Origin of the sequence: Pseudomonas sp. A25(2017) (assembly GCF_002001065.1) — a bacterium.
In the GTDB taxonomy this organism is placed as follows: domain Bacteria; phylum Pseudomonadota; class Gammaproteobacteria; order Pseudomonadales; family Pseudomonadaceae; genus Aquipseudomonas; species Aquipseudomonas kilonensis.
In genome coordinates, this window is sequence record NZ_MUOA01000027.1 from 1 (window position 1) to 50,554 (window position 50,554).

Here is a 50,554-nt window from a genome sequence, read left to right on the forward strand (position 1 = left end):
GCCGGCCAACCTGATCGCCACCGCCGGCTGCGTCGCGCTGTGGGGTTACCTGCTGTACCAGGGCGTGATCGATCCGCTGGGCGGCATCAACACCTTGTGGCCGCTGTTCGGCATCTCCAACCAGATGTTGGCCGGTATCGCCCTGATGCTCGCCACCGTGGTCCTGATCAAGATGAAGCGCCAGCGCTACGTCTGGGTCACGCTGCTGCCGGCGAGCTGGCTGCTGATCTGCACCACCACCGCGGGCCTGATCAAGCTGTTCGACGCCAACCCGGCGATCGGCTTCCTGGCCCTGGCACGCAAATACAACGATGCCCTGGCCGCCGGCCAGATCCTGGCCCCGGCCAAGAGCATCGAGCAGATGCAGCACGTGGTGTTCAACGCCTACACCAACGCGACGCTGACGGTGTTGTTCCTGTTCGTGGTCTTCAGCATCCTGTTCTACGCGCTCAAGGTCGGCATCGCCGCCTGGGGCACGAAGGAACGCACGGACAAAGAAGCGCCATTCCAGGCCCTGCCAGACGCTTGATAGAGGATTGCAACGATGTTCAATGACTTGAGTCGCCTGGGTAAATACCTCGGTCAGGCCGCCCGCCTGATGGTCGGCATGCCCGACTACGACAACTACGTCGAGCACATGCAAACCAAGCACCCGGACAAGCCGATGATGGACTACGAGGCGTTCTTTCGTGAACGCCAGGAGGCCCGTTACGGCGGCAAGGGTGGGCCCAAGTGCTGTTGAGTTGAGCTAAACCCCTTGTGGGAGCGGGCAAGCCCGCTCCCACAGTTGTTTTGGGGTGTTCTCAAGATTTGCATACGCCACAAATCCCTTGTGGGAGCGAGCCTGCTCGCGATAGCGTCGGATCAGCAGTATTGATGTTGACTGACTCAGCGCTATCGCGAGCAGGCTCGCTCCCACATTGGTTTGTGCTTTTCTTTAATTTCGAAACAGGAGAATCATGTTGTCCTCTCCCATCCCGGTCACCATCCTCAGCGGCTTCCTCGGCGCCGGCAAGACCACGCTGTTGCGCCATCTGCTCAAGGCCGAGCACGGCCTTAAGATCGCCGTGATCGAGAACGAATTCAGCGATGCCGGCATCGACACCCAACTGCTGGGCGACGAGCCGGTGCAGGTCATGACCCTGGCCAACGGTTGCGTGTGCTGCACCATTCACACCGACCTGACCAAGGCCCTGTACCTGTTGCTTGAGCGGCTGGACAGCGGCGAGATCGCCTTCGACCGCCTGGTGATCGAATGCACCGGCCTGGCCGATCCGGCCCCGGTGGCGCAGACTTTTTTCATCGACGAGGACCTGCGCGAGCGCTATATCCTCGACGGCATTCTTACGCTGGTGGACGCTGCTCATGCCGAGATCCACCTGACCCAGGCCATCGCCCAGGCCCAGGTCGGGTTTGCCGATCGCCTGCTCCTGAGCAAGACCGACCTGGTGGACACGGCCCAGGTCCAGGCCCTTGGTGAGCGCCTGACGCGCATCAACCGACGGGCGCCGATCCGGGTGGTCGAGCACGGCAAGATCGACCTGGCCGAGCTGCTCGATATTCGTGGCTTCAATCTCAATGCGGACTTGGGCGCAGGGTTCAGCCTGCGACCGGTCGGCAAGGCCACACCGGGTGATCGCATCAGCAGTTTGGTTCTGCGTACCGATAAGGCGCTGGATATCGACAAGCTCAGCGAGTTCATGAACCAGTTGCTGGAAGAACACGGCAAGCAATTGCTGCGCTACAAGGGTGTGCTGAACATCGCCGGCGAACCCCGTCGGTTGGTGTTCCAGGGCGTGCTCAAGTTGTACGGTTTCGATTGGGACACCGAATGGGCCCCCGGCGAAGCCCGGGAAAGCGTGATCGTGTTCATCGCCGACGAACTGCCCGAAGAGAAGATCCGCGCCGGCTTCGAAGCCGCGCTACGTTAACAGTGTGGCGAGGGGATTTATCCCCGTTGGGCTGCGCAGCGGCCCCAAACCAGGCAACTCGGTGTGCCAGGAAGATTGAGTTAACTGCTTTAGGGCCGCTGCGCAGCCCAGCGGGGATAAATCCCCTCGCCACAACCGCTATGCGACCAGCAGCTTTTGCTCCAGATGGTCCAGGTGCTCATCCATCAGCCGCACCGCTTCATTGACGTTGCGGCCTTCCACGGCGTCGACGATTGCCAGGTGTTCCTGCCAGGCGCAGTGCCGGCGGGATTTGATCTCGTGTCGCGCCAGGGCCAGCGAGGTCAACGGCACCAGGCTGCCGAGGAATTGCATCAACGGTGCGTTGCCGGCCATGGCCGCCAGTTGCAGGTGAAACTCGCCGGACAGGCGTATCGCCGGGCCACGCTCACCACGATCCAGGCATTGGCGCTCGCGCTCCACCAGATCGCGCAGCAGTTGCAAGTCCTTGGGCTGCGGCGCCTTGCAGGCCAGGCGCACCAGGGTCTGCTCGGCCAGGCGGCGAGCGTGGAGGATCTGCCGGGTCTGCTCCAGGTCTGGCGCGGCGACTTGTGGCCGGTGGTTGGGCCGCAGGATCACCACTTGCTGATGGGACAGGCGCGCCAGGACGCGGCGAATGACACTGCGGCTGACGCCGAACACATCCCCCAGGCTTTCCTCGGTGAAGCGGCTGGCCGGGGCAATGCGTTGTTCGAGGATGGCGTCGAAGATCCGCGGATAGATATCGTCCACCGACGGTTTGCCGACCCGGCCGGGCAGGGGCAGGGCGGCGAGTACATTGCGGTTATGCTGATGGGGCACGAGATTGTTCATGGCGGTCTCCGCAGGCCCAGGCTCAAGTGCCGAGGTTGTCGTCCGGAATATTCAATTCGATGCCCATGCGCTGGCCTTCCCGGAGAATGTGCCGGCGCATTTCGGCGCTGGCCTGGGCGCTGTTCTTGCCCCGGATGGCACGGACCACGGCTTCGTTCTCTTCCAGGCGTTCGGCCAGGTGCTCGGGCGAATTGCGCAACACATCGGCGCTCTGCTTGAGGGCGTTACTGGTCTGCTGGACCACGTTCTGGAAGATCGGGTTGGACGTCAGGGCAAACAGTTCTTCATGGAAAGCGATGTAGGCGTTGGCGCAGGCGTCGCTGTCGTTGGCTTCCAGGGCTTCGCGCATGTCCATGAGGGTCAGGCGCAACTGGCCGACCTCCTTGCTGCTGATGGACTGGGCCACCAGGCCGACGATGAACGGTTCCAGGGTGTAGCGCAGTTGCAGCAGGTCTTCCAGGCTCGCGCCGGCCATGGCGCTGCCTTCACCGGCAGCATCGTTGAGGTGGGCCTCCAGCACCACGACGCCTTTGCCGGGCATCGAGCGCACCAGGCCGAGGGTCTCCAGCACAATCACCGCTTCACGCAGGCTGGGTCGGCTGATGCCCAGTTGCTCGGCCAGCTCGCGCTGGCCGGGCAGCATGTCACCCGAGCGCCATTGGCCCCGGGCGAGGGCGGCGCGGAGTTTCTCCACCACGGAATTGACGACGGTCGATGAACTGATCACATGTGACTCCTTGAAAATCGATCAGGCGATGCCGGTTCGCGGGCCGGCATCGCCGTCTTTCAGAATTGCTGGTGATGGGCACTGCCCACCGGTTTTCTGGGTTGGAAGGTATAGCCTTGTTGGCCGGACAGCACCTTGCGCGCCCGAGGGACGTCGATGTCTTTTTCCCAGCGGGCAATCGCCACGGTGGCCACGCAGTTGCCAATCAGGTTGGTCAGGGCCCGGCCAATGCCCATGAACCAGTCCACGGCCAACACCAGCACCAGGCCGACCACCGGGATCGCCGGGATCGCGGTCAGCGTCGCTGCCAGGATCACCAGCGCCGAGCCGGGAATCCCGTGGGCGCCCTTGGAGGTGATCAGCGAGACCAGCAGGATGGTCAACAGATCGCTCATGGCCAGGGGCGTGCCGGTCGCGTTGGCGATGAAGACAATGGCCAGGGTCAGGTAGATCGAGAAACCATCCAGGTTGAACGAGTAGCCGGTGGGAATGACCAGGCCCACGGTGGAGCTGCCGATTCCCAGGTGTTCGAGCTTGCGCATGATCTGTGGCAGCACGGCGTCGGACGACGCGGTGCCGAGTACGATCAGCAGCTCTTCGCGCAGGTATTTGAGGAATGGCAGCATCGGCAGGCCCGACACGCGCATCACCACGCCGAGGATCAGCGTGACGAAGGCGATGCAGGTCAGGTAGAACAGGCCGACGAGGCTGCCCAGATGCTGGAGCGACTCCAGGCCATATTTGCTGGTGGTGAAGGCAATGGCCCCGAAGACGCCGATTGGGGCCAGGCGCACGATCATGCCCATGATGCGGAAGATCACGTGGCTGAGTTCGTTGATCAGGCGCGAAATGCCGGAAGCGGCGTCACCGACGAGATTCAACGCACTGCCGAACAGCACGGCAAACAGCAGCACCTGGAGAATGTTGTTTTCCGCGAATGCTCCGATCACCGACGTCGGGATCAGGTTCATCAGGAATTGGGTGGTGGTGACCATGTGCTGGCCGCGCTGGGCGATATCGTTCACGTCCGCGCTGGAGAGCTGCTCCAGGTGGATGTTCGCGCCGCTGCCAATGCCTGTGCTGAAAGCAAGGACCAGACCGATGACCAGGGCGATGGTGGTGAGTATTTCGAAGTAGATGACCGACTTGAGGCCGATACGCCCGACCTTCTTGAGATCGCCGGCACCGGAGATACCACTGACCACCACGCAGAACACGATCAGGCCGATGAGCATCTTGATCAGCTTGATAAAGCCGTCGCCGAGGGGTTTGAGCTGTGCAGAATATTCGGGAAGGGTAAGCCCGCAGACGATGCCGAGCACCAGTCCGAGGACAACTTGAAGGAAGATCGACCGCGAGCACCATTTGAGCATGGGAGGGATTCCTGGTTCGGTGTCCTTGTTCGCCAGGGAGGGCTGGCGTCGGGACTTCATTATTGTGGTCTTACCGGTTTGTCCAGTGCAGGCGCAGTCTAGGCGCTGTTTTCGCGGGGATGCAAGCTCGATTGTGATGATTTGGCTTGACCGGTCTTACCAGTTGGGGTGAAAGCCCTGTGCTTGAGCGTTTTCTCAAAAGAAAAAATGACGGGTGGTCAATAGCCGGCCCGGCATGGAACCCTGTGGCGAGGGGATTTATCCCCGTTGGGCCGCGCAGCGGCCCCTGTGTCCCATCGGACACACCGCAGTGATAAATACAATTGGGGCCGCTGCGCGACCCAGCGGGGATAAATCCCCTCGCCACAAGGGCTGTGCTTCGTCCCTTCGACTGACTTTACATGCCAACAGGGGGACCTTCAGAGTACGCTCAGAATGAACATGGCTTTTGACTGTTCTTCTGTCTCGGCAAGATAAAGATAAGGCGAGCCGCGTACCCTTAGTCCCCCGACATGTTTCTTATTGCCTGTCATGAGCGAGATGGGGACATGGCGGGATGTGATGTGCTTGCGCATGATGATGTTTTGCTGATGATCGAGCAGGCTGAAAAGAGTCGGGTTGCGAGTGTTTGGATCACTTACCCCAAATACTTCGAGCCAGCTTTTACTGATCAGTTTGTTGTAGTGTTCACCGGTGTTTTTCAGGGTCAGGAAGTAGCCACCCGCTGTATACCGGAAATGCAGCCGCAATGGCTCGCTGCGCACGCCCTGGTCATCGGCGTGCATGCCGAGCAGGCTTGAGTGATCCTGGGTTTGGGGTCTACCGGTAAAGAATCCACCGCTGAATGAACTGATGGTCGCCATCGCGGGTTTGCCATGCAGCCTTTCCAGCAGATTTACGCGGGTATTTAACATGCTGAGTGTTGCATTAAAGGATTGTTCACTGTCCATGTGAATAAGCGTCCTGTTTTGAGTGATTAGGTTCAGGGGGCAGGAGGGATCGTATGGGTTTACTAATTGCGTGTGGGGTTTTCTGTATTGCAGAAAATTAAGTGTTGGAGGGTGTTAGTTGTTTCGCCCTGTTTTCCAGGGCAATAAAAAAGGCCCGCATCTTTCGAAGCGGGCCTTATTCAACTGCGCTCTAGCGGGCTAATTAAGCGCCGTAGACCGGCAGCTTCTTGCAGATAGCCTTGACCTTCTCACGCACGGCGTCGATGACCGCTTCGTTGTTCAGGTCCGCCAGGATGTCGCAGATCCAGCCAGCCAGTTCCTTGCACTCGGCTTCCTTGAAACCGCGAGTGGTCACGGCCGGGGTGCCGAAGCGCAGGCCCGAGGTGACGAACGGAGAGCGTGGGTCGTTTGGCACCGAGTTCTTGTTGACGGTGATGAACGCCTTGCCCAGCGCCGCGTCGGCGTCTTTGCCGGAGATCTCTTGCTTGATCAGCGACAACAGGAACAGGTGGTTTTCAGTACCGCCGGACACCACGTCGAAGCCGCGCTCGATGAACACGCCGGCCATGGCCTTGGCATTCTTCACCACTTGTTGCTGGTAAGCCTTGAACTCAGGTTGCAGGGCTTCCTTGAAGCAGATCGCCTTGGCTGCGATCACGTGCTCCAGCGGGCCACCCTGGGCGCCCGGGAAAACAGCGGAGTTCAGCTTCTTCTCGATGTCGGCATTGGCGCGCGCCAGGATCAGGCCGCCACGTGGACCGCGCAGGGTCTTGTGGGTGGTGGTGGTGACCACGTCGGCGAATGGCACCGGGTTCGGGTAGACGCCAGCGGCGACCAGGCCGGCCACGTGGGCCATGTCGACGAACAGGTAGGCACCGACCTTGTCGGCGATCTCGCGAAAGCGCGGGAAGTCGAGGATCTGGGAGTAGGCGGAGAAACCGGCCACGATCATTTTCGGCTTGTGCTCGAGGGCCAGGCGCTCGACTTCGTCGTAGTCGATCAGGCCGTTGCCGTCGATGCCGTACTGGACGGCATTGTACAGCTTGCCGGAGGAGGAAACGCTGGCGCCGTGGGTCAGGTGACCGCCGTGGGCCAGGCTCATGCCCAGGATGGTGTCACCGGCCGACAGCAGCGCCAGGTACACGGCGGAGTTGGCTTGGGAGCCTGCGTGCGGCTGGACGTTGGCATAGTCGGCACCGAACAGTTGCTTGGCGCGGTCGATGGCCAGTTGCTCGACCACGTCGACGTACTCGCAACCACCGTAGTAACGCTTACCCGGGTAGCCTTCGGCGTACTTGTTGGTCAGTACCGAGCCTTGAGCTTCCATCACCGCGGGGCTGGTGTAGTTTTCCGAAGCGATCAGCTCAATGTGCTCTTCCTGGCGCTGAGCTTCTTGCTCCATGGCGGCAAAGAGATCGGCGTCGTACTTGGCAATAGTCAAATCACGGCTGAACATGGCGGTCCTCAAGGATCGGGGGCAGAAAAGGGGGGCATTCTACCTCAACCGGTTTTGGAAGGCATATGAAAGGGCGTCATGTCGCGGACGAATGGGTTTCACACAAGAGGGGCGTTGCCTGTACTGGCCTCATCGCGGGCAAGCCTTGCTCCCACAGAAGCCCGCTTTCCCCTGTGGGAGCAAGGTTTTCCACAGAAGCCGGTGTTCCCCTGTGGGAGCAAGGCTTGCCCGCGAGAGGCCGGCCCAGATAGTACAAGGCCTCAGTCGAGCATGAACAACGCATCATTGCTGAACTGCGCTTCAAACCGGGTGGCCGGCATCGGGCGGCCGAACAGGTAGCCCTGGACTTCGTCGCAGCCGTGTTCGCGCAAGAAGTCCAGTTGCTCGTGGGTCTCGACACCCTCGGCGATCACCGCCAGGTTGAGGCTGTGGGCCATGGCGATGATCGCCCGGGCGATCTGCGCGTCCTGCTCGCCGGACGGCAGGCCGTCGACGAAGGTGCGGTCGATCTTCAGCACATCGATGGGGAATTGCTTGAGGTAGTTGAGCGACGAATAACCAGTGCCGAAGTCATCGACGGCGATGCTCAGGCCCAGGTTCTTCAACCCGGCCAGGATCTGCATTGCCTCGCTGACTTCGCGCATCAGGATACTTTCCGTCAGTTCCAGCTCCAGGCAGGCTGGCGGCAGGCCGGTGCTGCGCAGGATATTGGCGATGCGCGTGCCCAACTGGCCGTCGGAGAACTGCCGGGCCGAAATGTTGACCGAGACCTTCGGCACCCGGACCTTGGCCTGGTGCCACGTCCTGAGCTGCCGACAGGCTTCGGTGATGACCCAGTCGCCCACGTCCACCACCAAACCGAGTTCTTCGAGTACCGGAATGAAGTCCCCCGGCGGCACCAACCCGCGTCGCGGATGGCGCCAGCGCAGCAGGGCTTCGGCGCCAGTCAAACGTTTGCCATCGCCGCTGAACTGCGGCTGGTAATACAGCACGAACTCGTTCTGTTCCAAGGCGTGGCGCAGGTCGCTTTCCAGCTCCAGGCGCTCCAGGGCGCTGGCGTTCATGTCGGCCTGGTAGAACTGGAAGTTGTTCTTGCCACGCTCCTTGGCGTGATACATGGCCGTGTCGGCGTTCTTCATCAATTGGCTCAGTTCGTTGCCGTCCTGGGGGCTCAGGGCGATACCGATACTGGCGGTGACGAAGAACTCCCGGCCTTCGAGCACGAATGGCCGGACCAGGCTGGCGAGGATCTGCTCGGCTACATTGATTGCCCGGTTCAGCGCCATTTCGCGGCTGGCGCGTGGTTGCAGCAGCAGGGTGAATTCATCGCCACCCATGCGTGCCACGGTGTCGTCGTCGGCGACGCAGCCGAGCAGGCGCGTGGCCATTTCCTTGAGCATCCGGTCGCCGGCGGCATGGCCCAGGGAGTCGTTGATCGGCTTGAAGCGGTCCAGGTCGAGGAACATCAGCACGACCCAGGTCTTCTGCCTATCGGCCGATTGCAGCGCGGTGTGCAGGCGATCCTGGAACAGCGTGCGGTTGGGCAGGTGAGTCAGGGCGTCGTAATAGGCCAGGCGATGAATGCGCTGCTCGCTGGCCTTGCGTTCGCTGATGTCGCTGAAAAAGCACACATAGCTGGCCAGGTCGCCTTCGTCATCCAGCACGGCCGTGATGCCGACCCAGGCCGGATAGTGTTCGCCGTTGCGGCGTTTGAGCCAGACCTCGCCTTCCCAGGTGCTGTGCTGTTGCAACTGCTTGAGCACGTAGCGCAGGTGCGCCTCCTGCTGCTCGTCCACGGTCAGCATGTTGGGCAACTGGTCCAGCACTTGCGACACGGCATAACCGCTGACGCGACTGAAGGCTTCGTTGGCCTGGACAATGTAGCCAGCGGGGTCGGTGATCAGGATCGCCGAGGTCGAGTGCTCGAAGACCGTGGCGGCCATGCGCAGGTCTTTTTCGGCGCGACGCTGCTGGCTGATGTCGCGACCGACGCCGAGCACGCCTTCGAACGCGCCGTGTTCATCCCACACCAGCACCAGCCGCAGCTCGATGGGAATCTTGCGCCCGTCGGCACGCAGGCAGTCGAACAGGAACAACTGGGTCTGCATCTGGTTGCGCAGCTCGGCCAGTTGGTCGGGCTTGTCGAGGGCCTTGCTGACCCGGTCCATCAGGCTGTAGATGCCGGTCAGTTGTTGCGGGTTGGCGATGATCGATTGCCAGCCGCTCTGGAAAATCCAGTCGGCGGTGTAGCCCAGTACCGCTTGCACCGACGGGCTGACATAGTTGAGCGAAAGCTTGTTGTCGGTGGAGAAAATCACGTCGCTGATGCTTTCGGCGAGCATCCGGTAGCGCTGCTCGCTGTCACGCAGCGATTCGCTGGCCTCGATCTGCTCGGTGACGTCCTTGGCCACGCCGATGATTCGTGTCACCTGGTTATGCCGGTCGCGGGCCAGGGCCTGTTCGCGAATGTCGAAGCAGCGCCATTTGCCATTGCGATGGCGAAAGCGCAATTGGCATTGCAACAGTTGCGTGTACCCGCCCCGGCGTTGTTCCTGGCGCAGGTTGTGGTAGTGATCGGCGTCGTCGCTGTGCAACAGGATTTCCCAGAAGTACTCGCCCATCTGGTGCAGTTCGGTGCGGTCGTAGCCCAGGGTCTGGCCCAGGTGATGGTTGCTGAAGATCATCCGCTGGCTGATGACGTCCTGCACATAGAGATGATCCGGCACGGTGCGCACCACGTCGGACCAGAAACCTTCGCGTTCGAGCAGCGAGAGTTCGATCAGCTTGCGGCTGGTGATGTCGCTGATGCTCAGGATGACCGCATTATAGTCATGCTGTTTTTCCGGCAGGCGCAGCACCAGCCACAGGTGCTGGTCGCGGCCATGGGCGTCCTGGAGCTTGATTTCCAGTTCCAGTTGCTTGTGTTGGTCGAGCAACGCTTCGAGCAGCTTCGAGCCAACGGGGTTGTTGTCCTGCGCGCCCTTGCCGACCAGCAGTTGCCAGGCCTGATCGCAAGAGTCGACGTTGAGCAGTTTCAACGCCATCTGGTTGACTTCGGTGACGTGAACTTCCTGACGCAATTGCTCGAGTTGATGGGAGGTTTTCGTCCAGGCGCGCAATTGATCGCCGTTGTGCAGGCCGGCCCGCTCAAAAAAGGCCTTGAGCCCCGACAGGTCGAGCACGCACAGGGCCACGCCGGTGCCTTCGAAAATGTCCTGGTAGCGCCGTCGTCCTTCATGCAACTGTCGCTGGCGCCGACGCATGTTCAAGAGCGCGATCACTGGCAACAACGAAAACGCCAGGCCCAGCAGGCATTTGCCGATGAACGCCGGCAGCAGTTGCTCGATCACCTGGCGACGGTCGAACAGCCCTCGCAGTTGCCAGTCGCTGCTGCTCAGGGGCACCGTCAGTACGGTGTTTTTCAGGTCATCCGGGGATAGATGGGTAGGGCTGCTCGAGGGCAGGCTTTCGTCGCGGCTGATGATCTGCTGGTTGAGACGGTTTTCCACCAGCCACAATGGGCGCAGCCCCGTATCGGCCTGCTTGGTCAGGGTGGAGAAAAAGCTTGGGGTCAGGCGCAGGGCCCAGTAGCCACGGCTGCTACCGCTGGCCTGGTGCAACAATAGATGCACCACGGAGCCGTCTTCGACATTGCTGAAATAATGCGCCTGGGCCCGACTGCGCCGCACCAGTTCACCCAGGTAATCGGCGTCGTGGCTGTCGGCGTCGCTGTCACTGAGCACTCGACCGGAGGGGCTCAGCAGGGCCAGGCTGCGCAGTTCAGGCAACGACTGCTGGAGTTTGCGAACCAGTGCCTGCTGTTCGTCGGCCGTTTGTGGTTGTTCGACGATCGGTAGCAGGTTGAGGGCGATTTGCGCGTTCAGGGCCATGTTCAGGCTGACCTGTGCGGCAAGATCGGCGGTGTAGTCGATGGTGTATTGGCGCTGTTGCTGTTGGGTTTCGCGCAGTTGATCGAGCAGTTGCCAGAACAGCAAGCCGAGCAACAGCAGCACCAGGGTGGCCAGGCCACCCTTCAATGTCCCGCGCAGGGGCGAGCCGGGCACGACAGCGGGTGCGCGAGGGGACAGGGGCGGAGTGACGTTGGACAAGCTGTAATCCTGCGGTTTGCTGGACTGGCGCGACGTGCACTATAAGCCGGACGCCCGAAGGGCGGCTAGCATGCCTTGACTTGTGGCAAAGTGCCAGCCCTTGGCGGCTGGACCTTGACCGACGGTTGAGGTAGCTTTGCCGGTCAAACAAGAGCGTTCCAGCTCCAGATTCCCAGGCTCTATCCGCCCGCAGGCATTGATGACCGTCAAGAGCCGGCGCCGCGCATGGCTTGGCTCGTTCTTTTCACCTGTCACTGACGCTAGGTTCACCATGGCTCAATACGTCTTCACCATGCATCGGCTGAGCAAAGTTGTTCCGCCGAAGCGGGAAATCCTGAAAAACATTTCTCTGTCCTTCTTCCCCGGCGCCAAGATCGGCGTACTGGGCCTCAACGGTTCGGGTAAATCCACGCTGCTGAAAATCATGGCCGGCGTCGATAACGAATTCGACGGCGAAGCCCGCCCGATGCCGGACCTGAACATCGGCTACCTGCCCCAGGAACCGCAGCTGGACCCGAGCAAGACCGTCCGTGAAGTGGTCGAGGAAGCGGTCAGCGTGATCAAGGACGCCCAGGCGCGCCTCGACGAGGTCTATGCCGCCTACGCCGACCCGGATGCCGATTTCGACAAGCTGGCCGCCGAACAGGCCAAGCTCGAAGCGATCCTGCAGGCCAGCGACGGCCACAACCTGGACCGCCAGCTGGAAGTCGCCGCCGATGCGCTGCGCCTGCCGGCCTGGGACGCGAAGGTCGAACACCTGTCCGGTGGTGAAAAACGCCGCGTGGCCCTGTGCCGCCTGCTGCTGTCGGCCCCGGACATGCTGCTGCTCGACGAACCGACCAACCACCTGGACGCCGATTCCGTCGCCTGGCTCGAACACTTCCTGCACGACTTCCCAGGCACCGTGGTTGCGATCACGCACGACCGTTACTTCCTGGACAACGTCGCCGGCTGGATCCTGGAACTCGACCGCGGCGCAGGCATTCCGTACGAGGGCAACTATTCGGGCTGGCTGGAAGCCAAGTCCGATCGTCTGGCCCAGGAATCCAAGCAGCAGTCGGCCCATGAAAAAGCCATGAAGGAAGAACTGGAGTGGGTGCGCAAAGGCGCCAAGGCCCGCCAGTCCAAATCCAAGGCACGTCTGCAACGCTTCGAGGAAATGCAATCCCAGGAATTCCAGAAGCGCAGCGAAACCAACGAGATTTACATCCCGGCCGGTCCGCGCCTGGGTGACAAGGTCATCGAGTTCAAGAACGTCACCAAGGGGTATGGCGACCGCGTGCTGATCGACAACCTGTCGTTCTCCATGCCAAAAGGCGCCATCGTCGGTGTGATCGGCGGTAACGGCGCGGGTAAATCCACGCTGTTCCGCATGCTGATGGGCAAGGAAACGCCGGATTCGGGCAGCATTGAAATCGGTGAGACCGTGCAACTGGCCTGCGTCGACCAGAGCCGCGAAGACCTGGACGGCAGCAAGACCGTGTTCCAGCAGATCTCCGACGGTTCCGACCAGATCCGCATCGGCAACTATGAAATCCCGTCGCGCACTTATGTGGGCCGCTTCAACTTCAAGGGCGGCGACCAGCAGAAGTTCGTCAAGGACTTGTCCGGTGGTGAGCGCGGTCGCTTGCACCTGGCGTTGACCTTGAAGGAGGGCGGCAACGTCCTGCTGCTCGACGAACCGTCCAACGACCTCGACGTCGAAACCTTGCGTTCCCTGGAAGAAGCCTTGCTGGACTTCCCGGGCGCCGCCATTGTGATCTCCCACGATCGGTGGTTCCTCGACCGCGTGGCGACCCACATCCTGGCGTACGAAGACGACTCGCAAGCGGTGTTCTTCGAAGGCAACTACACCGAGTACGAAGCCGATCGCAAGAAACGCCTCGGCGAAGCCGCTGCCCAGCCGCATCGCGTCCGGCACAAGAAACTGGCCTGATTCGGTCGGTTGCATAAAAAACGGAGCCTTCGAAGGCTCCGTTTTTTTAGGGTCACAATCCCCCTGTGGGAGCGAGCTTGTAAGGCTTAATTGATGGGGCTACCCGAGCACCGCGAAATCGAGCGAGAGAACATTGGGGATTGTCGGATCGATCTCGTACAGCAAGGCATAGCCCGCCCCCGCGATTCCAGTCAGCAGACTGACGTCGGGCACCCGGTCGCTATCCAGATAAGGCCCTTCGAAAAACTGCTGGGCGACTTCGTCAAGTGCCTCTCTGACTCTGCCCATGCCTTCAGAATTATCGGAATGCCGATACAAGTCATACAGACAGATCAGATTGCCGAAATCACCATGACAAAGGTTGTAGCCCTCGCCAAACCCATGGGCCCAGAGATTGTTCTCGCATCGTCGTATATCGTCGTGCACTGTCTGCCGGGTCGCTTCGTCCAGGGCGTCTCCCATCGATTCCATGAGCTGTCGCCTGGCGATGAGGATACCTCCATCGCCGTGGCACCACTTGGACGTATGGTCCGCCGGCCCGAGGTTGCGCAGGTCCAGCCAGAAACCATCCCGACTCAAGCGGTTTTCACCCTCCAGCACCTGGATGGCCAAGGGCACCAGAGCCGAATCGCCGGTCACGTCATAGGCTTTGCACAATGCATGGATGACGCCCGAGAGTCCATGGGACAAGCCCGTCAAAATGACGGAGCGATCACTGCGTCGTAGCAGTTGGCCGTCTTCAATCAGGATTTGATCCTTGATGTAGTCGACCATGCGTCGGATGGCCGGCAGCACATCCTTTTGCGCAGACAACGCATGGATATTGGCCAGCAGCGTCACCGTTCCACAACAACCTCCCAGGAAGTCGAACTCATAATTTTCAGGAGGCACTTCAATCAGCTGGGCCAACAGGCCGGCAATTCTTTCATCATGGCTGGCGTCGCCAGTGACCTGGCGACGATTGATGAGCAAATAAATGAAAGCCCCCAGCCCGTGATAGGCACTGACCGTCGAATCGGTTTTGAAAAAGCCGAAGCGTTGTTCCAGTGAGTACAGGACTTGATCCATGCGCGACAGAAAGACGGGTTGACCACTCACTTTAAACAGGCTCAGGTAAAACAACCCAATCCCGGCGATACCGGAGTAAAGCCCGTGATCCATGGGCGACGGGTACTTTCTGCGTGTCGTGGGATGCGTATGAAAATACAACCAGCTTACGTCCGTTGTTGTTCCCGCTACTGCGAGCTCCTCAAGGCGGGAACTGATGCTCGATATGGCGTCGAGTCGGCCCGCCTGGAGCGTCTTTTTAAGGTCTCCAGGCACCTGCCCGACACGGGGTGGCGGATGTCCAATTGGCTCTGGAAACAAACAGATTTCGAGCAGTGTGCGTTGTAAAGCCCAGTCCTTTCGGGACAGGTTGGCTATCTTTTGAAGACAGCTTTTTATCGGTGGCTCCACGGCTGCCATCTCTATTGTTTCACCCTGTGCGCTCGTAAAATGGTTGGCGCTCAGAGGCAGGGTGAAACACGGAATGCTGGACCTCTGCAGGTCGGCTATTTCATAGCGGGGAATGCCCATCTTCCGATAGGGTTCTTTCAGGTCTTTCCACAGGGTTGCGAGCAGAAGTTCTCTGTCGAGCATGTTTTGTGTAAAGCGTGGATGACGGATCAGCCCGATAAAGTCGGCATAGCGCTGAGAATTTTTGAGCAATACGCGGGTGGTCAGTTCACCGGCGGATCGTTCCAGCATCCGCATGATCTTGTATCGATGAACCATCAATTCCTTATAGGCATATTCAAAGCCTTGGAACAGTTCGGTTTTATAGGCTTCCAGTCCCTTGCGCTCACCCTGCAAAAGCGGCAGGTGTTTTTGTATCAGCTGATGCTCGAATGAGGTTTTACGCAAATGATAAAAGCCATCCTCGAAAACCAGCGAATGGCGGGTGGCGATGAATAGCTCTTGCCGACTCAGCCCGCTCTGGTCGTTATTGGGGTGTTGTGAAAAGGGGAGAAAACCGCTGGAGCATACCGACTGCTGGACCGATCTAAAGCTGTTGGACAATGCACAGCCAGCGGGCAGGTCGCTCAGCAGGTCGCTGGTGGAAGCGGTGAATAAACACTCAAGGTCGATCATGACCGGACTGTTGCCGCACGCAATAATATTCTCGTAGTGAAAGTCGATGCCGTTCAGTGCATGAATGACCGCTATCTGCGCGCCCATTTTCTTATAGAACAGTTCAACGTCCGCTGCGTTGTCGCAGGGCTCGTTGTCGATTTTTTCCACCCAGCTACGCCGCTCGCGGCTGAGAATCCTGGGGGTGCGGATGGAAAAACAATCCGCTTTTGTCCATTCATGCAGTTGGTCCAGAAGGCGGTTGAAAAAAAGCGCCTCTCGGCTTGCCCTCGGTTTGTAGACCAATGAAATCGCGCAGATTTTAACCTGACAGACCGTTTCACCACGGCCGTGGGGGTCCCCCAGGCCGAGCTCAATAGCGTCGATTTGTCGAGACGGAACAGAGAATTCAGCTTCCAGCGACTCGATATCGGCAGCGAAGTCGAGAATGACCGCATAAAGATAATCGAGGGTGTCTTCCAGCAGATCAAACAACAACATCGCCAGCACCGGGTAGGCTTCGAAGAACTTCAGCAGCGGCAATGTGCGCAGCTGTTCATTGAACGTGCTCAAGTCAATGTCATCGCCGTGGGCGATTTTCGTGTTCAAATAATGGACCAGGCTTTGTTCTGACGTGCGACCAACCCGGGCCAGGATATAGGGTTCCAGGCTTGTAAAAAAAGTGGGTTCGTTAATGTATGTTGACGCATGGGAATAGCGCCCATCCGCTTGGAAGATCTCGATGGCATAAAGAAAAAAACGATAACCAAACCAATAAAAATTGTCTTTCTCGCTCGAGCTTGTGTTCGTTTCCATATGAATGCTGTCAAGTCGAGCAAGCTTTTTCTTCAGGGTGTTCAGGACGGTTTCACCGTCGACAGGCAGGGGCTCGTTGTCGATGGGTGAATTGATATGGGAAACCAGTTGTTCCCTGCCCACTCCAAAGTGATCCAGCAAGGCCTGATCATCAGTATGTAGACGGCTCAGGTTGTTTTCAAAAAGGGCGATGCAACCTTCGGAAGAGAATCCGTACTTCCCTCGCTGATCCAACTTTAAAGCATTGACAAGCATGCCGTAGCTCCTGACATGGATAGAGCAGGCGGTGCCTGCTCTATGTTAACGTTTGTTGCAAGTTTCGATGGTCAGTCAGGCGCTATTAACACCCGATTGTCGAACAGCCAATGTTGGTGCAGGTTCCGAAGGTGTTGCATTCCATCGTCGTTGCCAGGATCTCGCCGGTGTTGGCGGGCGCTTGATAGGCGTTGAACTCGAAATCGAAGTCGCCGGACATGTTCAGGATTTTTTCGCTCATAGGTAGTTCCTCATCAGGTTATACAATCTAATACAGTGACCAGCGGTCAATCGGGTGCCGGAAAGCACCCGAGCTGTAGGATGTAATGAAGTTATTTAGGGGGATTAGGAGGTATCAAATACCTGCGCTGCAGGTTATTACAGGGTTTAACAAGAAATCGCGGTGCACTCTATGGTGCCGCATTTGATAATGGTCAGCGCCGCTGATTCGATACCGAGGTTGTTCACCTGTGGGTAGGACTTTAGGTCGCTGTCGAAGTCACCAGGCATTGCCAATATTCGTTCGCTCATTATGTGTTTCCCTTTTTTGTTGTGCACGGGTTGAAGTGCGGGAAAACAGTAGCACGCTGTTGGTTTAACACAAATTTGTCGTTATAACTTTATGTTGCGGTTACATGTTGCTATAGGTGTATAAGTCAGTGTTCTCTAGTTGCAGTTCGACGGAGCTGGTGCGCGTTCTTGTCACCGCACCGACAAAAGTCTGTCGACCAGGATCACTCAAGGTCGATAGCAATGACTTCAATGATGAGATTCCCGGCTGGCCGCTCCCAAGTCACCTCATCCCCTGGCTTGGCCCCCAGCAACGCCCGCCCCAGCGGCGAGCCCCAGTTGATCAGCCCATTGGCCGCATCGGCCTGGTCTTCCCCGACCAATTGCACCCGCTGCTCATGATCATGCTCATCGACAAAGGTCACCCAGTGTCCGATTCGCACTTGATCGGATGAAGTCGGCGCAACGACCTGGGCGCTTTGCAGGCGCTGCGTGAAATAGCGCAGATCCCGTTCAAGGTCGGCGATCCGCTGCTTGTCGGCCAGTTCCCCTTGGCTCGCCGGCTGGCCGTGCAGCGCCTGCAACTCGGCGACCCGGGCCTGTAGCTGGGCCAGTCCGGTGGGTGTGACGTAGTTGGGTTGCGCGCTGACCTGGCGTTCGACCGGCTGGTCGGCCTGGGCAGCGGCGTTGTCTTCGTTGACGAAGGCGCGACTCATGGCGTTCTCCTCTAGTTGGAGTTTTGGCCATGATCGCAGGCTTTTGGTTTCGACGAATGTCTGTACGCGACTTACGGCGAGCGATAAGCCCGGGCGGCGTCCTGGTCTTTCTGTTGCTGCCAGGCCCGTTCACGTTCGTCCCAATGGCGTTCGCGATAGGCATTACGCTCTTCGCTCTCGCGCATGGCCTGGCACTGGCGGAAACCATCGCTCCAGCCTTCGGCGTAGCGCGGATCCTTGAGGTAACGCGGCACGTCTTTCCTGAATTGGCCGGTGATCACCCCGGCGGCTTGCCGGCCACTGCTGCAACCGTCGTCGTAGCCGTCGGCGAACGCTGGTGGATAACCCCGGGCGATCAGGTCTTCGTGGGTGGTTTCACAGCCACCGAGCAACATCAACACACTCAGGACCATTGCCGCACGCTTCATTTCTGCTTTCCTGCCGAATCCCGCTCATACAAGAAGTCTAGGAGTGGATTCGTCAGTAAGGCGTGAAAGCGCGGTGATTAATCCGTTCGTTGCGCCTGCCTTTGTCAGTAGTGGTACCACTTCACCTCGAGCATCACCTCGTTCTCCGGCGAGGCCAATTGGCTGAATTCTCGCTGGGCACTCAGGCGCAGGCCCAGGTTGCGGGACAATTCCCATTGCTGATTGAGGCTCAGGCTGCGACGCACTTCGCCGTTGACGAAATAATCACCCTTGGCTTCCAGGCTCAGGTTGCCCAGCGGGTTTTTCCACAACACACCGCTGTTGAAACCGGCAGCCGGGGCGATGAATTGGGCGAAGTCGTTGTTGTGCTCGACCCGCACCGTGCCCAGAGCAAAGCCCAGCACCTCTTCGCCCAGCGCCCAGGTGCCACCCGCGCCGCCGTTGACGTGGCTGACCAGGGTTTCGTCGTCGTGTTTGCCTGGCACCCGCTCCAGGCCGCCGGTGACCTGCCAGGACAGCGGTTGCAGCAGCTCGTTGCGTGGGGTCAGGGAGCGAATGGTCGCCAGGTCCAGTTGTTGCACCTGCCAGTCATTGCCTTCGTACTGGCGCAGTTTCAATTGCAGGATTTCGATCTGTGCGCCCAAGGGGAAGCTCTCGACGTTGTCGTTGAGATCGTGATAGGCCATGCGCAAGCCATACTCACCGAACGCCCGGTCGCCTCGCGTGCCGAGGCCGGCCTGCCAGGTGCGCGATTGGTGACCGTCCTCGGGCAGGCCCGGTTGCGGGATATCGAGCTCCGGCGCGGGGTTCTGATTGATCGCCCGCAACAGTTCGAAACTGCGCTGGGAGCGCTGCGGATCGCGCTCCTGGCCGTTGGCGCGATAGCGCTCCAGGCGATAGGCCGCATCGATGACCAGCGCCTGGCGTTTGCGCGGCAGCGCCTTGAAGCCGGGGGCTTGCAGTTGCTGCTGGTCGGCGCTGACTTTCAGTACCCATTGCTGTTCATCGTCGCTGAGCGGTTCGGCGCGGCTGAGCAGTTCCCGTTCACGGGACGGTCGATACTGGATGCTTTCCACCAGGCCAGCTTCTTTCACTGCCTTGACGGTGTCGGTGGGAATCGCGGTCAGCGGGAACTGTTCAGTCAGGCGCAGGCTAGGGCGAGCCACTTGCAGCAATTCGAGCAGGCGATAGGAGCAGTTTTCGTCGAAGAAAAAATAGTCGAACTGAATCTGCTTGAGTTCCCAGACGTGCTCGACCATGCGCTCGGTTTCCGCCTGGCTCAGGTTCAGGCGATATTCCCACAGGTCGCGGTTCTCCAGGCTACGGTACTCGGAGAGTTTTTCCTGGTACGGCACCAGGGCGAACAGGCCGGGATAGCCGCCCATCAGGCCCTTCCAGGCATAGAGGATGCTGTTGTCCGAGCCTTCGATGTAGGCGCCGAAATTGATCGCATAGCTGAGCAGGGCGGTCTTGTCGCTTTGCACATCGGCCTGGTCGATGCGCAGCAGGGTGTGGCCGAACATCGAGGAGGGACTGTTCAGGTACGCAGCGGGGAAGATCATCACCGCGCTGTGGGGCGAGACGTCCTTGAACCATTGGTTGAAGTCGCTGCAGTCAACGGCCGGCAGATCCGTCAGGTTGAGCTGGGCCTTGAGCCAGCGCGTTCGCGCCGGGTACACGCACTGGGCATGCTGCTGGCCGGCGCTGGCCGGGCCGTACAGGGCTTTTAGCGTGGCGCTCAGTTCACGCTCGGGATGTTCGTTGCCATCGGGCGCGAGGAAGAATTTCTTGTCGCTGATATAGCTGCGCCAACCGCCAAGCTTGGCGGTTTCGTAGTGGCCCAGGGAAATCCAGAAGCGGTCATTGGCCAGTTGCTGCAAACGTTGAGGGTCGACATGAGGCGCGGCGGACAGCGGGGCGCACACACAGAGCGCCAGCCAGGCAAGGCGTTTGAGCATAGTCGGCTACTTGGAAAGGCGAAAAATAAAGACCGAAGGGGCCCCAAAAAGAAAACCCGCTCCCCGAGAGGAGCGAGTGGTGTCGAGCTTAAGCTTGAGTGGCGTACTTGGCCAGGCGAGGATCGCTTTTCAGCACGGCCAGGGTGTTGGTATGCACGTCTTCGGCGGTCACGTCAGCCTTGCTGAAGATCTGCTGGAAGTGCTCGTGGGTGACGGCGGAGAAATGTGCGCGGTCTTCCGGCGCTACGCCCAGTACCACGGCGTAGGTGGTCAGCGCTTCGCCTTGACCCTTGGCCATGTCTTCGGACAGCTCGTTCATCATGCCATTCATGGCCAGCCAGGACTTGCCACCGTAGGTCAGTGCCGCGTTGGTCGAGCAACCGTTGGTGCCGGATGTCATGCCGAAGGTAGCGTTACCGGAAGTGCCGTTGGTAGTGGATGCCAGGAAGTGTGCCGGAGTGCCACGCTGACCTTCGAACAGCATGTTGCCCCAGCCGCAATCCGGGCCGCCCGGCGCCTGAGCCATGGCGTTGATGGATACAGCGGTGAAGAGAGTACCGAGAAGAATCCGTTTCATAGCTATGTTCTCTTTATGTGCATACCGATGGACAGGGTCTGGCACCTTCGTTCCTGTTGAGCTAAGCGCCAGTGGGCCGGTTATTGTTCCAGCCGCGCAGTTTGGAGTTTAGGCACGATCCTGGGGTTCCGTGACATTTTGCAAAAACATTGCTGGGGATCGCCTGTCTGCTGGGCCCCGCCCGAGGTTTTCCCATTGACTATGCTTTGGGCAGAGGCGCTCCTTGCCAGTCAGGTACAGGCAGCGCCAGAATGCCGCTATCTGCCCCGCCTGATGTAAGGAAGCCCGATGCCTGATCCTGTTGCTGCCAGCTTGCGTCTAGCGCCCGAAGCGCTGACCCGTCCGTTTTCCGCTGAACAGTTCAGCTTCTCTACCACCAATGATCTGGAGCCCTTCCGCGGTGTGCTTGGCCAGGAACGTGCGGTCGAAGCCTTGCAGTTCGGCGTGGCCATGCCGCGCCCCGGTTACAACGTATTCGTCATGGGTGAGCCCGGCACTGGCCGGTTTTCGTTCGTCAAACGCTACCTCAAGGCCGAAGGCAAGCGCCTGCAGACCCCGGCGGACTGGGTCTACGTCAACAACTTCGATGAGCCCCGCGAACCCCGTGCCCTGGAGCTGCCGTCAGGCACGGCCGGTGCTTTCATCACCGACATCAACGGCCTGATCGACAACCTGCTGGCGACCTTCCCGGCGGTGTTCGAGCACCCGTCCTATCAGCAGAAGAAAAGCGCCATCGACCGCGCCTTCAACCAGCGCTACGACCGCGCCCTGGATGTGATCGAGCGCCTGGCGCTGGAGAAGGATGTCGCGCTGTACCGTGACAGCAGCAACATCGCCTTCACGCCGATGAGCGAAGGCAAGGCCCTGGATGAAGCGGAATTCGCCCAGTTGCCGGAAGCCGAGCGCGAGCGTTTCCATGAGGACATCTCGGGCCTGGAAGAGCGCTTGAACGAAGAGCTCGCCAGCCTGCCGCAATGGAAGCGCGAGTCCAGCAACCAGTTGCGCCACCTCAACGAAGAAACCATCACCCTGGCCCTGCAACCGTTGCTGGCACCCTTGTCGGAGAAATACGCAGAGAACGCTGCGGTCTGCGGCTACCTGCAGGCCATGCAGGTCTATCTGCTCAAGACCGTGGTCGAGCAATTGGTGGACGACAGCAAGACCGACGCCATCGCCCGCAAGCTGCTGGAGGAACAGTACGCCCCGAGCCTGGTGGTCGGGCATCCGTTCAGTGGCGGCGCGCCAGTGGTGTTCGAGCCGCACCCGACTTACGACAACCTGTTTGGTCGCATCGAATACAGCACCGACCAGGGGGCGCTCTACACCACCTACCGGCAGTTGCGTCCGGGCGCCTTGCACCGGGCCAACGGCGGTTTCCTGATTCTGGAAGCGGAAAAAATGCTCGGTGAGCCGTTCGTGTGGGATGCGCTCAAGCGTGCCCTGCAATCGCGCAAGCTGAAAATGGAATCGCCGTTGGGTGAGCTGGGTCGGCTGGCCACGGTGACCCTGACGCCGCAGCACATCCCGTTGCAGGTCAAGGTCGTGATCATTGGCGCCCGCCAGCTCTACTACGCCTTGCAGGACCTGGATCCGGACTTCCAGGAAATGTTTCGCGTGCTGGTGGATTTCGACGAAGACATCCCAATGGGCGACGAGAGCCTGGAGCAGTTCGCCCAGTTGCTCAAGACCCGCACTTCGGAAGAGGGCATGGCGCCGCTGACCGCCGACGCGGTGGCGCGCCTGGCGACCTACAGTGCGCGTCTGGCCGAACACCAGGGGCGCTTGTCGGCGCGCATCGGTGACCTGTTCCAACTGGTCAGCGAGGCGGATTTCATTCGCCAACTGGCCGGTGACGAGATGACCGACGCCGGCCACATCGAACGCGCCCTCAAGGCCAAGGCCACCCGTACCGGGCGTGTCTCGGCGCGAATCCTCGACGACATGCTCGCCGGGATCATCCTGATCGACACCGCGGGTGCGGCCGTGGGCAAATGCAACGGGCTGACGGTACTCGAGGTCGGCGACTCTGCGTTTGGTGTACCCGCGCGGATTTCCGCCACGGTGTACCCGGGCGGCAGCGGCATCGTCGACATCGAGCGGGAGGTCAACCTCGGCCAGCCGATCCACTCCAAGGGCGTGATGATTCTGACCGGTTACCTGGGTAGCCGTTATGCCCAGGAGTTCCCGCTGGCGATCTCGGCCAGTATCGCGCTGGAGCAGTCCTACGGTTACGTGGACGGCGACAGCGCGTCCCTGGGCGAGGCGTGTACGCTGATCTCGGCCTTGTCGAAGACGCCGCTCAAGCAGTGCTTCGCCATCACCGGCTCGATCAACCAGTTCGGTGAAGTGCAGGCGGTGGGCGGGGTCAACGAGAAGATCGAAGGCTTCTTCCGCCTCTGCGAAGCCCGTGGGCTGACCGGTGAGCAGGGGGCGATCATTCCCCAGGCCAACGTCGCGACCCTGATGCTCGACGAGAAAGTGCTGGCCGCCGTGCGCGCCGGGCAGTTCCACGTCTATGCCGTGCGCCAGGCCGACGAAGCCCTGAGCCTGCTGGTGGGCGAGCCTGCCGGCGAGCCGGACGAAAACGGCGAGTTCCCCGAGGGCAGCGTCAACGCCCGCGTGGTGGAGCGGCTGCGGGTGATCGCGGAGATGATCAGCGAAGACGACATCAAGGAAGCGGAAAAGGAACTGGCGCAGCAGGCTCTGGCGGAGGCCAAGCCGGCTTGATGTTTTCCTGACCGCCGCAAGCCCTCCTGTGGGAGCGAGCTTGTGGGAGAACAGCCGTGGGAGCAAAGCCTGTGGGAGCAAAGCTTGCTCGCGATAGCGTTTGTCCAGTCAACAGAAATGTTGCATGTGACAACCCCATCGCGAGCAAGCTTTGCTCCCACAGGCTTGCTCTCACAATCAATGTTTTGTGGATTATCACTAAAAAACGCCACCACTTTGGCGTCAATATTCACACTGTGACCGCTCGGCGTATTCTGGTCTCGAAAGTCCTTGCGACCGGAACTTTTCTTCTATCCTCAGCTCAAGGATAACGAGAGCCATCATCGGATCGAAACAGCCTCTTCCCGAGACTGAAATACCGGATCTACCGAGGGGCGCCGCCATGTCGCGCAACCTTTGCCTCACTCGTCAATGCCTGGGCCTTGTCACCCGTATCGAATGCGCCATCCGCCCCCTGGCGGGAGATACCGGTATGTGGACCTTGCTCTTCGCCGCCGGAATGGCTGGCGAACAACCCTCCGCCATCAAGGCCCAGGGGCCATTTCCCGGCCCGACTGCCGCCGAATCCATCCTCGATACCATTGTGCAAAGCCTGACCTTGCACGGCTATGAGCTGGCCGACGACCCGCAGATCTGGTCCCTGCACATGCAAGCCCAACTGCGTGAAATCAATGGCGGCCGTTGTCGCAATGTCGGCGGTTTCGAATTTCGTCCGCTGCATTGAAGGCCATCACCGCACGGGCACCGGCAGTAAAGTTTTGACACAAGGGCAGGGACCAGGGAGGGGCCCGGCATTTGTGGGGCCGGTCGTGGCTGATATACTCGCCGCGATTTTTCAGCCCAGGTGTGAGATTCAATGGAACGCTTTATCGAAAACGCAATGTACGCCTCCCGTTGGCTGCTGGCGCCGATCTACTTCGGTCTGTCCCTGGGCCTGCTGGCCTTGGCGCTGAAATTCTTCCAGGAAGTCTTTCACATCATCCCCAATGTGTTTGCCATGGCCGAGTCCGAGCTGATCCTGGTGCTGCTGTCGTTGATCGACATGGCGCTGGTGGGTGGCCTGCTGGTGATGGTGATGATTTCCGGCTACGAGAACTTCGTTTCGCAGCTGGATATCGCCGACGACAAGGAAAAGCTCAACTGGCTGGGCACCATGGACTCTTCGTCGCTGAAGATGAAAGTCGCTGCCTCGATCGTGGCCATTTCCTCCATCCACCTGCTGCGCATTTTCATGGACGCCAAGAACGTCGATCCCGAGCACCTGATGTGGTACGTGATCATCCACATGACCTTCGTGGTCTCGGCATTTGCCATGGGCTACCTGGACAAACTGACCAAACACTAAGGTCCGTTCACCGCGCTGGCGCAACGCCCGCCTGTAGAATTGCAGGCGGGCGTTGTCGTTTCTGGCGGCTTGCTTTGACGCAGGGTGCTCGTCACCCGTGGTGGCATCTGTGCTAGTCTGCTCGCCCTTTTGGTTCCGGGCGCTCCGGGAGGCGCTGTGTCACGCACGGCAACTCTCGAGCCGTCCGCACAGCGGAGCAGCATCATGTCCGAAGTTAACCTGTCCACCGATGAAACCCGCGTCAGCTACGGCATTGGCCGTCAGTTGGGCGACCAACTGCGCGACAACCCGCCACCGGGCGTGAGCCTGGACGCCATCCTGGTCGGCCTGACCGACGCGTTCGCCGGCAAGCCAAGCCGCGTGGGCCAGGACGAGATGTCCGCCAGCTTCAAGGTCATTCGCGAAATCATGCAAGCCGAAGCCGCTGCCAAGGCTGAAGCCGCTGCTGGCGAAGGCCGTGCGTTCCTGGCCGAAAACGCCAAGCGTGAAGGCATCACCACCCTGGCATCCGGCCTGCAATTCGAAGTGCTGACCCAAGGTGAAGGCGCCAAGCCGACCCGTGAAGACCAGGTGCGTACCCATTACCACGGCACCCTGATCGACGGCACCGTGTTCGACAGCTCCTACGATCGTGGCCAGCCAGCCGAATTCCCGGTAGGCGGCGTGATCCCAGGCTGGACCGAAGCCCTGCAACTGATGAACGCCGGCAGCAAATGGCGCCTGTACGTGCCGAGCGAACTGGCTTACGGCGCTCAAGGCGTTGGCAGCATTCCACCGCACAGCGTGCTGGTGTTTGACGTCGAGTTGTTGGACGTACTGTAAGACATCAACGCTTAAACAGACTTTTGTGGGAGCGAGCCTGCTCGCGATGGCGGTCAGTCAGTCGATATCGATGTTGAATGACACACCGCTTCGCGAGCAGGCTCGCTCCCACAGGGTTTGATGCTTCATCCGTGGAACCTGCCGCTGAAATCACCCGTCGGGCGCAACGCCCTGGCGTAGCAGAACAGGAACAGATTGCGCACCAGCTCCTTGAGCACCAACGGTTCGCTGGAATTGAGGCTGTTGAGGTCCAGATCCCCCTGGTCCTGCAGCTCGTTCAAGGCTTCTTCTTCAAGCACCGCACAGACTTCCCCGGTTTCCCGATGCAGGATCCTGAGGTAGGGATGTGGGCGGTCCAGCCAGGCATCGATCAAATAAGTCATGGTTCTCATCTCCTTGATGGGGTTCGATGAGAATAATTCTTATTCGCTAAATAGCAAGTCTCTATTGGCCTTGCGATTGTTTTTCTGACGATGGGTTATGGCAGCTCAGGACGGCTGGCACTTGGCTAATGTCCGAGAAATGGGGGCGAAGCGCAGAGGGCGAAGCTCCATCCCACACGCGGGGCGTGGGATGGAATACAGCAGAATCAGACTTTTCTGACGAACTCGGATTTGAGTTTCATCGGGCCGATGCCGTCGATCTTGCAGTCGATGTCGTGGTCGCCATCGCACAGGCGGATGTTCTTGACCTTGGTGCCGACCTTGACCACCAGCGACGTGCCCTTGACCTTGAGGTCCTTGATCACGGTGATGGTGTCGCCGTCCTGCAGGACGTTGCCGACCGAATCTTTCTTCACGGTATCGTCGGGCGCCGCTTCAGCTTCGCCGCTGGCGGACCATTCGTGGGCACACTCCGGGCAGACCAGTTGGGTACCGTCTTCGTAGGTGTATTCGGAATTGCATTTCGGGCAGGGAGGCAACGTGCTCACTAAGGTTCCTTGGGTATCAGGAGGGCAAAAGGGCGCACATTATATAGGGTTTTGTTGCGAAAGAGGGCGGTGCTGCGTTTGGAGATCTTACGGCGAGGGATTTGTGGGAGCAAAGCTTGCTCGCGATGGCGGCGATGCGATCCTTCAGAGACCGAGTCGCCGGTATCGCGGGCAAGCCTTGCTCCCACAAAAAGCCCCTTGTGGATCAGTGCGTACGCGCCACTGCAAACTCGCTCAGCTCCACCAGCGCATCGCGGTATTCGCTGGGCGGCAGGGCGTCGAGGCATTTGATCGCGCGGGCAACGTAGTCCCGGGCCAGGTTCGCGGTGTAGTCCAGCGAGCCGGAGGCTTCGACCGCGACACGGATGCTTTCCAGGTCTTCGATCCCGCCTTTCTGGATCGCCTGGCGTACCAGTGCTGCCTGTTCAGGCGTGCCCTCACGCATGGTGTAGATCAGCGGCAGGGTCGGCTTGCCTTCGGCCAGGTCGTCACCGACGTTCTTGCCCAGGGTCTCGGCGTCGCCCTTGTAGTCGAGCAGGTCGTCCACCAACTGGAAAGCCACGCCCAGGTGGTCGCCGAAGGTGCGCAGGGCTTCGCTCTGCTCGGCGCTGGCACCGGCCAGGGCCGCGGCGCTGTGGGTCGAGGCTTCGAAGAGCATCGCGGTCTTGCCGCGGATGACTTCCATGTAGGTTTCTTCGGTGGTGCTGGCATCGCGCACCTTGGACAACTGCAGCACTTCGCCTTCGGCGATGATACGCGTGGCCTGGGACAGGATTTTCATCACCGGCATCGAGCCCAGCTCGACCATCATTTCGAACGAGCGCGAATACAGGAAGTCGCCTACCAGCACGCTGGGAGCATTGCCCCACATGGCGTTGGCGGTCGAACGGCCACGCCGCATGCCGGACATGTCGACCACGTCGTCGTGCAGCAGGGTCGCGGTGTGCAGGAACTCGATGGTGGCGGCCAGCAGGCGCATGTCGTCGCCTTCGCGACCCAGGGCCTTGCCGCACAACAGCACCAATAAAGGACGCAGGCGTTTACCGCCAGCCGATGTGATGTAGTCGCCGATTTTCGATACCAGCGGCACTCGGGAAGTCAGCTGTTTCTTGATGATGCCGTCGACGGCGCTAAAATCGTCCGCCACCGCGCGGTAGAAAGCTTGGGGTTGCATCAGCGACAGGTGCTCCAGAAGGGTTGCGCGGCATGCTAGGACCCCCACCCAGGCCTGTCAAGGCGCGATGGACGGCTACTTGCAAGGCTGTTGCGCCTTGCGTACAATCGCGCACCCTGAACTTCCTGGGCAGCACCTGCCTTACGCAATTGCACCAGGGCCTTCCAGCCCATGCAGCCATGCCAGCCAATACCTCTTCTTATAAAGCGCTGGGTGAGCAGGATTATCGGAGAAATACCATGTCGTACGCAGTAATTGTTACTGGTGGCAAGCAATACAAGGTCGCCCCAGGTGAATACCTGAAGATCGAGAAACTGGAAATCGCTACCGGCGAATCCGTGACTTTTGATCGCGTTCTGTTGGTCGCCAATGGCGACGACGTGAATATCGGCGCTCCAGTCGTTGCTGGCGCTACCGTTGTGGCTGAAGTGATCTCCCAAGGTCGTCACGATAAAGTCCGCATCATCAAGTTCCGTCGCCGTAAGCACCACATGAAGCGTATGGGCCACCGCCAGTGGTACACCGAGATCAAAATCACCGGTATTCAGGCTTAATTTCAGCCTAATTCCTCACTAGGAGAATTGAACTCATGGCACACAAAAAAGCTGGTGGTAGTACCCGTAACGGTCGCGACTCAGAAGCCAAACGCCTTGGCGTGAAGATGTATGGCGGCCAGAAAATCATTCCGGGCAACATCATCGTGCGTCAGCGCGGCACCCAATTCCACGCCGGTTACGGTGTTGGCATGGGTAAAGATCACACCCTCTTCGCGAAAATCGAAGGCGTGATCAAGTTTGAAGTAAAGGGCGCGTTCAACCGCCGTTACGTGAGCGTTGTCGCAGCTTAATTGCGAGATCGCTGGAAAAGCCCTGTCTTGCGACGGGGCTTTTTCGTTTGTGGGGTGAGTCTCTTGCAAAACTGTTTGTATGGGCTGTCGGCGCTGCGGTTGGGGCGTGTCATCAGGTCGCTGCGCTCATTTTTGCAAGAGTCTTATGTCTTGTTTTTTTGGCTCGTCCGTATGGCGAGAGGCGTGTGTCATGAAGTTTGTTGATGAAGTATCGATTCGAGTAAAGGCCGGCGACGGCGGCAATGGTTGCATGAGTTTCCGTCGGGAAAAGTTCATTGAAAACGGTGGCCCGAACGGCGGTGACGGGGGCGACGGCGGCTCGATCTACATGCTCGCCGACGAAAACCTCAACACCCTGGTGGACTACCGTTACACCCGGCACTTCGATGCCGAGCGTGGCTCCAACGGCGGCAGCACCGACTGCACCGGCAAGAAGGGCGAAGACCTGATCCTGCGCGTGCCAGTCGGCACCACGGTGATCGATTCGGCCACCCAGGAAGTGATTGGCGACCTGACCAAGGCTGGTCAGCGTCTGCTGGTCGTCCATGGCGGCTGGCACGGCCTGGGCAACACCCGCTTCAAATCCAGTACCAACCGTGCGCCGCGCCAGACCACGCCAGGCAAGCCAGGCGAGCAGCGTGACCTGAAGCTGGAAATGAAGGTACTGGCCGACGTGGGCCTGCTGGGTCTGCCGAACGCCGGTAAAAGTACCTTCATTCGCTCGGTGTCGGCGGCCAAGCCGAAAGTGGCCGATTACCCGTTCACCACCCTGGTGCCGAACCTGGGCGTGGTCAGCGTCGACCGCTGGAAGAGTTTCGTAATCGCCGACATTCCAGGGTTGATCGAAGGGGCTTCCGAGGGCGCAGGCCTGGGGATTCGTTTCCTCAAGCACTTGTCCCGTACCCGTCTGTTGCTGCACCTCGTGGACATGGCGCCGCTGGATGAAACCAGTGCCGCCGATGCCGCCGAAGTCATCGTCAACGAACTGACCAAGTTCAGCCCGGCCCTGGCCGAGCGCGACCGTTGGCTGGTGCTGAACAAGTGCGACCAGATCCTCGAGGAAGAGCATGAGGAGCGGGTCAAGGAAATCGTCGATCGCCTGGAGTGGGAAGGTCCGGTCTACGTGATCTCGGCCATCGCCAAAGACGGCACCGAGCGCCTGTGCCACGACATCATGCGTTACCTGGAAGATCGCGCCGACCGCCTGGCCAACGATCCGGCCTACAAGGAAGAGCTGGCCGAGCTCGATCAGCGCATCGAAGACGAGGCCCGTGCCCAGTTGCAGGCGCTGGACGACCAGCGTGCCCTGCGTCGCAGCGGCGTCAAGTCGGTCCATGACATCGGTGACGACGATTGGGACGAAGAAGATGTGGATGACGAGGACGGTCCGGAAATCATTTACGTCCGCGACTGATCTTGTGCTGATGCCACTCAGCTGAAGCCAGTACCTGTGTGGGCGAATTTGTGGGAGCAAAGCTTGCTCGCGATAGCGGTTTGCAGTCAGCCAAGGTGTTGAGTGTGACGAGGCCATCGCGAGCAAGCTTTGCTCCCACAGGCTTGATCCCCCCAAGGATTCTCGGGTGGCTGGCATTAACTGGTCCAGTGCGGTGTTATCATCGCAGCCAGCCGGTTTCCAAGGCGCCGCTCATTCGAGCGGCGTTTTGGTATCTGTAAAACGCAAATACGAATAATCCCATGGGCGGCGCTGGGTCGCGCCGTTCGCTGGCAAAGGTTGAAGATGATGCGGAGCAAGGTGACGGGTGCGCAGCGCTGGGTCGTGAAGATCGGCAGCGCACTGCTGACGGCAGATGGCAAGGGCCTGGACCGCCAGGCAATGGCGGTGTGGGTTGAGCAGATGGTGGCCTTGCATGAGGCTGGCGTCGAGCTGGTATTGGTCTCTTCCGGGGCTGTGGCCGCCGGTATGAGTCGCCTGGGCTGGACGTCGCGACCCAGCGCGATGCATGAGCTGCAGGCTGCCGCCGCCATCGGCCAGATGGGCCTGGTGCAGGCTTGGGAGTCGAGCTTTGCCGAGCACGGTCGCCATACGGCGCAGATCCTGCTGACCCACGATGACCTGTCCGACCGCAAGCGTTACCTCAATGCCCGCAGTACCTTGCGGGCATTGGTAGAGCTGAAAGTCATCCCGGTGATCAACGAGAACGACACGGTGGTCACCGACGAGATCCGTTTCGGCGATAACGACACCCTGGCCGCGCTGGTGGCGAACCTGGTGGAGGCGGATCTGCTGGTGATTCTCACGGATCGCGACGGCATGTTCGATGCCGATCCACGCAACAATCCCGATGCCAAGCTGATATACGAAGCCCGTGCCGATGATCCGGCGCTGGACGCGGTGGCGGGTGGCACGGGCGGTGCGCTGGGCCGTGGTGGCATGCAGACCAAGCTGCGCGCCGCGCGTCTGGCGGCGCGGTCCGGGGCTCACACCATCATCGTGGGTGGGCGCTTGGAGCGGGTGCTGGATCGCTTGAAAGCTGGCGAGCGCATCGGCACCTTGCTCTCCCCGGAGCGCGGCATGTTGGCGGCGCGCAAGCAGTGGCTGGCTGGGCATCTGCAGACTCGTGGCACCTTGGTACTGGATGCCGGTGCGGTGACGGCTCTGTCCCAAGGCAACAAAAGCCTGCTGCCAGTGGGGGTGAAGCTGGTCCAGGGCAGTTTCCGTCGCGGCGAAATGGTGGTGTGCGTGGCTCCGGACGGTCGTGAGATCGCCCGCGGCCTGGCCAACTACAGCGCACTGGAAGCGCAGAAAATCATCGGTCAGTCGTCTGATGCGATTGTCGGTCTGTTGGGTTACATGGCGGAGCCCGAGCTGGTTCACCGTGACAACCTGATCCTCGTCTAAGGAAAAATCATGGGTTTGGCAAAAGGATTGATCGGCTTGCTGCTGGCTGTGCCGCTGCTGGCTTCGGCCGAAGAAATTGGCCAGGTGTCGACGGTGTTCAAGTTTGTCGGGCCCAATGACCGGATTGTGGTCGAGGCGTTCGACGATCCCAAGGTGGATGGCGTGACCTGTTACCTGTCGCGGGCCAAGACTGGCGGTGTAAAAGGCGGCCTGGGCCTGGCCGAGGATCGTGCCGAGGCGTCCATCGCCTGCCGCCAGGTGGGGCCGATCAGCTTCAAGGGTGAGCTCAAGGACGGCGAAGAGGTGTTCCGCGAGCGCACTTCACTGGTGTTCAAGACCATGCAAGTGGTGCGATTCCTCGACAAGAAACGCAATACGCTGGTGTACCTGGTCTACAGCGATCGCGTGATCGAGGGCAGCCCGCAGAATGCGGTGACGGCGATTCCGATCTTGCCTTGGCGTTAAGTAGCGAATGATGGGCGAGCCGATCGGCTCGCTTTTTTTATCTCCATGGATGTGTTGTGCTTTTGGCGCGAAGGGATTCGTATGCGTGCGTTTTTGCTGCTGTTTGTGTTGGGTTGTTCCCTTTCCTCTGGGGCCTTGGCGGAACCGTTTTATAACGCCAAGCCCCTGGCTCATCCGCTGATAAAAAGCTCCCAGGAGAGTGGGGCGACGCTGGCGTTTATCCGCGAGGCGGAAGGTGTCGTGGGCTATTCGTGCCTGTGCGATTCGCCGGATGGCGCGCCGCAAGTGCTCGATCGGTATGGCGATGCCAGTGTCGAGTCGGTGCTCTACGCCAACCTCGACAGCGATCTCCAGACGTTGGTCGTGCTGTCACGGGCAAAGGGGCAGTACGCCCTTCATGGTTATCGCTTCGTACCGTCCACCGGTATGTATCGCCGGCTTCAGGCGTTGCAGCCGGTATTGGATCGTATCGCTGCTGATCGCAAGGTCCTCACTGCCGCGCTGGTCCAGAAAGAGCTGGGCAAGTTGCCGCCCTACGATTACAGCGCTGTGTTGCCCAAGACCGGTATCGTTGAATTCGACACGCTCAATCCCGCCGACGGCACGCTGGTGGGGTACTTTGGTGTTGACGGCGTCCCGGCTTCATCGGAGCAGCCAGCGGAGGATCCTCATCGCGACACCTACAAAAAAACGTTCCAGCAGCGCGAGGGACGCTGGCTCACGCTGACTTATGAGCGCGTGCCGCCTCAGGACGAGGATGTGGGCTCTGCCTATCGTGTCAGCAGGATGGCCTGGGAAACCGATCCAGCGGTGTACCAGGGCTCCGAGGATGGGGTGTGGGCGTTCTTGGGTAACGGGCGGCTCTGGGCGCTGGGTTCGTATGCCCAGGGTAAGAGAGTGGGCAAGTGGATGGAGTTCGACGAGTCGGGCTACGCGTCCACCGGCGCCTATGTGGATGGATTGCGTCAGGGGTCGTGGGTCGTCAGTGATGGCGGCACGGTTTCCAAGGGCATGATCGTCGACGATTTCTATGAGGGGCGCTGGACGATCGAGGCGCAGGACGATGAGGGGGCTATCTCCGGCTTCGATACATACAAACACGGCGATTTTGACGGGCCTTCCGAGCGCGTGCGTCATGGTGAGGTGGTCCGGCGCGGCGATTTCGTGGAGGGGATGCAGCACGGTGACTGGAAAATGCCGTGGGGTGAGGGGCGTTACGTGCAAGGTGTCCGAGAAGGCCGTTGGACATTGAAGGTGGAAAGCGGTGGTGTCCAGACCGTCGATTTCGTCGCCGACAAAAAGCAAGGCGAGTTGCGTGAAGTGGACGCCGCAGGGGTGTTACGGCTTGTCGAGCATTACCGCGCGGGTGTGTTGGATGGATTGAAAGAAGCCTATGCGGCGAATGGCAAACTCATCTATTCGGCCAACTACGTCAACGGCCAGATCGAAGGGCGGGCGCTGACCTACACGGACGACGGTGCCGTGCTGCTGTCGGACATCTCGTGGCGTTACGGTTCGCGAGAAGGTGCTTTTCGTCTTTATCATCCCAATGGCCAGTCCGATACGGTGGCAACGTACGAGGGGGATGAGCCCATTGGTAACGTGCAGTCATTTGATGCGACAGGGGTGCTGATCGCGGACAGGAACTATTGCCACGTGCCTGATGGGAAATACACCCGTATCAAGCTTTGCGGCAAGCAGCGCGGGGCTTTCAACGACGGGCATTTCGACTCCGAGAGTGATTACCTGTTCGGCAATGAGCAAAGTGCCCGCCACACCCGGGATGGGCGCAAGGTCCGGGAGGTGCTGTTGGGGCCTGATGATCGCGTGACTCGTAACGAGTACTACCCCAATGGCCAGTTGAAGTTCTCTGAAGCCAAGCAGGGCTTTCGGTTGATAACGGTCGAGGGGCGCGAATACAAGGACTACTCGTACGCCAAGCGCGAAGGTGAGACGGTCTACTATTACCCGACGGGTGTGGTTGAGCGCCGTATGAACTTCAAGGGCGACAAGATAGTGGGTTGTTATACCGGCTACGACGAGGCGGGTGTGCAGAATTTCCCGCCACCTGGTGGTTGTCCTCCGCCGAAGCCGGTGGTTTTCAATTTTGGGGAATAATGTGGGGGTGAGCCTGCTCCCACAGGGGGATTGTGGTGGGCACAAAATTTATGCCCGCTGAAGACCCAATGTGGGAGCGGGCTTGCTCGCGAAGACGGCTGCACAGTCAATATCACTGCTAACTGACCCACCGCTTTCGCGAGCAAGCTCGCTCCCACAGGGGTAAGTGGTCTGGTTGGGGGCAAATCGCAGGCAATAAAAAACCGACCCTGAGGTCGGTTTTTTAACGAGCGCGTCGCTTAGGCAGCAGCGGCAACGTTCAGGGCCTTTACGTGGCCATTCAAACGGCTCTTATGGCGAGCAGCCTTGTTCTTGTGGATGATGCCTTTATCGGCCATGCGGTCGATAACTGGCACGGCCAGAACGTAAGCAGCTTGAGCTTTTTCAGCGTCTTTTGCGTCGATGGCCTTAACTACGTTCTTGATGTAGGTACGGACCATGGAACGCAGGCTGGCGTTGTGGCTGCGACGCTTCTCAGCCTGTTTTGCACGTTTTTTGGCGGAAGGTGTGTTGGCCACCGTCGAGCTCCTCGAAAGACTTTTTGGGAAATAGCAAACAAAATAGGCCGCGAATCATGCCGATGAGTTGAAGTCTTGTCAAGGGCGGGTGACGCGTTCCGCTGAATGGCAGGTGCTGCGCACCGAAGGATTTCTTTCCGGCGTGCGACCTGTAAACTCGCGGGCTTTGGCTCTGCACTGTTTAGCGGCGCGGAGTATCGCACAAGTGGGCGCGTTGTTCGCCTGCTGTTTATCGACAGGCAAAAACTCTTTTCATGAATCTGCTCAAATCGTTGGCCGCCGTCAGCTCTATCACGATGCTTTCCCGCGTCCTGGGGTTCGTTCGCGATACGTTGATCGCACGGATATTCGGCGCCGGGATGGCCACCGACGCCTTCTTCATCGCCTTCAAGTTGCCCAACCTGCTGCGGCGGATCTTCGCCGAAGGGGCGTTCTCCCAGGCCTTCGTGCCGATCCTGGCGGAATATAAAAGCCAGAAGGGCGACGAAGCGACCCGCACCTTCATTGCCTACGTCACCGGCCTGCTGACGTTGGTGCTGGCGCTGGTCACGGCGGCCGGCATGCTCGCCGCGCCCTGGGTGATCTGGGCCACGGCCCCGGGTTTCACCGATACGCCAGAAAAATTCCAGCTCACCTCGGACCTGCTGCGGGTGACCTTTCCTTATATATTGCTGATTTCCCTGTCGTCCCTGGCCGGGGCGATCCTCAATACCTGGAACCGCTTTTCCGTGCCGGCCTTTGTGCCGACCCTGCTCAACGTCAGCATGATCATCTTCGCAGTGTTCCTGACACCGTACTTCGATCCGCCGGTGATGGCCCTGGGCTGGGCGGTGCTGGTGGGTGGCCTGGCGCAATTACTTTATCAACTGCCGCACCTGAAAAAGATCGGCATGTTGGTGCTGCCACGGCTGAACTTGCGCGACAGTGGCGTGTGGCGGGTGATGAAGCAGATGTTGCCGGCGATCCTCGGGGTGTCGGTGAGCCAGATTTCCCTGATCATCAACACCATCTTTGCCTCGTTCCTGGTCGCTGGCTCGGTGTCGTGGATGTATTACGCCGACCGTCTGATGGAATTGCCGTCTGGCGTGCTGGGTGTGGCCCTGGGTACGATCCTGCTGCCAACCCTGGCCAAGACCTATGCCAGCCAGGACCGCCATGAATACTCGCGGATTCTCGATTGGGGCCTGCGCCTGTGTTTCGTGCTGGTGTTGCCGTGTGCCTTGGCACTGGGGATCCTGGCCGAGCCGTTGACCGTCTCGTTGTTCCAGTATGGCCAGTTCAATGCCTTCGATGCGTTGATGACCCAGCGGGCACTGATCGCCTACTCGGTGGGCCTGCTCGGGATCATCGTGATCAAGGTGCTGGCGCCGGGGTTCTATGCCCAGCAGAACATTCGCACGCCGGTGAAAATCGCCATTTTCACCCTGGTGATGACGCAGTTGTTCAACCTGATGCTCATCGGCCCGTTGGCCCACGCCGGCCTGGCCCTGGCGATCAGCGCCGGCGCGTGCCTCAACGCCGGGCTGCTGTTTTACCAGTTGCGCAAGCAGAAGATGTATCAGCCGCAGCCGGGCTGGGGCAAGTTTGGCCTCAAGCTGCTGGTCGCCGTGGCGGTGATGTCGGCGGTGTTGCTGGGGGCGATGCATTTCATGCCGGCCTGGGGCGAAGGGCAGATGCTCGAGCGTTTCCTGCGCTTGGGTGTGCTGGTGGTTGCCGGCGTGGTGGCGTATTTCGGCATGTTGCTGCTGATGGGGTTCCGTCTGCGTGACTTCAATCGCAAGGCCTTGAGCTGAGGGCGGGCCTTCGATAATCCCGGGCCGGGCAGTGGTTTTGTCGGTTCGATCACTTTGGGGTGCGGTGTTGCCTGTCGTCGGCCGCCGGGTGTGGTTATAATCGGCCACTTTATGAGCAAGAAGCGCGTTATGCAGCTGGTTCGAGGCCTCCACAACCTGCGCCCCCAACATCGGGGCTGTGTCGCCACTATTGGCAACTTTGACGGTGTTCACCGTGGCCACCAGGCTATCCTGGCGCGGCTGCGCGAGCGTGCGCTGGAATTGGGCTTGCCTAGCTGCGTGGTGATCTTCGAGCCGCAGCCGCGGGAATTTTTCGCCCCGGACACCGCCCCGGCCCGTCTGGCTCGGTTGCGGGACAAGCTGCAACTGCTGGCCGCCGAAGGCGTCGACCGGGTCCTGTGCCTGGCCTTCAACCAGCGCCTGAGCAAGCTCAGTGCCGCCGCATTCGTCGATACCATCCTGGTGGACGGTCTCGATGTGAAGCATCTGGAGGTTGGCGATGATTTCCGTTTCGGCTGTGACCGGTCCGGGGATTTCGACTACCTGCAACAGGCCGGTATCGCCCAGGGCTTCACTGTTGAAGCGGCGCAGACTGTCGAGATGGATGGCTTGCGCGTCAGCAGCACCCAGGTCCGCAATGCCCTGGCGGCTGCCGACTTCGAATTGGCCGAGCGCTTGCTTGGCCGGCCGTACCGGATTGCCGGACGGATTCTGCACGGGCAGAAACTGGCGCGCCAATTGGGCACGCCAACGGCTAACGTGCAGCTCAAGCGCCGTCGTGTGCCGCTCACCGGGGTGTTCCTGGTGAGTGTCGAGATCGACGGCAAGACCTGGCCCGGCGTTGCCAACATCGGTGTGCGACCCACGGTCCAGGGCGATGGCAAGGCCCACCTTGAAGTACATGTTCTGGATTTTGCCGGCGATCTGTATGACCGGCGTTTGACGGTGGTTTTCCACCATAAGCTGCGTGAAGAGCAGCGTTTTGCCTCTCTGGAGGCGCTCAAGACGGCGATCCATGCAGATATCGCCGCCGCCCGTGCCCTTGTCGCAACCAGCGCCAATCGCTAATGAAGAGCCTTAAATGACCGACTATAAAGCCACGCTAAACCTTCCGGACACCGCCTTCCCAATGAAGGCCGGCCTGCCTCAGCGCGAACCACAGATTCTGCAGCGTTGGGACAGCATTGGCCTGTACGGAAAGTTGCGCGAAATTGGCAAGGATCGTCCGAAGTTCGTCCTGCACGACGGTCCTCCGTACGCCAACGGCACTATCCACATCGGTCACGCGCTGAACAAGATTCTCAAGGACATGATCATCCGCTCCAAGACCCTGTCGGGTTTTGATGCGCCGTATGTCCCGGGCTGGGACTGCCACGGCCTGCCGATCGAGCACAAGGTCGAAGTGACCCACGGCAAGAACCTGGGCGCGGACAAGACCCGCGAACTGTGCCGTGCCTACGCCACCGAGCAGATCGAAGGGCAGAAGTCCGAATTCATCCGCCTCGGCGTGCTGGGCGACTTCGCCAACCCGTACAAGACCATGGACTTCAAGAACGAAGCCGGTGAAATCCGTGCCCTGGCGAAAATCGTCGAGGGCGGCTTCGTGTTCAAGGGCCTCAAGCCGGTGAACTGGTGCTTCGATTGCGGTTCGGCCCTGGCCGAGGCGGAAGTCGAGTACGAGAACAAGAAGTCCTCGACCATCGACGTCGCGTTCCCGATCGCCGATGAAGACAAGCTCGCCGCCGCTTTCGGCCTGGGCAAGCTGGCCAAGCCGGCGTCGATCGTGATCTGGACCACCACCCCGTGGACCATCCCGGCCAACCAGGCGCTGAACGTCCATCCGGAATTCAACTATGCCCTGGTCGACGTCGGCGACAAGCTGCTGGTGCTGGCCGAAGAGCTGGTCGAATCCTGCCTGGCCCGCTACAGCCTCGAAGGTTCGGTGATCGCCACCGCGCCAGGTTCGGCGCTGGAGCTGATCAATTTCCGTCATCCGTTCTATGACCGCCTGTCGCCGGTGTACCTGGCCGACTACGTGGAACTGGGCGCAGGTACTGGCGTGGTTCACTCCGCGCCGGCCTATGGCGTCGACGACTTCGTGACCTGCAAGAAATACGGCATGGTCAACGACGACATCCTCAACCCGGTGCAGAGCAATGGCGTGTACGCGCCGTCGCTGGAGTTCTTTGGCGGCCAGTTCATCTGGAAAGCCAACCCGGCCATCGTCGACAAGCTGACCGAAGTTGGCGCGCTGCTGCACACCACCGTCATCGAACACAGCTACATGCACTGCTGGCGGCACAAGACCCCGCTGATCTACCGCGCCACCGCGCAGTGGTTCATCGGCATGGACAAGCAGCCAACCAGCGGCGACACCCTGCGCCAGCGTTCGCTCAAGGCCATCGAAGAAACCCAGTTCGTGCCGGCCTGGGGCCAGGCGCGCCTGCACTCGATGATCGCCAACCGTCCGGACTGGTGCATCTCCCGCCAGCGCAACTGGGGCGTGCCGATCCCGTTCTTCCTGAGCAAGGAAAGCGGCGAGTTGCACCCGCGCACCGTCGAACTGATGGAAATCGTGGCCAAGCGCGTCGAATCCGAAGGCATCGAAGCCTGGTTCAAGATGGATGCCGCCGAGCTGCTGGGTGACGAAGCGCCGCTGTACGACAAGATCAGCGACACCCTGGACGTCTGGTTCGACTCCGGCACCACCCATTGGCACGTGCTGCGCGGTTCGCACCCGATGGGCCACGAGAGCGGTCCGCGTGCCGACCTGTACCTGGAAGGCTCTGACCAGCACCGCGGCTGGTTCCACTCGTCGTTGCTGACCGGTTGCGCCATCGACAATCACGCGCCGTATCGCGAGTTGCTGACCCACGGCTTCACGGTCGACGAGTCCGGTCGCAAGATGTCCAAGTCCCTGGGCAACGTGATCGCGCCGCAGAAGGTCAACGACACCTTGGGCGCCGACATCATGCGCCTGTGGGTGGCCTCCACCGACTATTCCGGCGAGATGGCCGTTTCCGAGCAGATCCTGCAGCGCAGCGCGGACGCCTACCGGCGGATCCGTAACACCGCGCGCTTCCTGCTTTCCAACCTGACCGGCTTCAACCCGGCCACCGACCTGCTGCCGGCCGAAGAAATGCTCGCGCTGGACCGTTGGGCCGTGGACCGTACCCTGCTGCTGCAACGCGAATTGCAGGAGCACTACGGCGAATACCGCTTCTGGAACGTCTACTCCAAGATCCACAACTTCTGCGTGCAGGAGCTCGGTGGTTTCTACCTCGACATCATCAAGGACCGCCAGTACACCACCGGCGCCAACAGCAAGGCCCGTCGTTCGTGCCAGACCGCGCTGTTCCACATCAGCGAGGCGCTGGTGCGCTGGATCGCACCGATCCTGGCGTTCACCGCCGACGAGCTGTGGCAGTACCTGCCGGGCGAGCGCAACGAATCGGTGATGCTCAACACCTGGTACGAAGGCTTGACCGAACTGCCGGAAGGTTCCGAGCTGGACCGTGCGTATTGGGATCGCGTGATGGCGGTCAAGGCGGCGGTCAACAAGGAGATGGAGATCCAGCGCGCGGCCAAGGCCGTCGGTGGCAACCTGCAGGCCGAAGTCACCCTCTACGCCGAAGACGCCCTGAGTGCCGATCTGGCCAAGCTGAGCAACGAGCTGCGCTTCGTGCTGATCACCTCCACCGCCAGCGTTGCACCTTTCGTGCAGGCGCCGGCCGATGCGGTGACCACTGAAGTCAGCGGCCTGAAGCTGAAGATCGTCAAGTCGAACCACACCAAGTGCGCCCGCTGCTGGCACTGCCGTGAAGACGTCGGCGTGAATCCGGAGCATCCGGAAATCTGCGGTCGTTGCGTGGACAACATCAGTGGTGCTGGCGAGGTTCGTCATTATGCCTAACGCAGCGGGCCGCTTCGGGCGGCTGGGCTGGCTCTGGTTGAGTGTGCTGGTCTTGGTCATCGACCAGGCCAGCAAGTACTACTTCGAGAACTCGCTGACGATGTACCAGCAGATCGTGATCATTCCCGACTACTTCAGCTGGACCTTGGCCTACAACACCGGAGCGGCGTTCAGTTTCCTGGCCGACAGCTCAGGCTGGCAGCGCTGGCTGTTTGCCCTGATCGCCATCGTGGTCAGCGCCGTGCTGGTGGTCTGGCTCAAGCGCCTGGGGCGCAATGAGACCTGGCTGGCCGTGGCGCTGGCCCTGGTGCTCGGTGGTGCCTTGGGCAACCTCTATGACCGCATCGCCCTGGGCCACGTCATCGATTTCATCCTGGTGCATTGGCAGAACCGCTGGTATTTCCCGGCGTTCAACTTTGCTGACAGCGCCATCAGCGTGGGCGCGGTGATGCTCGCCCTGGACATGTTCAAGAGCAAGAAAACCGGAGAAGCCGTCCATGACTGAGCAGCGTATCGCTCAAAACACTGAAGTGAAGCTTCACTTCGCCCTGCACCTGGAAAACGGTGACACCGTCGACAGCACTTTCGACAAGGCCCCGGCGGTGTTCAAGGTCGGTGATGGCAACCTGCTGCCAGGCTTCGAAGCGGCGATCTTCGGCTTCAAGGCCGGCGACAAGCGCACCGTGGTCGTATCACCGGAAAACGCCTTTGGTCAGCCCAACCCGCAAAACGTGCAGACCATGCCACGCTCCCAGTTCCAGGACATGGAGCTGTCCCAGGGCCTGCTGGTGATCTTCAACGACGCGGCCAATACCGAGCTGCCGGGTGTGGTGAAGGCTTTCGACGACACCCAGGTGACCGTGGACTTCAACCATCCGCTGGCGGGCAAGACCTTGAACTTCGAAGTGGAAATCCTTGAGGTCAAGGCGTTGTAACTGACTGGATGCGGTTTAGTGTGGGAGCGGGCTTGCTCGCGAAGGCGGAGTGTCAGCCAACATTAATGTTGAATGTAAGGCCCTCTTCGCGAGCAAGCCCGCTCCCACATGGATCTTCATTGTTTTCCGAGCCCTTGGTTCGATCAACAGGCAATTCTTGCGCGCAAGACACGAGGCACAGCATGCAAATCAAACTCGCCAACCCCCGTGGCTTCTGCGCCGGTGTGGACCGGGCGATCGAAATCGTCAACCGCGCCCTGGAAGTCTTCGGGCCGCCGATCTACGTGCGCCACGAAGTGGTCCACAACAAATTCGTCGTCGAAGACCTGCGTAGCCGCGGGGCGATTTTCGTCGAGGAACTGGACCAGGTGCCGGACGACGTCATCGTGATCTTCAGCGCCCACGGGGTTTCCCAGGCCGTACGCACCGAAGCCGCCGGCCGTGGCCTGAAGGTTTTCGACGCGACGTGCCCATTGGTGACCAAGGTGCACATCGAAGTGGCGCGCTACAGCCGTGACGGTCGCGAATGCATCCTGATCGGCCATGAAGGCCATCCGGAAGTCGAAGGCACCATGGGTCAATACGATGCCAGCAACGGCGGTGCGATCTACCTGGTCGAAGACGAGGAGGACGTGGCGGCTTTGCAGGTTCGCAACCCTGAGAGCCTGGCTTTTGTTACCCAGACAACCCTGTCCATGGACGACACCAGCCGTGTGATCGACGCCTTGCGCTCGCGCTTTCCGTCCATCGGCGGCCCGCGCAAGGATGACATCTGCTACGCCACCCAGAACCGTCAGGACGCGGTCAAGCAACTGGCCAACGAATGCGATGTGGTGCTGGTCGTCGGCAGCCCGAACAGCTCCAACTCCAACCGCTTGCGTGAGCTGGCCGAGCGTATGGCCACCCCGGCCTACCTGATCGACGGTGCCGAGGACATGCAGCGCAACTGGTTCGATGGCGTCGAGCGCATCGGCATCACCGCCGGCGCTTCCGCACCGGAAGTCCTGGTGCGTGGCGTGATCCAGCAGTTGCAGGCCTGGGGCGCAACGGGTGCCGATGAACTGTCCGGTCGCGAGGAAAACATTACGTTCTCGATGCCGAAAGAGTTGCGTGTGCGCTCCTTGCTTTAAGTCCTTTCTCGCACAGGGCCTGCTCGGCTTTGACGCTTTCCAGGCGGACGCGGCCGGAGGGCGCCAGTATCACTTGATGATGGCTGACCGGCCCGCGTTTGGCGCAGACATGCAGCCTGCCGGCCTTAAAGGCGCCGTTGGGGTGCAGGGCTTCGCCCTGGTTGCCGAACATCACCCTGCGCCTCATCGGCTGGTTGCCGATCACACGAGCGCTTGCGGTGCGTTCCATCAGCAAGGTTTTCTCCTTGTTGTCCAGCATGATCCGCCAGCCCTTGCCCCAATCGTTGTCTATCCCTTGTATCAATACGCTGCGGTTACGCGTGATGGCTTCGCTGCGGGCAATGCGCAACCCGCTGATCAGCAACTGCGCGGTGTCCTCGCGTTCGATGGATTCGATCAGCTCTTTGTAGCTCGCGCCGGCCCACGGCAGAACAATTGCGGCGATTGCCAGTCCCATGAGCAGTTCGATCAGGCTGAAGCCCTGTTGATACATGATGTCTCCTCCCTGGAGAGTGTGAAGCGGATCTAAGACTTATGAATTACTGTGGCGAGGGGATTTATCCCCGCTGGGCTGCGTAGCAGCCCCAAATCAGCCTCCGCGGGGATGTCAGGTTGGATAGTAATCGGTTTCATTGGGGCTGCTTCGCAGCCCAACGGGGATAAATCCCCTCGCCACAGACTGCAGCACTGCACACAAGGCGGTGGTTTGTTCTAGCGTGTAGAGGCAGGTATAGCCGACGGCAACGGAGGGCATCGATGGATCTTCGTACAAAAGGTTTCACGCTGATCGAGGTGCTGGTGGCCCTTGGCGTGCTGCTGATCCTGATCACCATGGCGGTACCGTCATTCACGAGCTCGCTGCAGAGCACCAAGGCCGATACCGAGATCGGCGACTTGCGCCGGGCGCTGAACTTTGCCCGGATGGAGGCGATCGACCGTGGTATCACCACGCGAATTCGCCCCACGACCCAAGGCGGTGCCTGGAGCGGCGAACTCACGGTGTATGACAGTACTGGCTCGTCGCCCATTATATTGCGGGTTGTTCCAGCGATGGGCAGTGGCGTGACTCTGACGCTACCCTCAGACGTGACCAGCATCGATTTCAACAACCTTGGCGGGTTATCGGCACCGGCCACGCCAGTGAGCTTCAATTACGTAAGAGGAGCGCAGAGCAGGACGCTGGGTGTTTGCCTCAATGGACGAATCGTATTGGGTGGAAATTGCGGATGAAGGGTTGCAGTAAAAGGGCGCAGGCCGGCATGACGTTGATCGAAGTGCTGGTGGCGGTGCTGATTCTCGGCGTCGGTTTGCTGGGGGCGGCGATGATCCAGCTCAATGCGCTCAAGTACACCGACAGTTCGCGCATGACCAGCCAGGCCAGCTTCATTGCCTATGACCTGCTGGACCGCATTCGCGCCAACTCCGGCGCTGACTACACCATCACACCGCCCAGCTCGCCGAACCTCAACGTGGCCCGGGACCAGGACCTCTACGATTTCAAGACCAACATCATCGCCTTCGGCGGCGCCACGGCCACGGGCACCATTGCCCTGAACCAGCGCGTCTACACCATCACCATTTCCTGGGACGACGCCCGGGCCGCCAACACCACCAACGCCGCCGAGGCGCGGCGCAGCTTCGTGCTGACCAGCCGTGTCGCCGTCGACCCGGTGGGGACGCCGCCATGAACCGGCACAGTCGCGGTTTTGGCTTGATCGAGTTGATGATCGCGCTGGTGCTCAGCCTGATCGTCATCCTGGGTGTCGTGCAGATTTTCATTGCCGCCAAAAACACCTACGTCAGTCAGAATGCCGCCGCGGTGATTCAGGAGGACGCGCGGTTTGCCTTGAGCAAAATGGTCCAGGAAATTCGCATGGTGGGCATGTTCGGTTGCGTGGCGACCATCATCGATGCCTCAACGGATAACAGTTTCGCTGCCAGCCAGACCACTCCAATCCGTTGGGATAACGCCAACCGGAGATTGACCCTGGTCACCGCGGACATTGGGAGTGGCGGTAGCCTGCCGACCTGGACCGTCGTCTCCGATTGCCGTACCTCGGCGACGGCTTATTCGAACGCACGGGTGCCAGCGGCGGGGCAATTGGCCTTCCCGATCCGTCGACTGGTCTACAGCTTCAACAACGACCAATTGCTGTTGGGCAGCGGCACCGGCAATCCGCCGACCCTGTCGGTGCTGGTGGACAACGTGCGGGCGTTCGACGTGACGTTCGGCATGGCCGCCAGCGCCACGGACATCGCAGCCTCGAGCTACACCGGCAACCCGGCTGACCCGGCACTGATCCGCAGCGTGCGCCTGAGCCTGACGCTCTTTGATCCAAGGAACACGGTGCGCGAGCAGACTTTCAATGTGGTTGCCGCCTTGCGCAACCGGCTGCTATGAGGGGGCGATCGATGAGTTCGATGGATCTCAAGCAGCGCCAGCGTGGCATGGCACTGCTGGTCAGCCTGGTTTTCCTGTTGCTGCTGACGCTGATCGGCCTGTCGTCGATGCAGAGCGCCACGCTTCAGGAAAAAATGACCAGCAGCGTCATGCAACGCAACCAGTCCTTCCAGATTGCCGAGGCGGCGTTGAGGATCGGTGAGAGTGCGGTGCAGGTCGAGACATACTCGCTGGCGGTCTGTACCACTACGACCCAATGTGCACCACCGGCCGATTCGGCAACCGTCACGACAGCCGGGCGCAATTCGTCGTCGGGGGTGCTCTGGGTTGCCGCCGCTGGTGGGTTTTATGGTGTGCAGAACATCGGTATTACGCAGGATGCCGTCAATCTCGACCTAAGCGGTCAATCCGTGACGCTGTACAGGATCACGGCGGTGGCTGTGGTGGGGAATAACCAGCGCAGCGTGGTGGAGAGCATCTATGCGAAATACTGAGGTGCGCCGTGGCTGGATTGTGATGTTATGGGGGGGCTTGCTCAGCCTTTACCTGATGGCCCCGGCCTATGCCTTCACGCCTTCGGACTCGCCGCTGCTAAGTGCCGGTGCCGTTACGCCTAACGTGATGCTGCTGATCGATGATTCGGGGAGCATGAACAACATCATCTGGGCGGCGGGGTTTGATCCGGCGGCGGCGCAAACGCGCACTTATGTATGCGGCGCCAATAACAACTGCAACGACAGGGATACTGAGTTGGATCAGACCGACTCGAATATCCTGTTATTGGGCCTGTTCCGTGGCGGCTGCTCGTCGGGCTGGTACGGTTTTTATCGACCCAGCCTTGGCCGGATCTGTCTGCGGCTGCCGGACCCAGTCGGGAGCGGCAATACCCGTTATACCGGTAAGTACCTGGCGTATCTGGTAACCCTGGCCAACGGTTCGAACCGGGATTTTACCACCGGCACGATTCCTACGGATTACCGAATCAACGTTGCACGGGATGTCTCCAACGACCTGGTTGCCAACAACCGTGCACTGCGCATCGGTCTCGCCACCTTCAACCCACCCAGCTTCAGCAACTCCGGCCCTGGGGGCTACATTGCCCGCGCCATCAGCGACCTGTCTCCCGTCAGCGGCAGCGTGACCCAGGCCCAGGCCAACAGCAACTACAGTGCCCTGATCAACGCGATCAACGGCTTGGGTGCCGTCGCGAATACGCCGCTTGCCGAGAGCTATTACGAAGTCACCCGCTACTTCAGGGGCATGGCGCCGTACTACAACGGTACACCGAGCACTTACACCAGCCCGATCCAGTATCGTTGCCAGAAAAATTTCGGCGTGGTGATCACCGACGGTTTCCCTACCTATGACCGCACGTTCCCCACCAACGACCCGCAGGGCTTGGCTCGGCTGCCGAACTGGGATAACGGCGTCAGCGGCAGCAACAGCGATGGCACCAATCTCAATGGTGACGACGAGGGCGACACGCTTTACCTGGACGACATCGCCAAGTTCGCCTTTGACATCGACATGCGCACCACTGGCAACGACGTCACCGGCAAGAGCTGGAACGCCACGGATTTCCCCCGGCAATACCTCAATACCTACACCGTGGGTTTTGCCGTCACCAACCAGATGTTGTCCGACGCTGCCCGCTACGGCGCAGGCAAGTATTATCCGGCGAGCGACAGCGCAGGCCTGAACGATGCCCTGTCATCTGCCTTGAGCGACATCACCTCCAAGGCCGGCTCCGGGGGCGGTGGCACCACCAACGCCGCCACGGTGTCCAGCACCTCCAGTTACTACCAGACCACCTATGACCCCAAGGACTGGCGCGGCACCATCCGTGCGTTCGGCTTCACCGCGGCTGGCACGGTCAACAGGGCGGCGGTGCAGTGGACCACCGACACGGCCATCGTGCCCGGCGCCACGGCACCGATCTATCAGTCCTGGAACACCGCGACCAATGTGCCGGTGACCTTGGCCTATGGCAATTTTTCGCCGGCCCAGCAAACCAGCCTCAGCCAGAACCTGCCCACGGGGATCACCGGCAATGACCTGGTGGAGTGGAGCAAGGGCGTCAACAAAACCGGCCTGAAGATACGCAGTGTGTTGCTGGGGGACATCATCAATTCGCCGCTGGTGCTGGCGTCGCCCAATGAGCAGACCGCTGCGGATTTGCTCAATGACACGAGCTACAGCACGTACCTGGCGACCAAGGCGGCGAACATGAATACCAGCCTGGTGGTGAACGCCAACGACGGTTTCTTCAGCGTCATCAACGGTGCAAACGGTACGCGGCGTTATGCCTATATGCCGTCGAGCGTGCTGCCCTCGTTGCAGGACATTGCCGACACCAACTACGTCAACGGTGTGAGCCACAAGTTTTTGGTGGATGGACAGGTCGGCGTATTCGATACGCAATCGGGGAGTGTCTGGAAGACAGTGGCCCTGGGCGGCACGGGTGCCGGGGGCAAGACGTTCTATGCGGTTCAGCTGTTCGATGCGACGGCGGGCAATGTGTTGCGAGCGTTGTGGGAAATCAGCGCGCCGACTGTTGCCAACACCGCCAACGCCTTCAATGACCTGGGCTACGCCTACGCCCGTCCCGAAGTCGCGCGCCTGGCGGATGGGCGCTGGGCGGCATTCATCTCCAACGGCTACGGCAGCAACAGCGGTGTCGCGGCGTTGTACGTGGTGGATATCCGCGACGGCTCGTTGATCAGGAAAATCGTTGTTAACAGCAACGAGACCGATAATGGCCTGTCGTCGGTCAAGTTGCGGGTCAACTCCCAGAATGTGGTGCAGGCGGCATACGGTGGCGACTTGAAAGGGCGGATGTGGAAGTTTGACCTCAGCGGTACTTCTCCAACCGCCTGGGGCGTGGCGTTTTCCGGTCAGCCATTGTTTACCGCGCCCGGTGGCGCGACTCAGCCGATCACCGTTCAACCGCTGCTGGCAAACAACCCCCAGGGCGGCACCCAAGTCTTTTTCGGCACCGGCAAATTCAACGAGGCAGCGGATAAACTCAACAAGGATCTGCAGGGGTTCTACTCAATCTGGGATGCTACTGGCGGTGCCGGGCAAATCACCGTGTCGAGCCTGCAGGCCCAGTCGATCACGGGGGTGTTTTCAGGCAACACAGGGCAGTTTGTGACCACCAGCCAGACCGACGTGGCTTATCCGACGAAAAAGGGTTGGTACCTGCCGTTGGTATACAACAATGTGCTGACCGGGGAGCGGGTGATCAACCCGGCCAATCTGGTGAGCGGGCGCGTGGTCTTTACCACGGCCGCCGTGGACACCACCGACCCGTGCGCCAGCTTCGGTACCGGCAAACTGATCGAGCTGGATGCGTTCAACGGTAAGATGCTCAACTATGCGGTGCTCGATACCAACGGTGACGGCACGCTCAACAGCTCCGACACGATTTCCAGCGGGGTGGTCTTCACGGGCGGTATCCCGACCCTGAGCGCTGTGGTCAGCGCCAACGGGGCCACCAACATGATCGTGAACGACTCCGGTGGCGGTATCACCGACCTGCTGGAAAAATCCGCCGGCGTTACTAGCCGCCGCATCATGTGGCGGCAAATACAATGAAGAGGCAAGGCATGCGCAGATCCAACCGGGGTTTCACCTTGATCGAAATCATGATCGTGATTGCGATCATCGGTATCGTGATTACCATCGGCTATCCGAGCCTGACCGAATACATGAAGAAGGGCCGACGGGCTGAAATTGCCGGGCTGTTATCGGAGCAGGCGCAGATTCTCGAGCGCTATTACTCGAAGAATAACGTCTACACCAATGCGACCGGCCTGAGCGGCGGTAACGATTTCTACACCATTACCCCGACGCTGGCGGACCAGAGCTTCACCCTGATCGCCGTGCGCAAGAGCGGTTCGTCCATGGCGACGGACAAGTGCGGTGATTTCAGGATCAACAACACGGGCACGCGAGACGTGGTCAACCAGGCTGCCGGGCTGACCGCCAAGGATTGCTGGGGCCGCTGAGTTTCTTTTTTTGGGGTGCAGCCTTGTGCCCTCTGTCTTATGAGTCGAATCAGAACATGACCAGGCAACAGCAAGTGGTGATTGTCGGCGGCGGAGTCATTGGCCTGCTGACGGCGTTCAATCTGGCGTCAGAAGGGCAGCGTGTGGTGCTGCTGGACCGTTCCAGTGTCGGTCAGGAATCGTCCTGGGCCGGCGGCGGTATCGTGTCGCCGTTGTACCCCTGGCGCTACAGCCCGGCGGTCACGGCGCTGGCCCATTGGTCGCAGGATTTTTATCCACAGCTGGGCGAGCGCTTGTTCGCCACTACCGGGATCGATCCGCAAGTGCATGTCACCGGTCTGTATTGGCTGGACCTGGACGATCAGGACGAAGCGCTGGCCTGGGCCGAGCGTGAAGGGCGCCCGATGCGGGCTGTGGATATCTCGGCTGTCCACGACGCCGTGCCGGTGCTGGGCGCGGGTTTTTCCCGGGCGATCTACATGGCCGACGTGGCCAACGTGCGCAATCCGCGGTTGGTGAAGTCCCTCAAGGCTGCCTTGCTGGCGATGCCGAACGTCACGATTCATGAGCAGTGCGAAGTCGGCGGGTTCATTCGCGACGGAGGGCGTGTGGTGGGTGTGCACAGTTCTGCCGGAGAAATTCGTGGCGATGAGGTGGTGCTGGCCGCCGGTGCCTGGAGTGGCGAGTTGCTCAAGACCTTGGGCTTGAAGTTGCCGGTTGAGCCGGTCAAGGGCCAGATGATTCTGTACAAGTGCGCGTCGGATTTTCTGTCGAGCATGGTCCTGGCCAAGGGGCGTTATGCGATTCCGCGTCGTGATGGGCATATTCTGGTTGGCAGTACGCTGGAGCGTGAAGGCTTTGACAAGACCCCGACGGATACGGCGCTGGAGAGCCTGAAGGCTTCGGCACAGCAGTTGATTCCAGCGTTGGGCGGTGCCGAGGTGGTCGGGCATTGGGCTGGGTTGCGGCCTGGGTCGCCTGAAGGCATTCCTTATATCGGCGAGGTGCCGGGGGTTGCGGGGCTGTGGTTGAATTGCGGGCATTATCGCAATGGGCTGGTGTTGGCGCCGGCGTCGTGTCAGTTGTTTACGGATTTGATGTTGGGGCGTGAGCCGGTGATTGATCCTGCGCCGTATGCGCCGGCGGGGCGGTTGTAAGGTTCGGTTTTTCCTGTGGGAGCGAGTTTGCTTGCGATGGCGGTGTGTTGATCGAGTACATATCCCTTGCTGCGGTAACGGCTGCCTAGGGTTCCGCCCTTACGGCGGCTCACTTTTGGAAGAGCGCCAAAAGTAAGCAAAAGCGCTTTGCCCCACCACTCGGTGCCTCGCCTAGGCTCGGCATGCCCTCACTCCGGCATTGCTCCGTGGGCCGCCGCGAAGGGCCATCCATGGCCCAGCGCGGCTACCTCGGCATCCATGCCGAGGTGCCCACTCCACAACGCCTGCGTTCGGCCAGCGTGGTTAACGGGGCGCCCCAGATCAAGATCAAAAGCGAGGCGGCCTAGTAGCCGACCTGGCTCTCTTGGTCGTACACCTGTCAGATCTGTGGGAGCAAAGCTTGCTCGCGAGGCGGCCTGACAGCCGACCTGGTTCTCCCAGGTGAACCCAATCCAACTGTGGGAGCGGGCTTGCTCGCGAAGGCGGCGGCACATCCAACGCTGATGCAAGCTGACCCACTGCTATCGTGAGCAAGCTCGCTCCCACATTGGATCTTCATTCAGTAGACACAAAATTTCATGTGCGCCCGGACCTCCTGTGGGAGATTCTATGGTACGGGGCTACCCCTTAAATGCCTTTCGGTAAGTATTCGCTCTGGTTCTTCAGCAGGGCGAATACCACTCGGGCAAGCTTGCGGGCCAGTGCCACTAATGCTTCGGTTGT

45 protein-coding genes and 1 pseudogene are annotated in these 50,554 nt (G+C 60.3%); 28 read left to right on the plus strand and 18 right to left on the minus strand.

The genetic code is table 11. The features are described 5' to 3' along the window. The 3 genes from B0E42_RS01040 to yjiA all read left to right on the plus strand — a co-directional run. Positions 1-529, plus strand: a 529-nt coding sequence (locus B0E42_RS01040) for a carbon starvation CstA family protein (protein WP_305886504.1), incomplete at its 5' end; no start/stop codon positions are given. 15 nt (positions 530-544) lie between these two features. Continuing rightward, complete coding sequence (locus tag B0E42_RS01045; protein ID WP_003182142.1) at positions 545-742, plus strand: YbdD/YjiX family protein; 198 nt, start codon at positions 545-547, stop codon at positions 740-742. A gap of 220 nt (positions 743-962) precedes the next feature. After that, positions 963-1,931: a GTPase gene (yjiA, locus tag B0E42_RS01050; protein WP_018601037.1), complete on the plus strand. Its 969-nt coding sequence runs from the start codon at positions 963-965 to the stop codon at positions 1,929-1,931. Positions 1,932-2,069: 138 nt separating this feature from the next. Here yjiA and B0E42_RS01055 read toward each other — a convergent pair whose 3' ends face one another. From B0E42_RS01055 to B0E42_RS01080, 6 genes are all read right to left on the minus strand, one after another. After that, positions 2,070-2,762: a GntR family transcriptional regulator gene (locus tag B0E42_RS01055; protein ID WP_018601035.1), complete on the minus strand. Its 693-nt coding sequence runs from the start codon at positions 2,760-2,762 to the stop codon at positions 2,070-2,072. Positions 2,763-2,784: 22 nt separating this feature from the next. Next, positions 2,785-3,489: a FadR/GntR family transcriptional regulator gene (locus B0E42_RS01060; protein ID WP_014340296.1), complete on the minus strand. Its 705-nt coding sequence runs from the start codon at positions 3,487-3,489 to the stop codon at positions 2,785-2,787. 59 nt (positions 3,490-3,548) lie between these two features. Continuing rightward, positions 3,549-4,862: a C4-dicarboxylate transporter DctA gene (locus B0E42_RS01065; protein ID WP_077505312.1), complete on the minus strand. Its 1,314-nt coding sequence runs from the start codon at positions 4,860-4,862 to the stop codon at positions 3,549-3,551. Positions 4,863-5,281: 419 nt separating this feature from the next. Further along, the gene (locus B0E42_RS01070) at positions 5,282-5,812 is read right to left on the minus strand and encodes a hypothetical protein (RefSeq protein ID WP_053189886.1); all 531 of its coding nucleotides are present in this window, start codon (positions 5,810-5,812) and stop codon (positions 5,282-5,284) included. Between the two features lie 202 nt (positions 5,813-6,014). Next, a complete protein-coding gene (gene glyA, locus B0E42_RS01075; protein WP_018601030.1) occupies positions 6,015-7,268 on the minus strand; it encodes a serine hydroxymethyltransferase in 1,254 nt (417 codons plus the stop codon). Between the two features lie 260 nt (positions 7,269-7,528). After that, the gene (locus B0E42_RS01080) at positions 7,529-11,377 is read right to left on the minus strand and encodes a bifunctional diguanylate cyclase/phosphodiesterase (protein ID WP_077505314.1); all 3,849 of its coding nucleotides are present in this window, start codon (positions 11,375-11,377) and stop codon (positions 7,529-7,531) included. Positions 11,378-11,648: 271 nt separating this feature from the next. Here B0E42_RS01080 and ettA point away from each other — a divergent pair, with 271 nt between their 5' ends. Further along, positions 11,649-13,313, plus strand: coding sequence for an energy-dependent translational throttle protein EttA (gene ettA, locus B0E42_RS01085; RefSeq protein ID WP_018601028.1), 1,665 nt, complete (start codon positions 11,649-11,651; stop codon positions 13,311-13,313). A gap of 99 nt (positions 13,314-13,412) precedes the next feature. On the opposite strand, the gene lanM is transcribed toward ettA, so the two are convergent. From lanM to B0E42_RS01110, 6 genes are all read right to left on the minus strand, one after another. Continuing rightward, the gene (lanM, locus tag B0E42_RS01090) at positions 13,413-16,496 is read right to left on the minus strand and encodes a type 2 lanthipeptide synthetase LanM (RefSeq protein ID WP_077505316.1); all 3,084 of its coding nucleotides are present in this window, start codon (positions 16,494-16,496) and stop codon (positions 13,413-13,415) included. 85 nt (positions 16,497-16,581) lie between these two features. Next, positions 16,582-16,737 (minus strand): hypothetical protein, encoded by a 156-nt coding sequence (locus B0E42_RS31000; RefSeq protein WP_018601025.1) that lies wholly within the window; start codon positions 16,735-16,737, stop codon positions 16,582-16,584. Positions 16,738-17,230: 493 nt separating this feature from the next. Then, positions 17,231-17,722 (minus strand): GreA/GreB family elongation factor, encoded by a 492-nt coding sequence (locus tag B0E42_RS01095; RefSeq protein WP_053189883.1) that lies wholly within the window; start codon positions 17,720-17,722, stop codon positions 17,231-17,233. 71 nt (positions 17,723-17,793) lie between these two features. Continuing rightward, the gene (locus tag B0E42_RS01100) at positions 17,794-18,150 is read right to left on the minus strand and encodes a hypothetical protein (protein WP_077505318.1); all 357 of its coding nucleotides are present in this window, start codon (positions 18,148-18,150) and stop codon (positions 17,794-17,796) included. A gap of 104 nt (positions 18,151-18,254) precedes the next feature. After that, positions 18,255-20,108: a DUF4105 domain-containing protein gene (locus B0E42_RS01105; protein WP_018601019.1), complete on the minus strand. Its 1,854-nt coding sequence runs from the start codon at positions 20,106-20,108 to the stop codon at positions 18,255-18,257. Positions 20,109-20,196: 88 nt separating this feature from the next. Next, positions 20,197-20,685 carry a DUF3015 domain-containing protein gene (locus B0E42_RS01110; protein WP_003185616.1) on the minus strand — a complete coding sequence of 163 codons (489 nt, stop codon included), beginning with the start codon at positions 20,683-20,685 and terminating at the stop codon, positions 20,197-20,199. Between the two features lie 288 nt (positions 20,686-20,973). Here B0E42_RS01110 and B0E42_RS01115 point away from each other — a divergent pair, with 288 nt between their 5' ends. The 4 genes from B0E42_RS01115 to B0E42_RS01130 all read left to right on the plus strand — a co-directional run bounded on the left by B0E42_RS01115 (position 20,974) and on the right by B0E42_RS01130 (position 25,579). Further along, positions 20,974-23,412 (plus strand): Lon protease family protein, encoded by a 2,439-nt coding sequence (locus tag B0E42_RS01115; RefSeq protein ID WP_014340288.1) that lies wholly within the window; start codon positions 20,974-20,976, stop codon positions 23,410-23,412. A 382-nt stretch (positions 23,413-23,794) separates the two neighbouring features. Beyond that, positions 23,795-24,136, plus strand: coding sequence for a hypothetical protein (locus B0E42_RS01120; protein WP_013694243.1), 342 nt, complete (start codon positions 23,795-23,797; stop codon positions 24,134-24,136). A 132-nt stretch (positions 24,137-24,268) separates the two neighbouring features. Further along, positions 24,269-24,757, plus strand: coding sequence for a TIGR00645 family protein (locus tag B0E42_RS01125; protein WP_018601016.1), 489 nt, complete (start codon positions 24,269-24,271; stop codon positions 24,755-24,757). A 204-nt stretch (positions 24,758-24,961) separates the two neighbouring features. Then, on the plus strand, positions 24,962-25,579 hold the full coding sequence (locus B0E42_RS01130; protein WP_024617322.1) for an FKBP-type peptidyl-prolyl cis-trans isomerase: 618 nt from the start codon (positions 24,962-24,964) through the stop codon (positions 25,577-25,579). 125 nt (positions 25,580-25,704) lie between these two features. On the opposite strand, the gene B0E42_RS01135 is transcribed toward B0E42_RS01130, so the two are convergent. The 3 genes from B0E42_RS01135 to B0E42_RS01150 all read right to left on the minus strand — a co-directional run bounded on the left by B0E42_RS01135 (position 25,705) and on the right by B0E42_RS01150 (position 27,684). Continuing rightward, positions 25,705-25,962 (minus strand): hypothetical protein, encoded by a 258-nt coding sequence (locus B0E42_RS01135; RefSeq protein WP_003205743.1) that lies wholly within the window; start codon positions 25,960-25,962, stop codon positions 25,705-25,707. 206 nt (positions 25,963-26,168) lie between these two features. Next, the gene (locus B0E42_RS01140; RefSeq protein WP_018601013.1) at positions 26,169-26,510 is read right to left on the minus strand and encodes a zinc ribbon domain-containing protein YjdM; all 342 of its coding nucleotides are present in this window, start codon (positions 26,508-26,510) and stop codon (positions 26,169-26,171) included. Between the two features lie 205 nt (positions 26,511-26,715). After that, positions 26,716-27,684: a polyprenyl synthetase family protein gene (locus B0E42_RS01150; protein WP_018601012.1), complete on the minus strand. Its 969-nt coding sequence runs from the start codon at positions 27,682-27,684 to the stop codon at positions 26,716-26,718. A gap of 239 nt (positions 27,685-27,923) precedes the next feature. On the opposite strand from B0E42_RS01150, the gene rplU reads away from it, so the two are divergent. The 6 genes from rplU (at position 27,924) to B0E42_RS01180 (ending at position 33,974) form a co-directional block, all read left to right on the plus strand. Beyond that, a complete protein-coding gene (gene rplU / locus B0E42_RS01155; protein WP_003176051.1) occupies positions 27,924-28,238 on the plus strand; it encodes a 50S ribosomal protein L21 in 315 nt (104 codons plus the stop codon). Between the two features lie 35 nt (positions 28,239-28,273). Then, positions 28,274-28,531 carry a 50S ribosomal protein L27 gene (gene rpmA / locus B0E42_RS01160; RefSeq protein ID WP_003176049.1) on the plus strand — a complete coding sequence of 86 codons (258 nt, stop codon included), beginning with the start codon at positions 28,274-28,276 and terminating at the stop codon, positions 28,529-28,531. Between the two features lie 190 nt (positions 28,532-28,721). Next, positions 28,722-29,945, plus strand: a complete 1,224-nt coding sequence (gene cgtA, locus B0E42_RS01165) for an Obg family GTPase CgtA (RefSeq protein WP_018600990.1) — start codon at positions 28,722-28,724, stop codon at positions 29,943-29,945. Positions 29,946-30,272: 327 nt separating this feature from the next. Next, entirely contained in the window at positions 30,273-31,391 is a 1,119-nt protein-coding gene (proB, locus tag B0E42_RS01170; protein WP_018600988.1) for a glutamate 5-kinase, read from the plus strand. A gap of 9 nt (positions 31,392-31,400) precedes the next feature. Beyond that, the gene (locus B0E42_RS01175; protein ID WP_003205733.1) at positions 31,401-31,856 is read left to right on the plus strand and encodes a CreA family protein; all 456 of its coding nucleotides are present in this window, start codon (positions 31,401-31,403) and stop codon (positions 31,854-31,856) included. Between the two features lie 81 nt (positions 31,857-31,937). After that, positions 31,938-33,974, plus strand: a complete 2,037-nt coding sequence (locus tag B0E42_RS01180) for a toxin-antitoxin system YwqK family antitoxin (RefSeq protein WP_077505337.1) — start codon at positions 31,938-31,940, stop codon at positions 33,972-33,974. Positions 33,975-34,213: 239 nt separating this feature from the next. Here B0E42_RS01180 and rpsT read toward each other — a convergent pair whose 3' ends face one another. Continuing rightward, a complete protein-coding gene (rpsT, locus tag B0E42_RS01185) occupies positions 34,214-34,492 on the minus strand; it encodes a 30S ribosomal protein S20 (RefSeq protein ID WP_003185593.1) in 279 nt (92 codons plus the stop codon). A 254-nt stretch (positions 34,493-34,746) separates the two neighbouring features. Between rpsT and murJ the strand changes: the two genes are divergently transcribed. The 6 genes from murJ to ispH all read left to right on the plus strand — a co-directional run bounded on the left by murJ (position 34,747) and on the right by ispH (position 42,263). Then, positions 34,747-36,285, plus strand: coding sequence for a murein biosynthesis integral membrane protein MurJ (murJ, locus tag B0E42_RS01190; protein WP_018600981.1), 1,539 nt, complete (start codon positions 34,747-34,749; stop codon positions 36,283-36,285). A 129-nt stretch (positions 36,286-36,414) separates the two neighbouring features. Further along, positions 36,415-37,353 carry a bifunctional riboflavin kinase/FAD synthetase gene (gene ribF, locus B0E42_RS01195; protein WP_018600979.1) on the plus strand — a complete coding sequence of 313 codons (939 nt, stop codon included), beginning with the start codon at positions 36,415-36,417 and terminating at the stop codon, positions 37,351-37,353. Positions 37,354-37,366: 13 nt separating this feature from the next. Next, the gene (ileS, locus tag B0E42_RS01200; protein WP_024617318.1) at positions 37,367-40,198 is read left to right on the plus strand and encodes an isoleucine--tRNA ligase; all 2,832 of its coding nucleotides are present in this window, start codon (positions 37,367-37,369) and stop codon (positions 40,196-40,198) included. Next, positions 40,191-40,703, plus strand: coding sequence for a signal peptidase II (gene lspA / locus B0E42_RS01205; RefSeq protein WP_014340279.1), 513 nt, complete (start codon positions 40,191-40,193; stop codon positions 40,701-40,703). The genes ileS and lspA overlap by 8 nt, the downstream gene beginning before the upstream one ends. Continuing rightward, positions 40,696-41,133 (plus strand): FKBP-type peptidyl-prolyl cis-trans isomerase, encoded by a 438-nt coding sequence (gene fkpB / locus B0E42_RS01210; RefSeq protein ID WP_077505323.1) that lies wholly within the window; start codon positions 40,696-40,698, stop codon positions 41,131-41,133. The genes lspA and fkpB overlap by 8 nt, the downstream gene beginning before the upstream one ends. Before the next feature lie 182 nt (positions 41,134-41,315). Further along, the gene (gene ispH / locus B0E42_RS01215; RefSeq protein WP_077505325.1) at positions 41,316-42,263 is read left to right on the plus strand and encodes a 4-hydroxy-3-methylbut-2-enyl diphosphate reductase; all 948 of its coding nucleotides are present in this window, start codon (positions 41,316-41,318) and stop codon (positions 42,261-42,263) included. On the opposite strand, the gene B0E42_RS01220 is transcribed toward ispH, so the two are convergent. Beyond that, positions 42,217-42,756, minus strand: coding sequence for a GspH/FimT family pseudopilin (locus B0E42_RS01220; protein WP_077505327.1), 540 nt, complete (start codon positions 42,754-42,756; stop codon positions 42,217-42,219). The genes ispH and B0E42_RS01220 overlap by 47 nt on opposite strands. A 263-nt stretch (positions 42,757-43,019) precedes the next feature. On the opposite strand from B0E42_RS01220, the gene B0E42_RS01225 reads away from it, so the two are divergent. From B0E42_RS01225 to B0E42_RS31005, 8 genes are all read left to right on the plus strand, one after another. Further along, positions 43,020-43,493: a GspH/FimT family pseudopilin gene (locus tag B0E42_RS01225; RefSeq protein WP_024617315.1), complete on the plus strand. Its 474-nt coding sequence runs from the start codon at positions 43,020-43,022 to the stop codon at positions 43,491-43,493. Next, a complete protein-coding gene (gene pilV, locus B0E42_RS01230) occupies positions 43,490-43,951 on the plus strand; it encodes a type IV pilus modification protein PilV (protein WP_077505329.1) in 462 nt (153 codons plus the stop codon). The genes B0E42_RS01225 and pilV overlap by 4 nt, the downstream gene beginning before the upstream one ends. Continuing rightward, on the plus strand, positions 43,948-44,664 hold the full coding sequence (locus B0E42_RS01235; protein ID WP_077505331.1) for a PilW family protein: 717 nt from the start codon (positions 43,948-43,950) through the stop codon (positions 44,662-44,664). The genes pilV and B0E42_RS01235 overlap by 4 nt, the downstream gene beginning before the upstream one ends. A gap of 20 nt (positions 44,665-44,684) precedes the next feature. Next, on the plus strand, positions 44,685-45,158 hold the full coding sequence (locus B0E42_RS01240) for a PilX N-terminal domain-containing pilus assembly protein (protein WP_077505339.1): 474 nt from the start codon (positions 44,685-44,687) through the stop codon (positions 45,156-45,158). Next, the gene (locus B0E42_RS01245; protein ID WP_077505333.1) at positions 45,145-48,261 is read left to right on the plus strand and encodes a pilus assembly protein; all 3,117 of its coding nucleotides are present in this window, start codon (positions 45,145-45,147) and stop codon (positions 48,259-48,261) included. Before B0E42_RS01240 ends, B0E42_RS01245 begins: the two co-directional genes overlap by 14 nt. 11 nt (positions 48,262-48,272) lie before the next feature. Next, entirely contained in the window at positions 48,273-48,674 is a 402-nt protein-coding gene (locus B0E42_RS01250; RefSeq protein WP_053181977.1) for a type IV pilin protein, read from the plus strand. A gap of 56 nt (positions 48,675-48,730) precedes the next feature. Then, positions 48,731-49,831 carry a glycine oxidase ThiO gene (gene thiO, locus B0E42_RS01255; protein WP_077505335.1) on the plus strand — a complete coding sequence of 367 codons (1,101 nt, stop codon included), beginning with the start codon at positions 48,731-48,733 and terminating at the stop codon, positions 49,829-49,831. Between the two features lie 206 nt (positions 49,832-50,037). Continuing rightward, positions 50,038-50,178: a hypothetical protein gene (locus B0E42_RS31005; protein ID WP_156334938.1), complete on the plus strand. Its 141-nt coding sequence runs from the start codon at positions 50,038-50,040 to the stop codon at positions 50,176-50,178. A gap of 280 nt (positions 50,179-50,458) precedes the next feature. Here the strand turns inward: B0E42_RS31005 and B0E42_RS31365 are convergent. Then, positions 50,459-50,554 (minus strand): annotated as a pseudogene (locus tag B0E42_RS31365) (IS110 family transposase); the annotation flags it as partial.

Bases quoted from the DNA above. Each gene is read 5' to 3' on its own strand.
- rpmA (WP_003176049.1), top strand. From the start codon at position 28,274: ATGGCACACAAAAAAGCTGGTGGTAGTACCCGTAACGGTCGCGACTCA.
- lanM (WP_077505316.1), bottom strand. From the start codon at position 16,496: ATGCTTGTCAATGCTTTAAAGTTGGATCAGCGAGGGAAGTACGGATTC.
- B0E42_RS01225 (WP_024617315.1), top strand. From the start codon at position 43,020: ATGGATCTTCGTACAAAAGGTTTCACGCTGATCGAGGTGCTGGTGGCC.
- B0E42_RS01055 (WP_018601035.1), bottom strand. From the start codon at position 2,762: ATGAACAATCTCGTGCCCCATCAGCATAACCGCAATGTACTCGCCGCC.
- B0E42_RS01045 (WP_003182142.1), top strand. From the start codon at position 545: ATGTTCAATGACTTGAGTCGCCTGGGTAAATACCTCGGTCAGGCCGCC.
- B0E42_RS01235 (WP_077505331.1), top strand. From the start codon at position 43,948: ATGAACCGGCACAGTCGCGGTTTTGGCTTGATCGAGTTGATGATCGCG.
- B0E42_RS01120 (WP_013694243.1), top strand. From the start codon at position 23,795: ATGTCGCGCAACCTTTGCCTCACTCGTCAATGCCTGGGCCTTGTCACC.
- rplU (WP_003176051.1), top strand. From the start codon at position 27,924: ATGTCGTACGCAGTAATTGTTACTGGTGGCAAGCAATACAAGGTCGCC.
- proB (WP_018600988.1), top strand. From the start codon at position 30,273: ATGCGGAGCAAGGTGACGGGTGCGCAGCGCTGGGTCGTGAAGATCGGC.
- fkpB (WP_077505323.1), top strand. From the start codon at position 40,696: ATGACTGAGCAGCGTATCGCTCAAAACACTGAAGTGAAGCTTCACTTC.
- ileS (WP_024617318.1), top strand. From the start codon at position 37,367: ATGACCGACTATAAAGCCACGCTAAACCTTCCGGACACCGCCTTCCCA.
- glyA (WP_018601030.1), bottom strand. From the start codon at position 7,268: ATGTTCAGCCGTGATTTGACTATTGCCAAGTACGACGCCGATCTCTTT.
- B0E42_RS01105 (WP_018601019.1), bottom strand. From the start codon at position 20,108: ATGCTCAAACGCCTTGCCTGGCTGGCGCTCTGTGTGTGCGCCCCGCTG.
- ettA (WP_018601028.1), top strand. From the start codon at position 11,649: ATGGCTCAATACGTCTTCACCATGCATCGGCTGAGCAAAGTTGTTCCG.
- B0E42_RS01150 (WP_018601012.1), bottom strand. From the start codon at position 27,684: ATGCAACCCCAAGCTTTCTACCGCGCGGTGGCGGACGATTTTAGCGCC.
- B0E42_RS01250 (WP_053181977.1), top strand. From the start codon at position 48,273: ATGCGCAGATCCAACCGGGGTTTCACCTTGATCGAAATCATGATCGTG.
- B0E42_RS01100 (WP_077505318.1), bottom strand. From the start codon at position 18,150: ATGAAGCGTGCGGCAATGGTCCTGAGTGTGTTGATGTTGCTCGGTGGC.
- B0E42_RS31000 (WP_018601025.1), bottom strand. From the start codon at position 16,737: ATGAGCGAAAAAATCCTGAACATGTCCGGCGACTTCGATTTCGAGTTC.
- B0E42_RS01110 (WP_003185616.1), bottom strand. From the start codon at position 20,685: ATGAAACGGATTCTTCTCGGTACTCTCTTCACCGCTGTATCCATCAAC.
- lspA (WP_014340279.1), top strand. From the start codon at position 40,191: ATGCCTAACGCAGCGGGCCGCTTCGGGCGGCTGGGCTGGCTCTGGTTG.
- B0E42_RS01070 (WP_053189886.1), bottom strand. From the start codon at position 5,812: ATGGACAGTGAACAATCCTTTAATGCAACACTCAGCATGTTAAATACC.
- B0E42_RS01180 (WP_077505337.1), top strand. From the start codon at position 31,938: ATGCGTGCGTTTTTGCTGCTGTTTGTGTTGGGTTGTTCCCTTTCCTCT.
- B0E42_RS01125 (WP_018601016.1), top strand. From the start codon at position 24,269: ATGGAACGCTTTATCGAAAACGCAATGTACGCCTCCCGTTGGCTGCTG.
- pilV (WP_077505329.1), top strand. From the start codon at position 43,490: ATGAAGGGTTGCAGTAAAAGGGCGCAGGCCGGCATGACGTTGATCGAA.
- B0E42_RS01095 (WP_053189883.1), bottom strand. From the start codon at position 17,722: ATGAGTCGCGCCTTCGTCAACGAAGACAACGCCGCTGCCCAGGCCGAC.
- ribF (WP_018600979.1), top strand. From the start codon at position 36,415: ATGCAGCTGGTTCGAGGCCTCCACAACCTGCGCCCCCAACATCGGGGC.
- B0E42_RS01130 (WP_024617322.1), top strand. From the start codon at position 24,962: ATGTCCGAAGTTAACCTGTCCACCGATGAAACCCGCGTCAGCTACGGC.
- B0E42_RS01245 (WP_077505333.1), top strand. From the start codon at position 45,145: ATGCGAAATACTGAGGTGCGCCGTGGCTGGATTGTGATGTTATGGGGG.
- B0E42_RS01175 (WP_003205733.1), top strand. From the start codon at position 31,401: ATGGGTTTGGCAAAAGGATTGATCGGCTTGCTGCTGGCTGTGCCGCTG.
- thiO (WP_077505335.1), top strand. From the start codon at position 48,731: ATGACCAGGCAACAGCAAGTGGTGATTGTCGGCGGCGGAGTCATTGGC.
- B0E42_RS01065 (WP_077505312.1), bottom strand. From the start codon at position 4,862: ATGCTCAAATGGTGCTCGCGGTCGATCTTCCTTCAAGTTGTCCTCGGA.
- murJ (WP_018600981.1), top strand. From the start codon at position 34,747: ATGAATCTGCTCAAATCGTTGGCCGCCGTCAGCTCTATCACGATGCTT.
- B0E42_RS01220 (WP_077505327.1), bottom strand. From the start codon at position 42,756: ATGTATCAACAGGGCTTCAGCCTGATCGAACTGCTCATGGGACTGGCA.
- B0E42_RS01135 (WP_003205743.1), bottom strand. From the start codon at position 25,962: ATGACTTATTTGATCGATGCCTGGCTGGACCGCCCACATCCCTACCTC.
- ispH (WP_077505325.1), top strand. From the start codon at position 41,316: ATGCAAATCAAACTCGCCAACCCCCGTGGCTTCTGCGCCGGTGTGGAC.
- cgtA (WP_018600990.1), top strand. From the start codon at position 28,722: ATGAAGTTTGTTGATGAAGTATCGATTCGAGTAAAGGCCGGCGACGGC.
- B0E42_RS01115 (WP_014340288.1), top strand. From the start codon at position 20,974: ATGCCTGATCCTGTTGCTGCCAGCTTGCGTCTAGCGCCCGAAGCGCTG.
- B0E42_RS01240 (WP_077505339.1), top strand. From the start codon at position 44,685: ATGGATCTCAAGCAGCGCCAGCGTGGCATGGCACTGCTGGTCAGCCTG.